Here is a 57,671-nt window from a genome sequence, read left to right as displayed (position 1 = left end):
ACCATTACAACCGGCCACCAGTTGAATATCTTCGCCGGACCTTTATATTTCCTTTATAAAATTGCAACGGCCATTAAACTGGCGCAGCAATTGAAAACCGCCCATCCCGATAAAAATTTTGTTCCTGTTTACTGGATGGCCAGCGAAGACCACGACTTTGCCGAGATCAACTATACTAACATTGGCGGTAAAAAAGTACACTGGTGGTATGAGGCTTCGGGAGCCACAGGTCGTATCGACCCGGTGAGCATGCGCCAGGCACTTAACCAATACAAAGGCGTTTTAGGCATGGAAGGTCACGCTACTGACCTTGCCGAAATTGTTGAAACTGCCTATACCAAATTTGATAAACTTGCTGATGCTACCAGATATCTTGTTAATTCACTTTTCGGACAATATGGTTTGGTGATCATCGATGCCGATGACCATGAATTTAAAAAAGAGTTCGCGCCTATTATGGAGCAGGACATCATCGGTCAGCATAGTTTTAAAAACATTACCGAAACCAACCAAAAGCTGCATGAGCTTGGTGTACACATCCAGGTTAACCCACGCGAGATCAATTTCTTTTACCTGAAAGATCAGCTTCGCGAGCGGATAGTTTTCGAAAATGACAGCTATCATGTGCTCAATACCGAAATCAGGTTTACTGAAGCTGAGCTGAAAAAGGAGATCGCCGAATATCCCGAACACTTTAGCCCTAATGTGGTGATGCGCCCGCTGTACCAGGAATGTATTTTACCAAACATTGCCTACATCGGTGGTGGTGCAGAGGTAGTTTACTGGCTCGAGTTGAAATCCAATTTTGATCATTATAAAATTGATTTCCCTATCCTCATCCTTCGCAACTCGGCTTTGGTGATCAAAAAAGAACAGGCCGCCAAGGTTGAACGTATGAACCTTGACGCTATAGACCTGTTTAAACAAAGCGATGCCCTGCAAACCTATTGGATCAAAAAGCACAGCGACCATAACCTGAGCATTGCTGAAGAATGGCGCGAAATGGAAAACCTTTTTGAGAAAATAAAACTCCGCGCATACAAAATCGATCCTACACTTTCACCATCAGCGGCGGCTGTACAGGCCCGCCTTAAAAAGGCCATGGATAACCTTGAAAAGAAGCTGATCCGTGCCGAAAAAAGAAATTACAGTGTACGCTTGGAGCAGCTGACCGCCGTTAAAGCCGAGCTCTTCCCGAAAGACAGCCTGCAGGAGCGTTCTGAAAACTTCGGCCTCATGTATGTAAAATGGGGGCAAACTTTTATTGATGAGCTTATCCGCCTGTTTGAACCGCTTGATTTTAAGTTTACGGTATTAACGGAAAAATGACTGTATCGTCCTAAAAAAAGTTTACAGTTTAAATGCTAAATCCTGTTATACGTTTACATAGAGCAGAAGGCACAAGTTACCCCAGCATTTGCAATCACACAAAACTTGCGCCAGCTAAGAATTGTGAGGGAGACGCAATTATGCATCTCTACGGGGCGCTACCCTACATTCACCGCCTGCGGAAACTTCAATATCAAACCGGGGTCAGGTATATTCTTCTGCCAGATCTCTTTTTCTGAAAACTTAGCTACGCCGGGATAATCGCCCTGTTTACCTTCCATATCAAACATCAGCTGGAAATGCAAATGCGGTGGCCAATGGCCGTTTTCATCAGCATTGCCAATGGTTGCTATTTGGCTGTTTTTAGACACAGGCATATCTTTAAAAAGCCCTTTCAGGCTTTTGCGGCTTAAATGCCCATACAGGCTATAAAGTGTTAAGCCATCAAGGTCGTGTTGTAAAATAATGGTTGGGCCGTAATCGCCAATGGTATTATTATCCTGGTAACTGTGTACAATGCCATCAAGCGGGGCATATACCGGCGTTCCGGCATCGCTCCAGATATCGACGCCCAAATGCAGGCGCCGGGGCTCATCATCTGTGTCAAAATGACTGCTAAAAGCATAAATGGTACGGTGTTCCATATACCCGCCAATACCGTAACGGCAATTGTTGTCATGCAGCTTTTCGTTCACTAACTGGCTAAACATCCACGGCTTGTTAATAACCTCAGCCGTCAATTCCTTATTGGCGGCGGTAAGGTCAAAATGATAAAGGCGGTCATGATCTGCATCAAAATCAACCACTTTGCCAATGGCTTCGGGATGATTGTTAACGTAATTAGCAAACAGCGTGTGCCGGTCCATCAGTGGTTATTAGTTTTCTTCGGTATCGGGCTGACGTTCCTCTTTGCTGATCTTATCAAAGATCTTGTCCATACGCTCAACGTATTCGCTGGTATCATCAACAAAAAACTCAAGCTGCGGAATGATCCTTACCTGGTCTTTGATGCGGGCGCCCAGTTTGTACCTGATCTCCGAAGCGTGCGATTTGATGGTATGCAAAGCGGTTTGCACATTAGGATTGCCCAAAAAGCTTAAAAATATACGGGCTATGGCCAAATCGGGCGTTACACGTACCTTGGTTATGGTTACCAGTGTATTAGGCAAATAATTCATGCCTTCGCGCTGAAAAATAGCTGCAAGGTCTTCCTGTATTACTCCGGCAAATTTTTGCTGACGTTTTGATTCCATGGGTTGTTAGTTACGCCGATAAGGCAGATGAGTGTTTAATGCTTAATGCAAAAGCCTAAGTTATTGTTTTAGGCTTTTATTAACAATGGCAGCAGGGGGTTAATTACATACGTCCTGCGGGATCTCTTTGGTTATTTTTACTACTCTTTTTACAACAAGGGTACTGTCATATTCAGACCCGCGGCCAACATCTCCCGATTTTGATTTGATTCCTTCAACTTCCACGTAAACCGGTTCGTAGGGTTTTTCGAAATTGAGTTGGGAATACTGAAGCTCCAACTGAGCCGAACTGTCAACAGCCCAAAACTCCTGGCCGCTATCGCAATCTTTAAATGATTTAATTTCGGGCCCCGCGCTATACAAGCCTTTATAAAGCGTAACCCCGTCTTTTTTATGGGCATCATTATTACATGCGTAAACAGTAATAACAACAAGCAGCAAAACAAAAACTTTGATATACCTCATACCCATTTAACAAATTTACAAATCCTGTTTGATTTCATCCAATCCTTTAATACTTAAACGGGCGCTGATGCCGGCAGCTATTACCGAAATGCCGCCAACGGTTAGCAGTACCAGGCCAAAATCCTTAATTTTAAGGTCGATAGGATACGAGTCTAACACCGACATTTTGGCCCCCATTTTTATCCATCCGTAATGCTGCTGCAGCAGGCAAAAAATGGTGCCCAGCGTTATGCCGATAATACAGCCAATAGCGGTGATCATCATTCCCTCAAAAAAGAAAATCCCCTGGATCATATTTTTATTGGCGCCCAGCCCGCTTAAAATGGCTATGTCCTTGCGCTTATCAATAACCAGCATGGTTAACGAGCCAATGATATTAAATATTGCGATGATAAGCACAAAGGTAAGGATCATATAAACCGCCCAGCTTTCGTAATTAAGGGTTTTGTAAAGTTCGCTGTTTTGTTCCTTGCGGTTTTTTACCGTAAAACCATTCCCTATTTTATCCTGGATGTCTTTTTGCATGGCATCGATATTGGTGCCGCGCTTAAAATTAAGCTGTAGTGAAGAAACATTTACCGGCTGGTCAAGCAGGTCGCGGGCAAACTCAATGGGGGTTACAGCTATATCATCAAATTCCTGCTGTATGGCAAACACTCCTGATGGATTAATGCTGCGTACAACAAATTCATTTAAAGGATTGGCCGAATTTTCCGCACCGCGCCGCGGCGAATAGATCTGCATGGGCGAAAGCTCGTCATGAACATTAATACCTAAGCTCCCCTGTATGGTAGCGCCAATAACGGCAAAATTTTGATCGCCGCTTTTAAGCGTGAATGAGCCGCTGGCTATAGTACTATCGAGCTGGCTGTTTTTCAAAAAATCATCGCTCACGCCCATTACCGTGCCTAAAAACGGTTTATCGCCATATTTAATCAGGGCTTTTTCCTGTAATACCTCGGTAAATGAAAATAAGCGGGCATCTTTATGCAGGGAGGCAAAATAAGGAGTGTTGGGATTAAAAGTTTTGCCCAGTTTGGCTTCTATCTTTATTTCGGGTGTAAAGTTGCTGTATAACGAAAGGATAACTTTTTCAAAACCATTGAACACCGAAAGAATGATAAGCAATGCCGCGCTGCCAATGAGCACCCCCAACATGGATATACCCGAAATAATATTGATAGCATGCATTTTTTTGCCCGAGAACAGGTAACGCTTTGCTATGTAAATGGAGGTGTTCAATTGTGTGGGAATTATGCGTTCAGGTTTGCTTATGCTCAGTAAAACGTCACTATGATGTTAACTAAGTTAAAAACGGATTGTTTTGTTTTTCGTAGCCGATGGTTGTTTCGGGGCCGTGGCCAGGATAAACGGTAACATCATCGGGCAGGGTAAACAGCTTGGTTTCGATGTTATCAATCAGTTGGGTGAAGTTACCTCCCGGCAAATCCGTACGACCGATGCTTTGCCTGAACAGGACGTCGCCCCCTATCAGGATCTTAGCCTCTTTATCATAAAAACACAAGTGAGCAGGCGAATGGCCGGGCGCGAATATCAAGTGTAGCGTAGTGTTGCCAAAGTGAATGGTGCCGGTTTCGGGCAAAAATTCATCAGGCATAGGTGATACATCGTAACGGAAACCCATAGATGGCGCATAAGCTACCACAGCAGCCAATACTTCCGACTCGCCAACGTGGAAACGGGGCTTAAGGCCATACTGTTCGAATACAAATTTATTGCCCAGCACATGATCGATATGGCAATGGGTGTTGAGCAGCATAACAGGCTTGAGGTTATTGTTTTTGATAAAGCTAACCACGGTGTTTTGCTCGGGCGCAGTATACATGCCCGGGTCAATGATCACGCATTCGCCGGTTTCATCATACAAAATATAAGTATTTTCCTGGTAAGGGTTATTTACAAATGATATAACTTTTGCCATGCGGTAAAAGTACGGAATAAATTGATTGGGTGTTTGGGGTAAGATTGAGCGATCGTTATTGCGCACGAAGCAATCTCCTATTGGCAGATACGCCCTGTAAAGTTCGCGATTGCTTCGTTCCTCGCAATGACGATTGTTATATAATATTACGCCGCCGTTGCCTCTTTCTGTCCCATCAGGGTCTCTCGTTAGAGGACCCTGATGTTCCCACTGTCAGCCTTGATAATCTTATGAAAAAAGACGTACCTGCTTGGCAAAGGCATCGGGGATTGCTTGGTACCTACAGTAATGACGATTGTTATATAGTACTACGCCGCCGTAGCCCCTTCAATCAACTCCACCTCCGCTACCGGGCTAAACAGATAGATCCGCTTAGTAGCTACTTCGGTACATTTAAAGCGCTTACGCAGCTTTTCGTCTTTGCGGAACACCCTGCCGTCCTTTAGCTTAAATAATGCCTTAAGCGGGATCTTTTCTACCGTTAAAATTGCTTCGGATGTTTTGGGGGGATCATATTTGCGCAGCGAGCGGTACAGGTTCAAATCTGAGCAGCTTGACGCCGCCGGGTTATCCAGGTAGTTTACAATAGCCTTCTTAACATCTGCCGGGAAAATCTCTTTTTCAAAAAATGGCTGCATCATTTTTTTGAAATTGTTTTTCCATTCTGTTCCGTGGGGTTTGGCTTTTTGCTTATGCTCGTTCCAGGTATGCAGGTGTGCAAACTCGTGCACTGTAGTTACCAGGAAAGCGTAGGGGTTAAGGTCGTAATTAACCGAGATACGGTGACCTTTGCCGCCATAAGGTGAACGGTAATCGCCAAATTTACTGTTACGGTTGCGCGAAATTTTAAATTCACACTTGAAGTAGTCAATCCATCGGGCAATGAGCGGGGCCGCTTCTGCCGGTAGATATTTCTCTAAAACTTTTACTTTATCCAATTTTTACCTCAATACAAATGTAAGGATTTGTGGTTGATAGTCCATAAACCATGGTCGATGTTTTGTAAAACTTTGATTTACTCTCTAAGTTTCTGATGACGGTTATTTGCTCTAAAGTATAAGTTTGCCGGGATGGGCAAGCCTCTACATCCAATCTCATCCTAAATTTAAAGGGTGTAAATTTTATCTTTCCTCCTCTTTTTTCTTCACCTCCCTGGTCATCTTCAAAGTCAACAACAACAACAACCCTAACGAAACAATAATAGCTACCCAAATCAATCCGGTGTAATCTTTCCCGGCAGGTTTTACTGCCACTGCATAGTCGGTGTTTTTAACAACAGCCTCATGTTTAATAACCGGGGTGTTCCCTCCAATACTATCAGCAAAAAACTTAAGATCATATTCCGGTGCCTGAGCCAACGAATCACCGACCAGGAACCGGTAGCTTTGCTTAGCTTCAAGGTAGCTGATGAAATATTCGTCAGATTGAAACGCTTTGATCTCGCCGATGCTCAGCGGCTGGTTATCGCCATTGCTTATCTCTATTAACAGGTGGTTGGCTTTTGCAGCAATTAACAGATCAGTTGTTTTATCTGATGACAGTTCGGCTTCGCTCAAGAGCTCCCTGCCATTGTTTACAAACTGGTAAACGGTAACACTCCGTTTATAATACCTCGGCGCGCTGATATTGAGGTGCAACTTATTTACCTGGTAATTATCGTTCAGCTTAATGTCGATAAAGGTGGTTTTATTACTATCGGCACGGATGATGTTTAAAGGCGAAACAGGCGTGTAACTTTGCGCTGTCGACGCGTACTCAGTATAAATGCCCGCCTCCAAAAACTTAACCGGGTTTTTGTTTTTATCGTTTACCTGGATTTTTAAATAGCGATAATTACTCGCCGGAAACGATAACGATTGCAGGTAGGTACCTTCACTGTTTTGTACAGCTTCCTGCAAGGGGATATCTTCCTGGATAGCAAACCATTGATTCAAATCATCACTGCCCAGCAGGTTTACTTTACGTTTTGCAGCGGTGTTTTGCAGCCTGATCCAAAGGCGGTCGAGTACCAGCCCGGTTTTATTTTCTATGATAAAAACAGTACTGGTATCAGTTTTTGGCGTGTTGCTGATCTCCGGGAAAACAACAAAGCTTTTCTGGCTTCTTTGCGGCAGGCTGCCAGCCTGGATGTAAGGCACAAAGTTGCCTTTCGCGTCTGCAATGCGAATGTCCGACAGATCGGGTTTGGCTTTCGCTACCAAACCGGGTTGTAGGCCAATACGGTAAAAACCGGTGCTGTCAATCTTGTGCAGCGCGGCTTTATATTTAAATTTTTTTTGTGCCGATGCGGATAATATGACTCCGCAAAGCAGCAGCGTTGAAAGCGTTAGCTTATTCATTTTTTTTAGCCTCATCATCGGCAATAGTTTTTTTAGCTGTTCGCTGGTACATAAATGCCACAATAAGCAATAGTACTCCCAAACAAAAGAAAGCAGCTATTTTACCCCAAACCGGGATGTTTTTAATATCAAACAAAAATAATTTTAATAAAGTAAGCGAGAACAGCGTTAACGAAGCCACCCGCATTACCCGCAATCTATACCTCATGCCCAGCCACATCAGCGCAAAGGAAAGCAATCCCCATAATACGGGTAAGCCGGTTTTTACATACACAGTTTCTATTTGATCGATAGAATTGGCCTTGCTGAAGAACATCAGGTTACTCATCAGGCTTACCTCAAAACTTAAAAACAATACGACACCCGCGCTTAATACCCAGGTAAATACTTTTTTCAAACTTTCATTCAAGCTTTGCTGACACAGGCGGATCACCCTGTAAAACAACAAACCGATAAATACAGCACCTATCCAATGTGCCATAAAATGGCTGGTCGACGGCTTCTTAGTTTCGAGCATCAAATGTTGCAGCGAATAATATTGTGGCGTAAGCAACAGGTAAACAATCAGGCAGGCGAGTAATATCACAAACTTTGCGTCGCTGCTAAAATTGATAACCTGTATTTTGGGCGATAGCGTATAATAGATAAATATAAACACTGGCGTATAAACCATCGCATATAAAATATTAAGGTTGGTATCCGGATAGTGGTTCAGGAACTGGTGATTGATTTCCAGCAGACCGCTTAAAAATAAAAGCACAAGCGCGGCTACCCCGAAAAGCTGCCCGGTAAAAATATCGATATGCTCCAGCTTGGTTGCGTCCTTTTTAACCAATACCGAAAGTAAAAACGAACTCACAGCAGCGAAAAGTGTAGTGATGAAACCCTTATTGGCAATTATGGTCAAACTCAAACTGTAGTTACTATAAGTTTGGTACATGTCCATTAATAAGCTTAGCAGCATGGCTATCCATAAAAACACAGCTGTATATTTCATGAGCTGGATGCCCGAGCGCAGGTATAGCCAATAAAGCAACACCGTTTCTGAAGCCCAGAAAATGGTAATGTTATTGCCATGCAATTGAATAGGAGCAGCCAGCGAAATAAAGGTGAGTGTAATGCCGATAAGCAGGTACAATATATTGGTATCCACCTTACGATTGCGGAACAGGACGTATGAAAGCACCAGGTTTACCACAGCCAGACAAATACAAAACAAGCCGCGGTATTGCTCATCATGCATCATGGTTAACAGGTACAGGCCGGTAGCAAAATATAACCCGGTATTAAGAAGCAAGATGCTGAAATCGGAAGCAATGAATTTTTTGTTTTCGCGTACGTTGTTGGCTATGTTGATAACAAAGTAAAGCGCGTAAAAAATGCTGGCATAAATAAAGCCGAAATGGTAGGTGGGAGGTGTAAGTGTATACAGCACCGTTGAAAAAACAATTACCGTAAACCCAAACGAAACAATGTTAAGCACCCGCCATGCTTTATAGTACGCAATGATGAGCAGCCCGGTATTTAATATCAGCAGATAAATAAACAAGCCGTTATAGTTGGCGCTGCCGTTACTTACCATAAACGGACTGGCAAAACCACCTACCAATGCAATTACGGCCAGTTCCTGCTTATCATATAATAAGGAAAGCAGCACCGCAAAAACGGTGATCACAATTAAAATGATGAACGCCGTGGTTTGGTTAAACAGGTGAAACTGCTGAAATGCCAATGTTATGGTAAAATAAAACACGGCCAATCCGCCGCCTACAAGCACCGAGCTAAAGGCCTTATAACTATTACGCAGCGCATGTGCAACAGCAATTAAAATACCACCGCAAACAATGCCTATACCCACGCGGCCTACTAAGCCTATCCAATCGTTATCAATAGCATATTTTACAAAGAAACCAATGGCCAGCACCAGGATGGCTATGCCTATTTTATTGATGAGGTTTTCGCCGATGAATTTTTCCAGGTCGGGGTGGCGCTCAAAGAAAGACGGCCTGGGCTGCAAAGGCTTCGCGGGTTCAAAATCGCGCGTTTTTATAGGGCGATTGATGATGGATAAGCTGTCTTCAATAACTTCGGGTTGTCTTTCAACTTTAGGAGGCGTGATAGGCTCTGGTTTTATCTCTGCCTCAACAGGAGGTTTTACTTTTTCAACAGGAGGTTGTGGTATAACAGGCGCAGGAGGCGAAACGCTTGCAGGTGCCCGTTCTTCTGCTTTTTTGACATCTTCAGCACCCGGCCGGGTTATCTTAAGCTGTTCAATAATACCTTTTAATTCGAATATTCTAAATTCAAGTTCTTTGATCTTATTGTTTAAACTGCCCTTGTGGTTCAGCATTATTATAATGATCACCACTAATAAAAAGACGGCTAATACATCCATAGTTTTAGGTTTGTAAAAAATAAAGATAACGGAATTATGAAATATTCCACTATGAGGCCTGCCGGCCAATAGGCATATTGCATATAAATTAAAGCTTTAATTGTAATTTAGCTGTACAGGCAAATGCCGATCACCTATAAACCACCCTATTTCATGAAGACATCTTTTAAACGTTACTTTTTTTTGTGTTTTCTTTTTATTACAGCATCCACCTATGCGCAAACCATCAGTCCGGCGCTTTTAAAACACCAGTGGAAAGCATCGTGGATCACTGTTCCACAGGAATCATTAAAAGAATATGGCGTTTATTACTTCAGGAAAAGCATTGAGCTTTCAGCTAAGCCTGCTTCCTTCGTCGTTCATGTATCGGCAGATAATCGCTATAAACTATACGTTAACCAAACTTTGGTTTCGTTAGGCCCCGCCCGCGGAGATACTTATTACTGGAATTATGAAACGGTTGATCTGGCGCCATATCTTCAGCCGGGCAAAAACCTCATTGCCGCTGTAGTTTGGAATGATGGCGATTATCGCCCCGAAGCACAGATCTCCTTACAAACAGGTTTCATTATGCAGGGCGATACGCCAAATGAAGAAATCATCAATACCAATAAAACATGGAAAGGCATCCGTGATAAATCATTTCAGCCTATTACCGGTATCGGCTGGCATCCTTATTACGTTGCGGGGCCGGGCGAGTGGGTAGATTTAAACCAATCTATAAAAGATTGGAACGCGACCGGGCTTGATGACAGTAGCTGGAAAAATGCTATCCGTATTGACAACGGAAATCCAAAAGGCGTAACCAATGCCTTTGGCTGGATGCTGGTGCCATCGTCAATACCCGCCATGGAATTGACCCGTCAAAGGATCCCGGTTTTAAGAAAGGCGGATGGCATAACTATTCCTTCTTCATTCCCGGCAAGCAAAACTGCGGTCACTATCCCGGCTAATACTTCGGCTACCCTGATACTCGACCAAACGTATCTTACTAACGCGTTTTTAACACTCAATTTTAGCAAGGGAAAAAATGCAGGTATCGGCATCAGCTATACCGAATCGTTGTTTAAAGCGCTTACCGGCCCGGAGGGTACTGTTAAAGGTAACCGCAATGACGTAGAGGGAAAGATCTTTGTTGGCAGGCGCGACAGCATAATTGCTGACGGCGCCTCCGGCAATTCATTTACTACCTTAACATGGCGCACTTTCAGGTATATCGAAGTAAAAATAACCACCAAAGATGAGCCATTGGTTATTGACGATATTTACGGAACGTTTACCGGGTATCCGTTTAAAATGAATGCCAAACTGGAAACGCCCAACCCCGAAATGCAGCAAATACTGGATATTGGCTGGCGCACCGCCCGCCTTTGCGCCGGTGAAACCTATACCGACTGTCCATACTATGAACAGCTGCAATACGTTGGCGATACCCGCATCCAGGCGCTGGTATCTTTTTATAATAGCGGCGATGACCGCCTGGTGCGCAACGCCATCAACCAGATGGATCATTCCCGCCTGGCCGAAGGGATCACGCTAAGCCGTCACCCCTCGTTCTCGCCCCAAATTATTTCCACCTTTTCGCTCTGGTATATCGGGATGCTGCATGATTACTGGATGTACCGGCCCGATAGTTTATTTATTAAAGACAAGCTGCCCGGCATGCGCGATGTACTCAATTTTTTCAGCAAGTATCAGCAAGCCGATGGCTCCTTAAAAGATACCCCGTACTGGACATTTGTTGACTGGGTAAACGACAAAGGCTGGGATTTTGGACAGGCCCCTAAAAGTGCCAAAGGCACTTCGGCTATATTAGACCTGCAGTTGATGTGGGCCTATCGGCAGGCCGCCGAAATGGAAGCAAAAATGGGAATGCCCGCGTTTGCTGCAATGTACAAGGCCAAAGCAGCGCAATTAAAAACCGTTATCCAAAGTAAATACTGGGATGCTGGCAAAAAACTATATGCCGATACCGAGGATAAACAACTATTTTCTCAGCATACCAACTCCATAGCTGTATTAGCGGGTATGGTAAATAGCGCGACCGCACATGATATCAGCCTAAAATTATTGAATGATAGTATGCTCACCAAATGCACCATCTACTTTAAATACTACCTGCATCAGGCCATGGTTAAGGGTGGTTTGGGCGATGATTACTTAAACTGGCTCAACATCTGGCGTGATAATATCAAAATGGGCTTAACCACCTGGGCCGAAATCTCCGACCTTGACCATAACCGCTCCGATTGTCACGCCTGGGGTGCAAGTCCGAATATTGAATTTTACCGTACTGTTTTAGGCGTGGATACGTACGCGCCGGGTTTCAGCAAAATAAAAATTGAGCCGCATTTGGGCCAGATCAGAAATATCAGCGGTGAAGTGCCCCACCCTAACGGAAAAGTTTATGCCAAATACGTGTTCGATAATGGTAAATGGAGTATTAACATAGTGCTCCCCAAAAACACATCAGGCATTTTTGTGTGGAAAGGGAAAACTTTTACACTTAAAACAGGTAATAACAGTTTAAGCATTTGAAAAAAATAACCGGGGGTATTTACATTTTACCTTAATTGCACTGATTTTGCCACGCATAAGTAAAATACTTTTAAAAATTGACTCGTTAAATAAAAGCAACGCTAACTTTACCTTAGTTGCTTCAATGGGATAAATTGATTTTATCGCATTATTTAACAATTTGATATTATTAAAATGTGATATTTATGCGCTGGGAACTAAGGTTTTCACCAAATTGCTAACCAGCTAAATAAATTACGCTAAATGAAAAAAACACCATCCCAACTAAGGGTTCTCTCAATCGATATCGGTGGATCACACATTAAAGCCACTATCCTGAATAAAAAAGGGGATTTAAAAATGGAGTACGACAAGATACCTACCCCCGCTCCTGCAAATCCCGAAAACGTTATAAAAGCTATCAACACCCTTGTAAAGGATTTTCCGGCATATGATAAAATATCGGTTGGTTTCCCGGGTTATGTAAAAAACGGGGTCGTTAAAACCGCGCCTAACCTGGGCACTGATTATTGGGCTGATGTTGATTTAAGCAAAAAACTGGAAAAAGCATTAGGCAAACCAACACAGGTGGTAAACGATGCCGATATGCAGGGCCTTGGCGTTGTTGCCGGGAAAGGTCTTGAAATGGTGATAACCCTGGGCACAGGTTTTGGTACTGCTTTGTTAATGGACGGTCATTTGTTGCCCCACTTTGAACTGGCGCACCTCCCGATAAAAGAAGGTATTACCTATGATAACTATATAGGCGAGAAGGCTTTGGAGAAAGAAGGCAAAGAGAAATGGAACAAACGCATGAAAAAGGTTTTCAAAATATTGAAAACTGTATTCAATTACGATACTTTATACATTGGCGGCGGCAATTCAGATGAGCTTACCTTTAAGCTCGACAAAAATATGAAGATAGTTACCAATGCCGATGGTATCAAAGGCGGCGCGAGGCTTTGGCTCAGTGAGGACGAAAGTAAAACCAAGCGCAAAATTGCAACACCTACCGAGTAAATTAAAAACTAACACTAACTACAATACCTGATAAAAAAATGGAAAACCAACAAGACATAGAAAAATTGGCGATTGATACCGTAAGGGTATTGGCAGCCGATGCTGTGCAAAAAGCAAACTCAGGCCACCCTGGTACAGCTATGGCGCTGGCACCAATGGGCCACGTTTTATGGACAAAGTTTTTAAACTACAACCCTAAAAACCCCGATTGGGCAAACCGCGACAGGTTTATCCTTTCGGCAGGCCACGCTTGTATTTTACAGTACAACTTTTTGTATTTAATGGGCTATGATCTTTCGTTAGATGACATCAAACAGTTTCGCCAGCTAAACAGCAAAACGGCCGGTCACCCCGAGTATGGTTTGGCGCCCGGCATTGAAGTAACTACCGGTCCGCTGGGACAGGGCTTTGCCAATGCTGTGGGCTTTGCCATTGCTCAAAAACACCTGGCTGCCCGTTACAACAAACCTGGTTTTGAGCTGTTCAACTACAATATTTACACTATCTGCAGCGATGGCGACTTGATGGAGGGTGTAACTTCAGAAGCGGCATCATTGGCAGGTCACCTGCAATTGGGTAACCTGATCTATTTATATGATGACAACCACATCTCTATTGAAGGCAGCACTGATATTGCTTTTAATGAAGATGTAAGCGCCCGTTTTCGCGCATACGGCTGGCACGTGCAGGACCTTACTGATGTAAACGATACTCACGCGCTTGAGCTGGCTTTGATCAATGCCAAAGCCGAAACTCAGAAACCATCATTTATCCGCGTTCGCTCGCTGATTGCCTATGGTAGCCCTAATAAATCGGGCACTGCAGGTTCACATGGTTCGCCGCTTGGCGCCGACGAAATTAAACTGGTAAAACAGTTCTTCGGTTTCGATCCTGAAAAATCATTCAACGTACCTGACGAGGTGCTGGATTACTATCACAAAAAAGGTGCACGCGGCGCTGCAGTTGAAGAAAAATGGAACAAATTATTTGCAGATTATAAAGCAAAATTTCCTGAGTTAGCCACCGAATACGAAGCTGCCGCGAAAGGCGAACTACCTGCAGGCTGGAAAGATAAATTGCCGGTATTTAAAGGTTCCGACCCTAAAATGGCAACCCGCCAGGCCTCAGGCAAAGTATTAAACGCTATTGCGCCGGCATTGCCAAACCTTATTGGCGGTGCGGCCGACCTTGCCCCATCAACCGAAACTAACCTGAAAGAGTACGATTCGTTTACATCAGAAAACCGTGCAGGCCGCAACTTCCACTTCGGGATCCGTGAGCATGCTATGGGTTCTGCATTAAACGGTATGGCTTTAACCAAAGGTGTGTTGCCGTTTGGTGCTACCTTCCTGATGTTCTCTGAATATATGCGCCCGCCAATCCGCCTGGCGGCCATCATGAAAATAAACCCGATTTTTGTTTATACGCATGATAGTATTGGTTTGGGCGAGGATGGTACTACTCACCAGCCTATTGAGCAATTGGCTTCTTTACGTTCGATACCAAACTTAACCGTGATCCGTCCGGCTGATGCCAACGAAAGCGCGCATGCATGGCGTGTTGCCATCGAGAAAAAAGGCGGCCCAACTGTGCTGATCTTCACCCGCCAGGGCTTACCTATCCTTGACCAGGATAAATATGGCAAAGCCGAAAACCTGGAAAAAGGTGCTTATATCCTTTCAGAAGGCAGCAAAGGCCCGGATCTGATCCTGATCGCTACCGGATCTGAAGTAGCTTTAATTATGCAGGCACAGGAAAAACTGGAAGCTGAAGGCATTTCAACCCGCGTGGTAAGTATGCCATCATGGGAATTGTTTGAAAAACAGGATGCGGCTTACAAAGAATCAGTATTCCCTAAAGCAAGTAAAAAACGTTTGGCGGTTGAAATGGCATCACCAATGGGCTGGCACAAATATATCACTGACGAAGGCGATATGCTGGGTATGACCACCTTTGGCGAATCAGCCCCAGCCGAAGATCTGTACAAACACTTCGGCTTTACTGTTGATAACGTTGTTAAAAAAGCAAAAGCTCTTTTATAGAGGCAAGAAATCAAGAGTCAGGAATCAAGATCTTTCTTCCTTCCTGGCTCTTGACTCTTGACTTCTTGATTCTGAACTAACATGAACTGGAACAGCAACCTGATAAATAACCTTGAGTGGGCCGATAAGATCATCAATATCGAAGGCAAACAAAAGGTAGCTGCCGAAATTGCAGCAAAAGTTAAGGATGGCGATATTATAGGTGTTGGCTCGGGTTCAACATCATACCTGGCTTTGGTGGCCATTGCCCAAAGGGTAAAAGATGAAAAGCTGAATGTAAAAGCAATCCCAACTTCGGTAGAGCTTTCTATGTTTTGCAGTAAACTGGGCCTGCCAATAACAACGCTGTATGAACATAAACCCGATTGGCTTTTTGACGGAGCTGATGAGGTTGACCCCGACAAAAGCCTGATCAAAGGGCGCGGCGGGGCTATGTTTAAAGAGAAGTTGCTCATCAGCTCAAGTGAAGTAAGTTATATTATAGTTGATGAGTCGAAAATGGTTGATAAATTAGGCTCGAAATTTCCGGTGCCTATCGAGGTTTTCCCACAGGCATTACCTTATGTGGAAAAGGAGCTGAAAAGTTTAGGAGCCACCGAAATAGCTATCCGTCCGGCAAAAGGTAAGGATGGGCCAATAATTTCAGAAAATGGCAACCTTGTATTGGATTGCAAATTCGATGAAATTGGTAAAAGTTTTGAAAGGGATATTAAATCGATAACAGGGGTAATAGAAAGCGGGCTTTTTATCGGCTTTGATGTGAATATTATCATGGCCTCGAACAGTTAGATTTAGCCTTAAGTTCGACATCTTTAGTCCGAAATCTTAAAGAAAATGAGACTTTTGATTTGCTAATTCTAATTTAAGACTAAAAACCGGCATTTACTGCTAAAAACTGCAGACTTAACCCGGAAATATTAACAAAGTATGATATAAATCTTACAATTACTGACATTCTTATTAAGAACTTTACATAATAGACCGATTTGGTAGCAATTTTTACTACCTTCATCGCGCTTTTAACAAAATAATTAACAAACACAAAAACAAACCCTATTATGGCAACTAATAACGTAGCACAGATACATGGTTTTGGTCAGAGTATCTGGCTTGATTTTATTGACCGTGAGATCATTTCTTCAGGAAAACTTAAACAATTAATTGACGTTGACGGCGTACGCGGCGTTACTTCAAACCCTGCAATTTTTGAAAAGGCTATCAGCAGCAGTTCTGATTACGATGCTGATATCGCTGCTCTTAAATCTGAAAGCGACAACGAAAAGCTGTTTTTTGAAATAGCTGTTAAAGATATCCAGGCTGCTGCCGACCTGTTTAAAGGTGTTTACGAAGAATCAAACAAAGTTGATGGTTACGTAAGCCTTGAAGTTTCTCCGTTCCTGGCTTTAGATACCGAAGGTACTGCTAAACAAGCAGAAGAACTTTGGAAAAAAGTTAACCGCGAAAACGTAATGATCAAAATCCCTGGTACTAAACCAGGTTTGGCTGCTATTCAGCAATCAATTGCAAAAGGTATCAATATCAATGTTACCCTGCTGTTTGGCTTAGAGCGTTATGAAGAAGTGACCGAAGCTTACATTGCAGGCCTGGAAGAGCATTTAGCTGCAGGTCATAAAATTGCCCACATTGCGTCAGTAGCCAGTTTCTTTCTGAGCCGTATTGATGTTGTTGTGGACCCGATCATTGAAGCAAAAGGCGAAAAAGAGCTGTATGGTGAGGTCGCAATCGCATCAGCTAAAAAAGCATACGAAATTTATAAAAGGGTATTCAGCAGTGAAAGGTGGAAAAAACTTGCCGAGCAAGGTGCACAACCACAGCGTTTATTATGGGCAAGTACAGGCAGCAAAAACCCTGCATTTAAAGATACCAAATATGTTGAGGCATTAATTGGCCCGGACACGGTTGATACCGTTCCTCTGGAAACCGTTGACGCTTTCCGTGATCACGGTGTTGCTGCCAACACTTTAGAAACCGGTTTAGATAAAGCTACCGAGATCTTAGCCAAACTACCTTCTTTAGGTATCGACCTTGCTGCTGTAACCCAGCAACTGGAAGACGAAGGTATCGAGAAATTCAACAAGCCATTTGAAAAGTTGTTGAACGCCATCGAAACACAAAAGAATAAGTAATAAGTTCGAAGTCTTAAGTCGAAAGTGATGAGTTCGAAGTCGGGGTAATTATTTTGACTTCGGACTTAATACTAAAGACTTACGACTAAAAAAATACATCTATGGAAGTTGCTGATCTAAAGATCCTTTTTTTTGACGTGGGCGGCATTTTGCTGTCGAACGGATGGGGGCATGAGGCGCGCGAAGAAGCGGCCAAACGTTTTAACCTTGATTACGAAGAAGTTAACGCGCTGCATAATTTCATTTTTAACGTATATGAAATTGGCAGTATCACGCTCGACGAATACCTTGATACGGTGATATTTAACCACCCGCGGGATTTTGTACGCGAAGATTTTAAGGATTTCATCTATTCTACATCTGTGGAATTGCCTATGCTGCAATTCCTGAAAGATTGGAAAAAAGATTGCGGCTTCCGCATTATATCAGTGAACAACGAGGGTAAGGAGCTAAACGATTACAGGGTACGTAAGTTTAAGCTGCATGAGTGTTTTGATGCCTTTGTATCATCATGCGAAGTAAAAATGCGTAAACCTGATCCGGGTATCTGGCAGTTAGCTATGGGTATAGCCCAGGTATCGCCTCAGCAATGCGTTTATTTCGACGACAGGAAAATGTTTGTCGATACCGCGCAAAAATTAGGCATCCGTTCTTTTCAGCACACCAGCCTCGAAAACACTAAGAAAATTTTAGAAACTCTTAAAAAAGAAAACCTCAAAACAACATGAGCGCAACAGAAAATAAATACGCCTTTGGTATGATAGGCCTGGGTGTTATGGGTCGCAGCCTGCTGCTGAACATGGCCGATCATGGCTTCGCGGTGGCCGGGCACGATAAAGATACCGGTAAAGTAGATTCATTGAACCAGGAAGCTGGTGACAGGGCCGCAAAGGGCTTTGCCGATGTTAAAGAATTTATACAGAGCCTTACCACACCAAGGGCTATCATGATGTTGGTGCCTGCCGGTAAAATTGTTGACGCTGTAATTGAGGAATTAACCCCGTTATTAGAAAAAGGCGATATTCTGATTGATGGCGGTAACTCGCACTTTACTGATACAAACCGTCGTGTTGAGGAACTGGAGGCTAAAGGACTGCATTTCTTTGGCATGGGTGTATCAGGCGGTGAAGAAGGTGCCCGTCGTGGCCCAAGCATGATGCCGGGTGGCGATAAGGATGCTTATGCTGTCATGAAACCTATTTTTGAAGCCATTGCTGCTAAAGTTAACGGCGAACCGTGTGTTACTTACATTGGCCCTGGCGCATCAGGTCACTTTGTTAAAATGGTTCACAACGGTATCGAGTACGGTATCATGCAGGTAATTGCCGAAACTTATGAGATCCTTAAAAAAGGCTTAAAGTTAGGTAACGACGAAATTGGCGATCTGTTCACTAAATGGAACGAAGGCCGTTTACAGTCATTCCTGTTAGATATCACCAAAGATATTTTCAAATACAAAGCACCTGGAACCGATCATTTATTGTTAGATGATATTAAAGACGAAGCGAAAGCTAAAGGTACAGGTAAATGGACGTCGCAGGTGGCTATGGATTTGGTAACCCCAATCCCAACCATCGATACATCGGTATCTATGCGCGACCTGTCTAAATACAAATCACTGCGCGAAAAAGCTTCTGCCCTTTATAACGACCCTATTGAGCTTAAAGGAGATAAAGAAGAGTTACTGGTTGCTTTAGAGCAGGCTTTCTATTTTACCAGCATCCTTACTTATGCACAGGGTATGCACCTGCTTACCAAAGCATCTGAAGAGTATAAATATGACCTTCATTTGGGCGAAATTGCCAAGATCTGGAGAGGCGGCTGTATCATCCGTTCAGAATTTTTGAATGACATTTACAATGCTTACAATAAAGATCAGGCACTGCCTCACCTTTTGCTTGACAGTGATATACAGGCATTGGTTGCCGGTACCTTACCAGGCATCAGGAAAGTATTATCGGCTACTATTGCTGCCGGTGTTGCTGCTCCCGGTTATGCTTCAGCATTGAGCTATTTTGATGCTTTCCGCAGCGAAAGAATGCCTTCAAACCTTACCCAAGCCCAGCGTGATTATTTTGGCGCGCACACTTATGAGCTGATTGGTAAAGAAGGCACTTTCCATACACAATGGGCTCCGGCAAACGACTAATTGACGCTATTAATTAAAACAAAACAATGAGCACAACAGCTAAATCAGACCCTACCATATTTATCATTTTTGGTGGAACGGGAGATTTGAACTCCCGGAAAATTGCGCCGGCCCTATATAATCTATTTTTAGATGGATGGATGCCCAAACAATTTTCCATTATTGGTACCGGTCGTACCAAGCTAACCGACGAGCAGTTCAGAGAAAACCTATATAAAGATATCAACCAGTTTTCGCGCAGCGGTAAAACGGATGATAAACAATGGGCCGAATTTGTAAAAAACGTTTATTACCAGGTATCTGACGCTACTGATTTTGAAACATACAAAGAATTTGGCAAACGCATTGAGAAACACAACGCCGAGTGGAAAACTAAGGCAAACGTGTTGTTTTACCTTGCGGTAGCGCCTAATTTCTTCCCGATCATTGCCTCAAACATATCAAAAGCTAAATTGGCCGATGATAAAAAACGTGTAAGGATCATCATTGAGAAACCATTTGGACACGACCTGGAAACTGCAAAAGATCTGAACCAGTTATTGAAAAGCATTTTTGATGAATGCCAGATCTATCGTATCGATCATTACCTGGGTAAAGAAACTGTTCAAAATATCATGGCTTTCCGTTTTGCCAACTCCATTATGGAGCCGCTATGGAACCGTAACCACATTGAACACGTACAGATCTCCGTTACCGAGCAATTAGGCGTTGAAGAACGCGGCGACTATTATGATGGTTCGGGCGCTATGCGTGATATGATCCAAAACCACCTGCTGCAGTTGCTTTGCCACGTGGCTATGGAGCCTCCTATCAGTTTTAGCGCCGACGAAGTACGCGACCGCAAAGTTGACGTATTGAAAGCAATGCGCAAATTTACCGCCGAAGATGTTCGTAATTCGACCGTTAGGGGCCAATACGGCAGCGGATGGATGAAAGGTAAAGAAGTACCGGGATACCGCGAAGAACCAAAAGTTAATCCGGAATCAAATACCGAAACTTTTGCAGCAATTAAGTTCTTCATCGACAACTGGCGCTGGCAAGGTGTACCATTCTACTTGCGTACAGGTAAAAGAATGCACCAGTCATCATCAGTTATCACTATCCAGTTTAAAGATGTCCCTCACCAGATTTTCCCGGCCGAAGCTACCGAAAGCTGGCAGCAAAACAGGTTGATCATCAGCATTCAGCCAGAGATGAGCATCCGTTTGCAGGTTCAGGCTAAACGCCCCGGTATCGATATGGTATTAAACGCCGTTGATATGGTGTTTGACTATAAAGGTACTTATACCAACCAGGCACCTGAAGCTTATGAAACACTGATACTGGATACCATGATGGGCGATCAAACCCTGTTTATGCGTGGTGACCAGGTTGAGGCAGCATGGGAACTGGTAATGCCGATACTAAACACATGGCAAAATAAAAAGAGCCTTAACTTCCCTAATTATTCGGCCGATTCATGGGGCCCTGAAGCTGCAGAAGCTTTAATTGCCCGTGATGGCTATAACTGGTTTACTTTACCTGTAAACGGTAAAAAATAAAAGCTGATGAAACTGAATATCTATAACACAGAAGGTGAAGTTTTAACCGGGCTGGCCGATCATTTTGTTATCCTGGCTACCGAAGCCATCAACAAAAACGGGAAGTTCAGTGTGGCGCTTTCGGGCGGCAGCTCACCTAAAAAGCTATACGAGCTATTAGCTTCAACAACATACGCCGACCAGGTGAACTGGGAAAAAGTTTTCTTCTTTTTTGGCGATGAGCGCAACGTGCCACATGACCATAAAGACAGCAACTACCTAATGGCAAAAAAAGCGTTGTTTGAGCCATTGATGATCAGTCCGGCACAGATTTTCCCGGTTGAGACATCGTTTGGCCCTGCCGAAGCTGCAGCCAAATACTGGGAAGTGATCTCGGCGTTTTTTGATGACGGCGAAGCAAGCTTTGACCTGGTGCTGTTAGGCTTAGGCGATAACTCGCACACCGCATCATTATTCCCTTATACGCCGGTGTTGCATGACCGTGTGCCTGGTGTAAAAGAAGTATGGCTTGAAGATCAGCAGGTATGGCGCATTACCCTCAACGCACCGCTTATTAATGATGCTGCTCAAATAGCATTCTTAGTTTACGGCGCAGGCAAGGCCGAAGCTGTAAAACACATCCTGGAAGATGATGAGGATATTGAGCTTTATCCGGCACAGCTTATTGATTCCATATCCGGCGAAGTAGAATGGTTCCTTGACGAACCCGCTGCTGCCGATTTGGAGAATAAAGAATAATATCTGCTATTATTTTAGCAACTAAAGGGCTTGGGCGTTTGCTTAAGCCCTTTTTGTTTTGAGTAGTTCTATAATGATTACGGGATGTATATTGTAAACTAAATTCACAGGATTTTTTCGGCATTTACTCGTTTCGCCCAATTTCACGCAGAATTCATCATTTTTCGGGTCAAAAGCCCATGTTAAGCCAATGTTAATTTTGACAAAAAAACAGCAATTACAAGTCCATTTTACACTCGCCTGACTAAAATACCCATAGGGTCAAAAAATAAATTACTATTAATCAATCGATTAAATATTCATGACTTTTGGATGAAAAATCGCATCTGATTTGTGTTGTTAATTTGCTGTGTGTTTAAAACAACATATATCAAAAACACAACAATAGTTATGAAAAATTTATTCAAAGTTTCAGCATTAGCCCTTGCATTTGCAGGCTTAGCATTTGGTGCAAAAGCACAAACATCTACACCTACCACCACTACTACAACATCAACTACAACTAAAAGCGGCATCCGTTACAGCATCGGTGTTGACGCAGGCATTCCTCTTAGCAATTTCAAAGATAACTACAAGTGGAATTTAGGCGGTTCGGTACAGGCTGATATCCCGGTTCTTTCAAACCAGTTATTTGTTACTGTTAACGCAGGCTATAACAACGTATTCGGTAAAAAAGATATTGGCGGTGTACAAGGCCTTGACGCACCTGATTTTCATTTAATCCCGGTTAAGGCAGGTTTGAAATACTTCCCTATCAGCAATTTTTATGTTCAGGGCGAAGCCGGTGCTGCATTCCTGTTAAACAAATCTGACGTTGGCGCTAATAAATCAACTGCATTTGTTTATGCTCCGCAAGTTGGTGTTCAGTTCCCGGTAAGTGCAAGCAGCTTTATTGATGCTGGTATCCGCTATGAAGCAACTACCAAATATGCAACAGGTGTTGATCAAAGCAAAGTTAACTTTATAGGTTTACGTGTAGCGTACGGCTTTTAATATATGGCCCTACAAATACCTTGATATAAAAAGGGGAGCTCATTCGGCTCCCCTTTTTTATTATGTTTTTTTAGTTGATATGAACCTTTATAATTAAATAAATCGTATAAATTAGCACATTGTTTGTATTTTGACACGTAATATTACATTTACCGCACAATAATTGCTGAATATGAAAAGGATCCTCATCATTGATGATGAAGTTAATGTGGCGTTATTGCTATCGAAGTTTTTGACGCGGAATGGGTTTGACGTTAGTACGGCATCAAGCGGTACCGGGGGGATGGAAGCGTTGAAAAATGGTGAATATCAACTTGTACTATGTGATTTCAGGCTCGAAGATACCGACGGCCGTGAAATGCTCCGCAATATTAAAATCCAATATCCAAAAACAGGGGTTATCATCATCACCGGCTATTCAGATATTAAAATGGCGGTTGAGCTTATTAAAATGGGGGCCTATGATTATATCACCAAGCCGCTGTATCCCGATGAAATATTAAATACTATTAATAAGGCCCTTGAAACACACCATGCCCTGGTTGAAATTGACGAGGAGCCACAGGCGACTATTTTACCTGAGAAAACTAAAGTTAGCACCGTAAAAAAAACCGTTTTTGCAGCCGAATTTGTAACTGGCACCAGCCGCGCGTCAAAAGAGCTTGCCCGGCAGATAGAACTGGTGGCACCAACAAACTACAGTGTTATTATTTTAGGCGAAAGCGGTACCGGAAAAGAATCCGTAGCGAAAAGTATTCACCTCAACAGTCCGCGGCATAACCAGCCTTTTATAGCCATGGATTGCGGTTCTTTAACCAAGGAGCTCGCGGCAAGTGAATTTTTTGGCCACGAAAAGGGTTCATTTACCGGCGCTTTATATACTAAAATAGGCCACTTTGAAATGGCTAACGGAGGTACTTTATTTTTAGATGAAGTGGGCAACCTTTCGTACGAGATCCAGGCAGCTTTACTTCGTACCGTACAGGAACGTAAAGTTAAAAGAATAGGCAGTACCAAAGAGATAGATCTTGATGTACGCATTATCATAGCCACCAATGAGAACCTACAGGAAGGGATTCAGAAAGGCCGCTTCCGCGAAGATCTTTATCATCGCTTTAACGAGTTTAGCATTTACATGCCGCCATTACGTGAGCGCGGCCATGATATTATATTACTGGCAGAACATTTTTTAAAAATAGCCAACCAGGAGCTCGGGCGCAACGTTGAATCCTTCTCACAGGAGGTTGTAGATTGCTTTATGAACTACCGCTGGCCGGGCAACATCCGCGAGCTTAAAAACGTGATCCGCCGGGCAGCGCTTTTAGCCGAGGGCAATGAGATCACGCTTAAAGCATTGCCGCTTGAAATGTCGACCTATAAATTATCATACGAAACGGCTAATCATTATACGCAACATCATCATACCACATCGCATACAGAAGAAGCGCCCGAGGCTAAAGAACCCCGTCATGACCTTAAAAATGCCGCGCTCGAGGCCGAGTATGAAACAATTATAAGGGTGTTAAGGGAAGTTAATTTCAACAAAACCAAAGCTGCCGAAATCCTGAATATCGACCGCAAAACCCTTTATAATAAAATGAAGGCCATTAACCTTAAGTAAAATGGGGGCTCATGAAGAAAAAGACGATGCCGAGACCCTGCGTAAACTAAGGCACGACATAAAAAATCAATTATCAAACATTCACCTGGCGCTTGAGCAATTACGGTATGAAATACCCAATCCAACATCAGACTGTTTGTTTTACATGGATACCATAGAAATAAGTTCAATCCGGATCAATACCCTGCTTAACGATACCAACTAAAGGCGTTGCAATTAATGATTGAAACGCTAAAACTTTTTGGCGTTTTTTTGTTTAAGCAAGTATCAATCAACAGCCTACATGTCAGTCTTCAATTATAAGCAGCGCAACAATATTATCCTGGCGAGTATCATTATACTTGGCTGTTTCTTATTATATGCGCTCAGCAGCTTGTTTAGCTCAATCCTTGGCGCAGTGGTACTGTTCACCATTTTTCGTCCCCTTTACATTAATCTTGCCGAAAACAAAGGATGGAACCGCTCGCTGGTGGCCCTGCTTATTATTTTTATATCGCTTATTGTGATTGTGATCCCCTTCTTAACACTAAGCATAATGGTTGTGGGCAAAATTTCAAGCATCAACCTTAAAGATCTTCCTATTGACCAGTGGATTTCAAAAATCGATGCATTTGCCGGCGCAAACCTTAATCAACCTCATTTTGCCGAAGAGACATTACAAAAATTAGGCACTTTTGCTACCGGTCTCTTCCCGTCTATACTGGGCAGCGCGGCCAACACCATATTGACCCTGCTGGTATTGTATATTATACTATATTTCATGTTTACACAAATACGTGAATTTGAGGCCGGGTTATTGAAATATGCGCCATTCAGGGAGCAGCATGCATTGAAATTTGCCAATGCCCTGCGCGATTCTACCTATTCAAACGTTTTAGGCCAGGGAATTATAGCACTTACACAGGGAATACTACTGGCCAACGGATTTTGGATATTTGGCATTCCCGACCCGATTTTTTGGGGGGTTATCGCTATCTTTATTTCGTTTTTACCTGTGGTAGGTGCACCAACGTTATGTATCCCGGCAAGCATTGTATTGTTTGCACAGGGGCACAACTGGCAGGGGGTAGCATTACTGGCTTATGGTTTATTGTTCATTGGCAATATTGATAATTTTTTGCGCATGATCATTAACAAGCGTGTTGCCAACACACACCCTATTATTTCAATAATAGGCGTTTTTATAGGCCTGCCCCTTTTCGGGATCCTGGGCCTGGTGTTTGGCCCGGTACTGCTATCCTATTTCCTGCTGCTGATGGAAATTTATGAAACAAACCGCATGGCGGCCGACAGGCTTGAACGGATAAACAGCTTATAAAATATATCGTACAGCCCTGAATAGTTTTGTGAACACAGGGTAAAATTTATTTGACTGATAAAAGTTAATTTATACTTAAATAAAAATAATTGTGCCAAATGCACATATTTGGCAGGATATTTACACGTAACTAATAAAATGTTCAACTTTTAATTATATTACAATGAATGATAACTCAAAAGTAGTTGTTGCATTGCTTGCCGGTTTAGCAGCAGGGGCAGCGTTAGGTATTTTGTTTGCACCTGATAAAGGCAATGAAACCCGCGACAAGCTTACCGAATCATTAAAAAATCTTGGAGAGTCGATAAAAGATACTGCCGCTGCCGAAATTGACAACCTGGTTGGCTTAAAAGACAAAGTTGTTGAAAACATCAAGTCGAAAATTAAAGGTGCCGAAGAAGAATACCAGGACGACCTGGAGCACGCATAAGCATGTATAACACCAATCCCGGATGCCGATAAAACAACATCCGGGATATATAACCTTACTCATGGAAGATAAAAAAGAGACTCAACCACCAGTACCCCCAATAGTTGATCAATTAAAGGAATATGCCGAAACACGGTTTAAGCTTTTAAAATACGAAGCTATTGAAGGTGGCACCTCCATATTAGCAAGCATTATTGCCGATTTGGTGACTGTAATAAGCATGGTACTGGCTTTTCTTTTTGCAAGTGTTACCTTAGGCTTTTTTCTTGCCGATATTTTACACTCTTACTGGATGGGTTTTGGATGTATTGCCGTGCTATACTTTTTGATAGCCATGTTTATCAAGATATTTAAACGACACCTTGAAAGGCCGCTTATCAACATCTTTATTCAAAAAATATTTAAAAGATAAACCATGGATCTCCATATCACCAACATCAGCGATCTGCAAGCCGAAATATTCAGGTTAAAAACACTTGAAAAACAGCAATCGGTGGCTTTGAAAGCGCGCGTTAACAGCCCTTCTGCTTTATTTTCAACTGTGCTTACGCTGTTCCCGCGTTCAAATGATACCGATGGTGTAAAAAATACCAGTTTTTTTCATCCCGATATCCTCAACCTCATCTCTAGGTTCGTGATTCCGCTTACCTTGAATAAAACGCTTTTTAAACACTCCAACTTTTTGGTAAAAACACTGGTTGGCCTGGTATCACAAAAAGCTTCAAACTATGTTAATGAAGATACCGTGAGCAGCATTTGGGACAAAGCAAAAACGCTTTTCGCCAAATTCACCAAAAAGAAAGATGACGTAGCATATAAACCTACGCCATATGTTAAGCCTGTGGGCGGGGCTGTGGTATAATAATTTTTACACGAATTTTTCGAATTGAGACGAATTTCACGAATTAGAAAGTTTAACCTTTGAACTTCGTGTAATTCGATTAGTTGCTGCTCAATCTGCAAATCAATTCGTGTTAATAATTCCCACACGAATTTTGCTAATTATTCGAATTTCTCAAACCTGCTATACAGATCCATTAAACCAATTCGTTTAATTCGATTTAATTGCTCTGCAACAAGCAAATCATTCGTGTTAAAATAATTTCAATATTTTTGCGCTTTATTTTAAAAACGTAAAGTGGGAAAAGATAAGTTAAGGCGTTTTGCCGAGGTTGAAACCTTTAGTAATGTATTGCAATTAGATGCCGGCAAACCGTTTAAGGGACAATGGGATTCTGAATTTTTCAAAAATGACAATCCTGTAGTGCTTGAGTTGGCCTGCGGCAAAGGCGAATATACCGTGAACCTCGCGCGGATGTTCCCCAATAAAAACTTCATTGGTATCGACTACAAAGGCAACCGCATTTGGCGCGGCGCCAAAACTGCCATCGAAGATGGTGTGCCTAATGTTGCTTTTTTACGCATCCAGATCGAAAACCTGCTCGATTATTTTGCCCCCGGCGAGGTTGATGAAATCTGGATCACCTTTCCCGACCCGCAGCCGCAATTAAGCCGCGAGAAAAAGCGATTAACTTCACCACGGTTCTTAGATAAATATATCATCGTCTTAAAACCTGGTGGCTGTGTTAACCTTAAAACAGATAACGATGGATTGCATGCTTATACCGCCGAAAAAATTGACGAGCTGAAGTTGAATCTGTACGTTAAAACTGAAGATCTATACAATTCGGTATATGCGGACGAGGTACTTTCTATTAAAACCTACTACGAGAAAAAATATTTAAAGGATAACAAAAACATTAACTACCTTAAGTTTTCATTTCCTGAAAACGCCTGATGGAGGACATTAATTTTTTTGAAAAAGTTTACCAGGTAGCCCGACTCATTCCGCCGGGACGGGTGACCTCATATGGTGCTATTGCAGCCTATCTTGGTACCAAAGGCTCATCGCGCATGGTAGGCTGGGCCATGCAGGCAGCGGGCAATGCCAAACCAGCAGTTCCGGCTCACCGGGTGGTAAATCGGCAGGGCTTGCTAACGGCAAAAGCCCATTTCGGCGGCAACCGCATGGCTGCAATGCTGGAAAGTGAAGGCGTAAAAGTAGTTGACGATCAGATCCAGGATTTCAAAACAGTTTTTTGGGACCCTATGGTAGAGCTGGCGTTGTAATCTACCGCTAAACTTATTTAACCATATCATTGCGAGGAGCGAGCCGGATAGTGCGTGAGCGCGACATGGCAATCTCGTAGCCAATGCATAAAAGTCAAGTACAGACCAACCTAAACGGACGAGATGCCGCGCTACGCTCGCAATGGCATTTTTTCTATTTCAAGATATAGATAATTTCATCATCCCAACACTTGTTGGCTCCAGCAGCAATTATTAGTTTACTCTGTAAACTGCAGCAACTCCATCCTGTTTCCAAATGGATCAATAAATGAAAACCGCGTGCGATCCGGAAGAACAGGTTCTTCCCAAAACTCAACGCCATAGCTTTCCAGGTGCCGGCGGGCTTCTGCAATATCGGTAACCTCAAAGGCCGTATGCCGCGATGTTCGCGGTAAAGCATCTTCGGTACTTAAATGAAGCTGGATATCTGATATCTGAAACCAATAGCCTTTTGAATTAAAGGCCGGTCGTTCTATCCGCTGTAACCCCACAACGTCGGTATAAAAAATTCTTGCTTCTTCCAGCCGTTCTAACGGAACACAAATCTGGATATGGTCGGCGCGTTTAAAGTTGATCATAAGCCCCTCTAAATCCCCCTAAAGAAGGCGATTTTAATTAAATTATTAATTTCTATGATAACCTCGGTTATTCATGCTCGGCAAAAGTAAGCACATAACCGTTATTATCTTTTATGGAGAATTCGGTAGCACCATAAAAAGTAGTTTCGAGGCCTTTTAGTACGGTTACCTTATCCTTTATCTCTTCGAAAAAAGTACGGATATTTTTCAGGTTGATGTACAACAGTAATGAGCCGCCATCGGTACGGCTTATCTCGGGCAGATCATCGGCCAGGCTGCTAAAGGTTTGGAACATCATGGTAACGCTTCCGTTAGTCATCATGGCCCAAACAAGATCGGGCCCGGTTTCGGGAACACTCATTGCCACTTTAAAACCAAGCAGTTCATAAAAGCTGATGGTTGCATTAATATCGTTTACAAAAATGTTAGGTGATAAACTTTCCATAATTAGTGTGTAAAGAATTTGGTTAACGCCATAAAAATAACGATCCAATCTTTTAAATGCTAAATATTTTAGCTTAATTAGCTTAAATTTTTATTAACAAACACAACACCCCGTGGGAAAACTTGTAGAAGAATTTGACGCCTATCGCTCTAAAATGAACGACAGGATCATGGAAACCGCCAATACCAATATTAAACGCTTTTTTGCACTCGATACCACCAGCTATGCCGAAGGCGCACTGGATGTTAAAACCAAAGAAATGCTCGGCCTGGTTGCCAGCATGGTTTTACGCTGCGACGATTGCATTAAATACCACCTCGGCAAATGCCACGAAGCGGGCGTTAATCACGATGAAATGAACGAGATTTTTATGATAGCCAATTTGGTTGGAGGCTCAATAGTTATTCCACATTATCGCAGAGCTGTTGAATATTGGGATGAGTTGAATGAACAATAAAATAACCTCACCACGTCATTGCGAGGAACGAAGTAATCGCGAACTATACAGAGCGGCTCCGCTAATCGAGGATTGCTTCGTTCCTCGCAATGACGTGATTTATAATCAACATAAACCTTGTAAAACATGACCGATCAAACAAATCCAAAAGACCTAATCCGCTGCTCCTGGGCAGGCACCGACGAATTATATATCAAATATCACGACGAAGAGTGGGGCAAAGAAGTTCATGATGATCATACCTTATTTGAATTTCTGATATTAGAATCTGCACAGGCCGGGCTTAGCTGGATCACTATATTGCGCCGCCGCGAAGGCTACCGTAAGGCATTTGCCAATTTTGATGTGCAAAAAGTAGCAGCTTTTACCGATGAAGACGTTGAGCGCTTAATGCATGACGAGGGTATCATCCGCAACAGGCTTAAAATATTAGCCGCTATCAACAATGCTAAACTGTTCATCGGTATACAAAAAGAATTTGGTTCGTTTGATAAATACCTGTATAGCTTTATGCCCGATGGAAAACCTATCGTAAATCATTCGCATAAAATACCGGCTACCAGCCCCGAATCTGACGCTATCAGTAAGGATATGAAAAAACGGGGTTTTAAGTTTTTCGGCAGTACTATTTGTTATGCCCACATGCAGGCTACCGGTATGGTAAATGATCATATTCCTGATTGCAGCTTCAAATAAAACAAACACGAATTTTCCCGAATGTGATCGAATTACGCAAATTGATAATGAAATTAAAACCATGCAATTCATTAAAAATCGTGTTCTTTGCATAAACACCGGCATCAAAAATTTCGAGTCAATTAGCTTAAATTCGTGCAATTAGTGTCAATGATATTATGAAAAAACTATTTCTTTTGGATGGCATGGCCCTTATTTACCGGGCGCATTTTGCTTTAAGTAAAACACCACGGTTTACCTCAAACGGGCTAAACACCTCAGCAATGATGGGATTTACCAACACCCTGCTGGATGTTTTGAAAAAGGAGGCTCCCACCCACATGGCCGTGGTTTTTGATACCGAAGCACCAACCGAACGACATACCGATTTTGAAGGCTACAAAGCTCACCGCGAAGCCATGCCCGAAGATTTGGCAAAGGCTTTACCTTATGTTATAAAAATCATATTGGGGTTTAACATCCCGGTTATCACGTCGGATGGATACGAGGCTGACGATATCATCGGTACCCTTGCAAAAAAAGCTGAGCAAAAGGGCTACACTGTTTATTGTATGACTCCCGATAAAGATTTTGGCCAATTGGTATCAGATAATATTTTCATTTACAAACCGGCCCGCATGGGCAACGAGATGGAAATACAAGGAGTGAAAGAGATATTAGCCAAATGGGAGATTGAGCGTGTTGACCAGGTGATAGATATTTTAGGGCTATGGGGCGATGCGGTAGACGGCATTCCGGGTATTCCGGGCATCGGCGAAAAAACGGCAAAAGCCCTCATTAAGCAATATGGCTCAATGGAAAACATCTTTGAGCATAGCCATGAGCTTAAAGGAAAGCAGCGCGAAAACGTTGAACAGTTTAAAGAGCAGGGCCTGATGTCGAAAAAACTGGCTACCATATTGCTAAATGTACCTGTTGAACTGGATGAAGAAGGCCTCGAAGTATGCGCTCCAAGTAAGGAACTATTAGAGCCGCTTTTTGCCGAATTAGAGTTCCGTACTTTAGGCAAGCGTGTATTTGGTGATGATTTCAGTATTACTGAACTGAAACCGGCCGGAACCCAGATCGATCTTTTTGGCAATCCAACAGCAACTGGTCGCACCACCATGACGGTTGATGTGGAAGATATTCGTGAGGACCTGATCATCGCTGCCAAAAATATTAACAATACGCCGCATGAGTATCATTTGGCCGACACCCTTGAAAAACGGGCCGAACTGATCAACATATTAGCGCAGCAGCCAACCATTTGCTTTGATACCGAAACCACCGGTACCGATCCTAATCATTGCGAACTGGTAGGCTTGTCATTTTCTGTTAAACCACGACAGGGCTGGTATGTACCCGTCCCTGCCGACCAGGCGGGAGCACAAAGCATTGTTACCGAATTTAAAGCAGTGCTTGAAAATGAAAATATCGGCAAAATAGGGCAAAACATTAAGTTTGATATCCTGATGCTCAAATGGTACAACATCGAAGTGAAAGGAACTCTGTTTGATACCATGCTGGCCCATTACATCCTTGATCCGGATACCCGCCACAATATGGATATCCTGTCGGAAAATTACCTGGGCTACAAACCGGTTTCTATAACCGAACTTATTGGCCCCAAAGGCAAAAACCAGGGCAATATGCGCGATGTGGATTTTGAAAAAATAAAAGAATACGCCGCCGAGGATGCGGATATCACCCTGCAGCTAAAAGATATTTTTGAGCCTAAACTAAAAGAGGTAGAGGGCGAAAAACTGGTGAATGAAATAGAGCACCCGCTTATTTACGTACTGGCCGATATGGAGTACGAAGGTGTGAAAATAGACCATGATACCCTGCGTGAGTTTAGCAAGCAACTGGAAACAGATATTGCCCAATATGAAAAAACAGTTTATGAAAAAGCAGGCGTAAAATTTAACATTGCATCGCCAAAACAACTGGGTGAAGTATTGTTCGAGAAACTGATGCTTGACCCTAAAGCCAAAAAAACCAAAACCGGCCAGTATCAAACCGGAGAAGACGTATTGCTTTCATTAGCTGCCAAGAGCGATATTGTGCGTGATATTCTTGATTTCCGCCAGCTGCAAAAATTAAAATCGACTTATGTTGACGCGCTGCCGCAGATGGTAAACCCTAAAACAGGCAGGGTACATACATCATACAACCAGGCTGTTGCCGCAACAGGCCGATTAAGCAGCGTTAACCCCAACCTGCAAAATATCCCTATCCGTACCGAGCGCGGCCGCGAGGTAAGGAAAGCTTTTATCCCGAGAGATAGCAACCATACCATCGTCTCTGCGGATTATTCGCAGATAGAACTGCGCATCATTGCCGAGATCAGTAAGGACCCTAACATGATGCAGGCCTTTATCAATAACCACGATATCCACACGGCAACAGCTGCCAACGTTTACGGCATCGGGCTTGACGAGGTAACCAGCGATCAGCGCCGTAATGCCAAAGCTGTTAACTTCGGCATTATTTACGGCCAGTCGGCCTTTGGCTTATCACAAAGCCTGGGGATTCCGCGTAAGGAGGCTGCCGAGATCATCGAGCAATATTTTGTGCAGTTTGCCGGCATTAAACAATACATGAGCGATACCATGAACTTCGCCCGCGAAAATGGCTACGTGTGCACGCTGATGGGCCGCCGCCGCTATTTGCGCGATATCAATTCGGCCAATGCAACCGTTCGCGGTTTTGCCGAGCGAAATGCTATCAATGCCCCAATACAGGGCTCAGCCGCCGATATGATCAAAATTGCCATGATCAATATCCACAAAGAACTTAAGGCACAAAAGCTGGATACCCGCATGACCATGCAGGTACATGACGAGTTGGTGTTTGACGTTCCGAATCATGAAGTAGAGATCGTGAAACCGATCATTATGCATCACATGAAAAACGCTATCAAAACCGAGGTACCCATCATGGTTGAAATCGGCACTGGTTTGAACTGGCTTGAAGCGCACTAAGTCCTCAGACTTTAATGGGGATATCGGCCTTGTTTATCCCCATTTTATTTGCCCGCACATTTTCCTGATAAAACTATGAAAGCAAAAATCGCTTTAATATATTAAGCTCCATGACAAACCATTACAACGGAGGCACCGGTGAATAAAGCGTTACTTAAACTTAGCATAATATATCTTTGTGCTTTGTTTACATCTTCATCATCAAATGCCCAAACAGCTGTTATTAAAGGGACTGTTACCAACGGGCTTTCAAACATACCACTTCCGGGAGTTTCTGTAATGGTTATTAATCAATCATCCATCGGTACAATCACCGATTCACTCGGCAACTATAAGATTGTCTTAAAACCGGGAAATTTTGGCTTATCGTTTTCAAAAATCGGTTTTAAAAGCAAATCCTCGTTAGATATCCAGGTAAATAACGTTAAGGCTACTATTGTGGATATAGCACTTGATGAGGAGGTAGCCAGCCTTAATGAGGTAAAAATTACGGCAAGCAGCCGCCTCAACAAAACGCTTGAAAGCCCGGTATCATTACGTAGCATCGGCGTATCCGAAATTAAGCGAAACCCTGGCGGCAATCGTGATATCTCAAAAGTTATCCAATCGTTACCCGGTGTTTCGGCGCCGGTAAGTTTCCGTAATGATATTATTATAAGAGGGGGAGCACCTAACGAAAACCGATTTTATCTCGACGGTGTAGAAATTCCTAACATCAACCACTTTGCCACACAGGGCTCATCCGGCGGACCAGTTGGCCTGATCAACGTAGATTTTGTGAAAGAGGTTAATTTTTATTCGGGGGCTTTTCCCTCAAACCGGGGCAATGCTTTAAGTTCTGTATTTGAGTTCAACCAAAAAAATGGCCGGTCGGATAGAATGGGGGCCACCCTTACCATCGGCTCGAGCGATTTTGGTGCTACTATTGAAGGTCCGCTGGGTTCAAAAACCACCTATCTGGCATCGTACCGTTACTCATACCTGCAAGGTTTATTTAAATTACTTAAACTGCCTTTTTTACCATCATACCAGGATTTTCAGTTTAAGGTTAAAACCAAATTCGACAACAAAAATGAGCTTACACTCATCGGCCTCGGCGCGCTCGATAAGTTTAAGCTCAACTTCGGCACCGATCCAACCGAAGAAAACCAGTACATTTTGGCAACAATCCCAACCAACGATCAGAAAAACTATTCAGTTGGTGCGGTTTATAAACACTTTGGGCAACATGGCTTTTCACAAGTGGTGATTAGTCGCAGTTATTTGGATAATGGAGCCCAAAAATTCAGGGATAATGACGAGAGTTTGGGCCAAACGCTCAATTACCGGTCGGCCGAGGCAGAGAACAAATTCAGGTTTGAGCATACCGAACAGGCGGGCAATTATCGTGTAAACTTCGGTACCGGCGAAGAAACGGCGTCTTACAGTACCAATACGTTTAACCTGCTACCCTTCGGCAACCATATTTACCAATCAAAGATTAATTTTTTTAAGTATAACCTGTTTGGCCAAATCAGCCGAATATTTTTTGACAATAAGCTATCACTCTCATTCGGTGCCAGGGCCGATGCCAACAACTATTCAAGCCGGATGAACAACCTGCTAAAAACCTTTTCGCCGCGCTTCTCTGCCTCCTATAACTTTACCGATCAGTTTAGCATCAATTTTAATACTGGCATTTATTACCAGTTGCCGGCCTATACTGTTATGGGCTATCGGGATAGCACTAATCGTTTGGTAAACCGGGATGTAAATTATATTGAAAACAAACAGCTGGTATTAGGTTTTGAGTATAATACGCTTAAAAACACCCGCTTTACGGTTGAAGGTTTTTATAAACATTACAAACATTATCCTGTTATTCGTCAATTGAATGATTCCATCCCGCTGGCTAATCTTGGTGCCGACTTTGGTGTTATTGGTAACGATGCGGTTGTTGGCGAAAGCAACGGCCGTAGTTATGGCGTGGAGTTTTTCGCACAGCAAAAGCTAAACAAAGGTTTTTATGGCATTTTCGCGCTTACACTTTTTAAAAGCGAGTTTCAGAACAAAAATGGCAACTATGTGCAATCATCCTGGAATAGTCGATATATTTTAAGCATGACCGCCGGCAAAATCCTTAAACGCAACTGGGAAATAGGTGCTAAATTCAGGTTTACAGGTGGCAGTCCGTACACGCCTTATGATCAGCAGCTATCGTCACTTAAAACAAATTACAGTACCTATCCGCAGGGAATTTTCAATTACACGCAATTGAACGGCCGGGTTTTAGATCCTTTTTACCAGCTTGACGCCCGGGTTGATAAAAAGTACTATTTTAAACATTACACGTTCAACGTTTACTTCGACATTCAAAATTTAACAGCTCATACCTATAAGGAACAACCGGTTGTAGTTGCGGTGAAAGATGCTTCAGGAAACCTTCAGGATCAGCCAGGCGACCCGTCGCACATTCAAACCAAATTGCTTAACCGCAAAGGCGGGAATGTGCAGCCGACACTTGGGGGTATTTTTGAGTTTTGATCAATTTAAAAAACTTCGCTCTCAAGGGTAAGCGCGGGGAAGAGCAAAGGCGGGGCTGTGTTTCTGTGTTAAAAAAACAAAGCATAGACACTCCGTTCCTCAGCTCTCAAGAGGGTAATCGCACTTTCCTGCACTTTTATCCTTAGTGTACCGGTTATAGCAATAATTCGTAAGCGCAGGTGCTTTCTCAATCCTTCCTTTTCCCTATCATTTTTACAACTATAACATCTTAACGATAATAAAATTTCAGCGCTTTTTATCTAAATTTTCCAAAACTATATTAATTCTCATAGGTTTCTCTTTTGGTAATCTTTGCTTAAATTGAGCCAATAAAACCTGAATGAAAATATACCATTTGAGTGCCGAGTGCTATCCCGTTGCTAAAGTTGGCGGGCTTGCCGATGTTGTTGGCGCATTGCCTAAGTACCAGAACCTTGCAGGTTTGCAGGCTGCGGTTGTTATGCCTTTTTACGATCGTAAGTTTACCCAGGAAAACGACTTTGAAATTGTGTTTGCTGCTGCAACCTTACTCGGTAATCGCCGACTTTTCTTCGAGATATTGAAAGAGAAAACAAACAAACTCGGTTTTGAACTTTATTTAGTAAAAATTCCTGGCTTGCTCGACAGGGAAAATATCTACAGTTACCCTGATGAGCGTGACCAGTTCATGGCTTTTCAATTGGCATTTTTAGATTGGATCAGTTATTCACAGCAAACGCCCGATTTGATCCATTGTCATGACCACCACGCCGGGTTAGTCCCGTTTTTACTTTATCATTCCAAGCTATATACAAGGCTGGCCAATACCCCAACCATATTTACCATACACAACGGCCAGTACCACGGCGCTTTCGGCTGGGACAGACTATCCTTATTACCTGAAATTGACCTGACCAAAACAGGCTTGCTTGACTGGGCCGGCGGGATCAATCCACTGGCGGCTGCGGTTAAATGCAGCTGGCGTTATACAACGGTGTCTCCAACTTATTTGGAGGAGCTTACTTATAACTCCAATGGTTTGGAGTACCTGTTTTACATTGAACGGGCAAAGGGCTACGGTATCATGAACGGCATCGACACCGAGGTTTGGAACCCGCAAACCGACCCAATGATCCCAACCAAATTTTCAACTAAAACATTGGCTAAAGGCAAAAGGGCTAATAAAGAAGCTATTTGCAAACGCTTTGAGCTCGATCCCGAAAAACCATTGTTTACTTTTATCGGCCGCCTGGTTGTTGAAAAAGGCGCAGATCTGCTGCCTGCCGCTATTGAACGCAGCCTGCTCGAAAACGAAGGCGAAGTAAACTTTGTAATATTAGGAGCCGGCGATAAGGAAAATGAACTGGCGCTGCTTCAGCTTAAAAATAAATATCCTGAGCATTGTAATGTTTTTATTGGTTATGACGAGTCATTGGCACACTTAATTTATGCGGGGGCCGATTTCCTGTTAATGCCGTCACGCGTAGAACCTTGCGGCCTTAACCAGTTGTATGCGCTGCGTTACGGCACCATGCCAATTGTACGTACCACCGGTGGATTGAAAGATTCTGTCATTGATTTTGGCGATGAGGGAGGCTACGGGATCCGCTTTGTACAGGCCAGCGTACAAGATATTTGCCACTCGGTTTTCAGGGCAAAACAACTTTACCAGGATAGCGCAAAAATGCAGCAGCTACGCAAGCAAATGATGGCCCTTGATTTTTCATGGGCACGCTCAACACAACAATACACTGAACTATACGAAAGCTTAAAACTAACTTTATGACATCCAAAGTAATCTCCATTGTGCTCGGTGGCGGCCAGGGCAGCCGTTTATCACCGCTTACCGCAACGCGGTCAAAGCCGGCAGTTCCAATTGCGGGTAAATATCGTTTGGTGGATATTCCCATTTCAAACTGTTTGCACTCGGGTATTACGCGTATTTATGTGTTGACGCAGTTTAACTCGGCATCCTTAAACAAGCACATCAAAAACACTTATCATTTCAGCAGCTTTAGCGATGCTTTTGTTGATATTCTTGCGGCAGAGCAAACGCCGTCAAGCGTGGCCTGGTTCCAGGGTACGGCCGATGCTGTTAGGCAAAGCTTACACCATTTGGCGGTGCATGAGTTTGAGTATGTGCTGATCCTGTCGGGCGATCAATTGTACCAGATGGATTTTGAAGATATGATCAACCATCATATCGAAACCAATGCCGAAATTTCGATAGCTACCATCCCTGTTGATGCAGCTGACGTTCCGGGCTTCGGGATCCTGAAAACTGACGAAAACAACATGATCACCTCATTTATCGAAAAACCCAAAAGCAATTTCGAAAGCTGGGCGTCAGAGGTTAGTCCGGAGATGGAAGCTGAAGGCCGTGTATACCTGGCGTCAATGGGTATCTACATCTTTAATCGCAAATTGTTATATGAATTGCTTGAAGGCAACGAGCGTACCGACTTTGGTAAAGAGATCATCCCACAATCAATTGAAGGCCATCGCGTAGCCAGCTATCAATATGAAGGCTACTGGACAGATATTGGTACTATCCCTTCATTTTTTGAGGCCAACCTGGGTTTAACTGATAACATCCCCAAGTTTAACCTGTTTGATAAAAACCCGATCTATACCCGTGCGCGCATGTTGCCTCCGTCAAAAATATCAGGCACGCTGATGGAAAAATCTATTGTTGCCGACGGTTGTATTATCAATGCCAAACAGATCATCCATTCTATAATAGGGATCCGCACCCGCATTGGTGTTAATACCATTATCGAAAACTGTTACGTAATGGGCAGCGACAATTATCAAACTCTTGAGGAGATTGCCGAATGCAAAGAAAGCGGTTCGCCAATTATGGGCATCGGCGATAATTGCCATATTCAAAACGCCATTATTGATAAAAATACATACATCGGTAACAATGTAACCATTAACTGCGGCGAGAAGCTTGAAGACGGCGATTACGGCACTCATACCGTGCAGGACGGTATTGTGGTAGTTAAGAAGCGCGCTATAATACCAAGCGGTACGGTTATTTAATTAAAAAATAAAAAAAACAAACCATAGTTAATTTGTTATAGATAGAACTAACCATCTAAAACATAATCAACTATGAAAAAGGCACTATGTATGATCGCTTTAGCAGCGATCTCGTTCAGCAGCGTTTTCGCTCATGGTACAATGGTTCGCCCGTCAAAAGGCATTATGCAAACTGATACAACCAAGAAGAAGAAAACGAGGAAAATGAAAAAAGATACCATCATGAAAAAAGACACTATGAAGATGAAAAGGAAATAAGTCTTTAGTCGGAAGCCGGAACTTTTAAGCCCGGTGGTATCAAACAGCAAAAGGCCCGGTAATACCGGGCCTTTTGCTGTTTGTACATCTCCTACCGTCATTGCGAGGCACGAAGCAATCGCGAACTATACAAAGGGATTTGCCTGCTAATAGGGGATTGCTTCGTGCCTCGCAATGACGATTATTTTATTTCTATCGATTCTACAACTCAATAGTTTCACCAATAGCCGGCAACTTCAAATTCAAACCTGCTTTGATAAACTTCTCTGTTACTTCATCCTTATCAATTTTGATAACCGGGAATGAGTCATAATGAATGCCAATGATGTTTTTACAATTGATAAACGCCGACGCTTTAATGGCATCATCCGCACCCATGGTATAATTATCACCTATAGGCAGAAATGCCCAGTCGAGATTTTCATCGGCCAGGAGTTTCATATCATAGGTAAGCGCAGTATCGCCTGCAAAATAGATCACTTTCCCTTCTGCATAAATTAAAAATCCGGCAGGATTACCGCCCGGCGAGCCATCGGGCAAGGTACTTGAATGTACCGCGTTTACCATTTTAACCCTACCAAAATCAAAGTTAAAACCGCCCCCTATGTTCATGCCATGCACATTTTCAATGCCTTTAGTACCAAGCCATCCGGCAATTTCGGCAATGCAAATTACCTTTGCACCGCTACTTTTAGCAATTTCCAGCAGATCCGCCACATGGTCGCCATGCCCATGCGATACCAGGATATAATCGGGTTGTAAGCTGTGAATGTCAATATCCTTTGCCAGTGGGTTAGGGTTTATAAATGGGTCGAAAAGCAATTTCTTTCCACCAGCTACAATCTCAAGGGCCGACTGGCCATAATAAGTAGTTTTCATAGAATGTTATTTTATGATCTGATCAAAAGTAAACAGTTATGTCAACGATTTGATTTAGTGGCAGAAAAGTTACACATAGGTGTTCAAACAGACAGAGAGAATTGCAAGTTTAAAGAAAATGTCATTTAGAGCGAGCCATGTTGACTTGTGCATTGGGCGAGGGGGAATCTCCTAAGTCTGTGAACCCGCCATGAATATTTTGTTATGAATGGCGTATACGATTTCTCTTCGCGCTGCCGCTGTTGCCCGCCCTCGCTCATCGAAATGACATTGTTAAGATGGGATGGGATAATTTTATTTACCAAACATATTACCCAGGCCTCCTAAGCCGCCAAACATGCTTTGGGTCATGGCAGCCATTTCGCTTTGGCTGATGTTTTCGGCTTGTTCAAGTGCCTTGTTCACCGCAACAACCAACAACTCTTCCAGTTCTTCTTTATCGGCATCGGCTAAAAAATCAGGATCGATCTGTACCGATTGGATCACTTTATTGGCATTTGCGTTCACAACTATTTTGCCGCCTTCGGCTGTGCCTGATACACTGATGGCATCAAGGCGTTTTTTCATTTCGCCAGCCTTTTGCTGGGCTTCCATTAATTTATCAAACATGATTTTTTAGTTTTTAGTAAGTGGTTAATTAGGTGAATGGTTGGAATACGGATAGAGGAAAAATGATCAATCGGTTTATTAAAACCACTCACCCAATAACTTCAATCAACCATTCCAAAAAAATTAATCGTCACTGGTATCGCCATTACCATTGTATGCACTTTTACGTACAATAGGCATGCCAGCAGCTTTAAACAAGTCATCGAGCTTTAATAAACTCCCGTTGGCCAGGTTGGTAAGCAATACTATGGTAATGTCGTGTTTCATATCCCGCAGGTAAATATGCCTGAACCCATGCCACCATCCGGTATGATAAATTACCTCCTCGCCCGGTGCTGTAAATGTACGCCAGCCGTAGCCGTAGTTGAAATGTCCGTGCACCATCGGGTTGCGTGGCACGTAGGCCGAATCAAGCGTAGCTGGTTTTAATAACAACCCCGCGCGCAAAGCACGATCAAAAAGGAACAGGTCACCAACCGTGCTGTAAATGCCTTTATCCCCTACGGGGCCATCCAAAAAGTTCTGCACTACCGAATAACGCCACTGGCCGCGGTCATGCCCCACAACATCAACCGGGATTTTATCATAAACCGCTTTTGAGTAAACATGGGTATGTGCCATACTGGCTGGTTTAAACACATTTTCCTGCATAAATTGGGCATAGCTCATTCCGCTCACTTTTTCAATGATGGAACCAAGCACCATAAAGTTGGAGTTGTTATACAGGAAGCGTTTATTCGGTTCATTGAAACGTGTTGGCTTATAATCGGCAATCATTTTCATAGCCTCGGCATTGGTAAGTCCTTTGCGCTGGTTCAGGTGATTTTTCCGGTAAATATCGTCGATAAAATATACATAATTCATCATACCCGAGCGGTGGGTAAGTAACAAGCGAATGGTTACACCATCGTAGGGAAAATCAGGGAAAAACTTTTTAACGTCATCGTCAAGCTTCAATTTGCCGCGTTCCATCAGCAGGAGGATGGCGGTTGATGTCATAGTTTTAGTTACCGAAGCCAGCTCAAACTGCGAACCGATTTTCAGGCTGTCGCGATGCAGGTAGTCGGCCCAGCCAATGGCTTTTTCATAAACTATTTTTCCTTTTTTTGCCACCAGCACATTACCGTTAAAACCGCGGGTACGGTGCAGCTCCTGCATTACGGCATCTATCTTTTTATCGGCATTTTTAGGATTGTAGGCCAGCAACGCGGTAGTATCAAGCGGCCTGGCGGCAACCTGCGACTGCGATTGGTCGTTATTTTTATTTTTGGATGAACAGGCTAACAGTAACACTGGGGCAGCAAACACTACCAGGCTTTTGTACACTAATCTCATAAATCAATTTATCTCACACTAAACGAATGCGAAAATTAGAAATTATACAGCAGGTATTGATTAAAGTTTTAAAATTTTCTGTTAGTTAGCACAATTAGTATGTTTAAGTATGGTTTTGTTGAAAAAAGGCTTGTTTATTATGGCCCTCGTGCTTAGCACAGGGTTGGCGCATGCTCAAAATACGGATGTCAATAGTATTATTAAGGAGGGTATCAAACTTAACAGCGAAAAAAATTATTCGGCGGCTATTGAAAAATACAAAGAGGCACTTACTGCCGAGCCAGATAATGCGCAGGCCAACTACCAGCTTGCCTTCAGCCTCAATGCATCGGGCAAGGGTGCGGAAGCGGTACCTTATCTCAACAAAGTGATAAAAACAGGTGGCGACCTAACAGGCCCTGCTTATGAATTAATGGGCAGCATTTATGATACTGCACATCAACCCCAACAGGCCATCGACGCTTATAAAGAGGGGATCAAATTGAAGCCGGGGTATCAGCCGCTGTATTTTAACCTGGGGATAGCCTATTTCCGCGCGCAAAAATATGCCGATGCCGAGCTGGCTGCCATTGAAGCCATTAAACTCGATCCTAAACATGCTAATAGCCAACGCTTATACGGGCTGGTAACTTTCCACCAAAACAAAAGGGTACCGGCATTGATGGGCCTGTGCAGCTTCCTGCTGCTCGACCCGGAAGGCCCGCGCGCCGACGAAGCTTATACCAACCTGCAAAGTTTACTAAAGGGAGGCGACCTGAAAGCAGGAAAAGCAGATCCGGAAACCCTGTTACTAAATAAAACCCTAAGCACCGCCGTTTCGGTTTCTGGCGGTCAGCTGGAAACCCAGTTGAAAAACATTTTTACGGCGGTTGGCAAACTTGGTGAAAAACCAGGCAGACAAACCTTCTTTTGGAATTACTATGCAGCTTTTTTTTATAAGATGTCACAATCTCAAAGCTTTTCAACGGCGGTTAAATTAATTGGCTTAAGCGCCGATAAAACAACAGGAGCAAAGTGGCTGCAAAACAACGCAGACCAACGGAAGGCCCTGGAAGATTGGATGGCATCTGCCGAAAGAAAGTTTTAATTACAAATTTATCAACGATAAATCATGACTATGCCATATAGAAAATGATGATTTTATAATTTACATATCAATAATTGCGAAAGCCAAAGTTTTACTATTTTTGAGCACACAAAATTTAACGACATGAATTTTCCGGCTGAATTAAAATACACCAAAGACCACGAGTGGATTAAGGTTGAAGGCAATGTAGCTACCGTAGGCATCACCGAATTTGCTCAAAGCGAACTGGGCGACATTGTGTATGTTGATATTACTTCATTAGGTAAAGAGGTTGCTAAAGACGAAGTTTTTGGCACCGTTGAAGCAGTAAAAACAGTATCAGACCTGTTTATGCCTGTTGCCGGCACCGTAACCGAAGTTAACCCGGCATTAAATAACCAACCCGAACTGGTTAACAGCGACCCATATGGTGAAGGCTGGATGGTAAAGATCACTGTAGCTGACGCTGCCGATGCTGACTCACTTTTATCTGCCGGCGATTATAAAACGGTTATCGGCGTATAAGATGAAGCTGTTTTTAAAATATCATGGGCCCGCTATTTTGTGGGCCTTATTTGTTTTAATTATTTGCTCCGTACATCTTGATTCTGTTGATAAATCCCCGATGTTTTTTGAGGGTTTTGATAAGCTAACCCACTGCGGTTTATTTTTCACCCTTATTGTACTGGTTTGTTTTGGCGTTATCAGGCAACAAAAACCACGGCGGATTACGTATACAAGGGCATTCGTGATATGGGCAGCCAGCGTATTTTTCGGGGCGCTTATTGAAGTGCTGCAGGCATCTGTTTTTACCTGGCGCAGCGGCGACTGGAACGATCTTTTTTGCGATGTACTTGGAGCGTGTATGGGGATTTTTAGTGTAATGCTAACCGTTGAGGCAATTGGGAAAAAATGAAAAAAAATAAACTGGTCATTTTATTGGGCGCGCTGCTGTTAACAGCCGGTTCATCATGCGGCATTTTCCATAAGGGTTGCGGCTGTCCGCATTTCGGGAAAATTAAATCTGCCGACTCCAGATGTGCAGATGTGCAAATGATGGCTTAGCCAGGTAAATCTATATCAGCAAAGCACATTTACTATTCAATTTGCGGGTGTTCAATTTTTTAAAGTGTAAACACTTGCAATTATTTTCAAAAAAAACATCGCTGATAATCAGCCACTTGATTTCAATGACTATTAGCAAAGTATCAAACATGAACACATCATCATTGATAATCAGCGACTTGTATTTTTCAGAGATTGAACGTTGAACACCCGCTTTTTAAAAATTGAACACTGACATAATCGTGTCAGTGAAGCATTGTCAATACTATTTAAACCTGTTTGCATATCCTAAATCTGCCTGTCTGTCCCCCCCTGTATACGTACAAACTTCATACTAAAGTCATTTGTACAACTGCCTATTTAAAATCTGCACATCATAGCAAATCTTATTTGGATTTAATATAAATAAGCTTACATTTGCTACGTTATATATTATAAATGATGAAGCTGTCACAACTGGAAGTAGGCGAAACTGGTATTGTAAAGGAATTTACCGATCTTGAAATGTCAGTAAAACTGATGGAGATGGGCTGTTTACCCGGCGAAGAGGTCCGCATTTCGCGTATCGCTCCACTTGGCGATCCTATTGCCATCAACGTATCTGGCTACCAGCTTAGCTTACGTAGGTTTGAAGCATCCACCATCATTTTGCAGTAGTTTGTAAGCGTTGAAAACCAATATAAGAGTTGCACTTGTAGGAAATCCAAATACCGGTAAATCAACTCTCTTTAATATATTAACCGGGTTAAATCAAAAAATCGGAAACTTTCCGGGGGTTACTGTTGATAAAAAAACAGGCTTTTGTACCCTGCCTGACGGCCGCATGGCCGAAATAATTGACCTTCCGGGTACTTACAGCATCTATCCCAAAAGTAAAGACGAATCCATCGTATTTTCGGTACTGGCCGATAAATCAAAAGGCATGGTGCCCGATTTGGTTGTGGTGATCCTTGATGCATCCAATTTAAAACGCAACCTGCTGCTTTATACCCAGGTTGCGGATCTCAAGATCCCCGTAGTGGTGGCGCTCAACATGGTAGATGTGTCGGACAAGGCGGGCATCAAAATTAATATTGATCTTTTTGCCCAAAAACTGGGCGTTCCGGTAGTCCCTATTTCTGCCAGGAAAAATACAGGCATTGACAAGCTTAAAAGCACCATTGCTTTTGCCAACAGCGTGCCGCTGCAGCAGGATACTATTGATATCGAAAGCATCGCGCCGGGCATCATAGCGCAAATAAAAGGGGAGATGCAGGTTGAAAATCCATATATAGCCTTGCAACTTGCCCACCAGCACGAAACGCTAAGCTACCTTTCAGCAGCCGAGAGCGACCGGATTGAACAACTGGAGCAGGAGCATTCTTTCCACTCGCAAAAGGCACAGGCTACAGAAACCATCGCCCGGTACAACTTCATCAACGACCTGCTTTACGATACGGTTAAAAAAGCTGAAACGGCGCACGACGAAACCATAAGCAACAAGATAGATAAGATCCTTACCCATAAAGTATTTGGCTTTGTGATCTTCTTCGCCATCTTGCTGTTCATATTCCAGGCTATCTTTTCATGGTCGGCCTACCCGATGTCGCTCATCGAAGACCTGTTTATCTGGCTGCAGGCCGGCGCTGCTAAAATACTACCTGCCGGTCCGCTGAGCAGCCTCATCATAGATGGGGTATTAGCTGGCCTGAGTGGGGTATTGGTATTTATCCCGCAGATCGCCATCCTGTTCGCGCTCATCTCCATTTTGGAAGATACAGGCTACATGTCGCGCGTTACTTTTATGATGGACAAGGTGATGCGCAAGGTAGGGCTTAACGGCAAATCAGTAGTACCCCTTATCGGCGGTTTTGCCTGCGCTGTACCGTCTATCATGAGTACCCGTACTATCGAAAACTGGAAAGACAGGATGATCACCATCATGGTTACACCCCTGGTGGCTTGTTCGGCCCGCCTGCCTGTTTATACCCTGCTTATCGCGTTGGTAGTGCCCAACCGCAACGTTTGGTGGGTCTTTAACCTGCAGGGACTGGCGCTTACAGCCATGTATGTGCTCAGCATCTTTTCGGCTGTTATTGTGGCTTTTGTGATGAAGTTTATCCTCAAAGCCCGCGAACGCGGTTACTTTATAATGGAGCTGCCCGTTTACCGCATGCCAAGGTGGAAAAACGTGATCTTTACCATGTATGACCGTTCAAAAACCTTCGTACTGCAGGCCGGTAAAGTGATCATTGCTGTTTCGGTGATCCTGTGGGTAATGAAATCATACGGCCCCGGCGACAGGTTTGCGCAGATAGATAAACAATACGCCCAGCCCCAATACACCAAAACCATGACGCCGGATAGCCTCACTAAAGTTATCGCATCCGAAAAACTGGAAAACTCATACGCCGGCGTATTTGGGCATGTTATTGAACCCGTTATTAAACCCCTTGGCTTCGATTGGAAGATAGGGATAGCACTCATCAGCTCCTTTGCTGCCCGCGAGGTATTTGTGGGCACCATGGCCACCATTTACAGCGTGGAGGGCGATGCCGATAAGATGCAATCGGTTCAGCAAAAAATGCACGAGGCTAAAAATCCGCAAACCGGAGGGCCGGTGTTTACCTTAGCGGTGGCTTTCTCCCTCATGATGTTTTATGCCTTCGCCATGCAATGTGCCAGTACAGTGGCCGTTGTTTACCGCGAAACCAAAGACTGGCGCTGGCCCGCTGCCCAGTTTGCCTATATGACCGCGCTGGCTTATACGGCGAGCTTTATCGTATACCATTGGCTCAAGTAGCTTTTTAAGATTTATTGACTATTTTCCATCAAATTAAATACTGCTGAATTATCAATTTCAATATTATTTCTATCTATGGAATTAATGTCAAAGTTGATGGTGTTCAATACGAAATCTGCAAACTCATCTTTCGGATGTTCTCCGTTTTGAGTGTTAAGTTTTCGATTAATTGAGCCCGTGAAAAGATCAACTATTTGAATAAAAAAATTTTGTTCTGAAGACACTGCCTGAAAATCCCCAAAATATAATCCATTTACTTTTTGTCCTTCAATTCGTTCTTTGATATTTTCGATTTTCAATTGGTCGCTTCCCGTTTCTTCTTCATCAATCCATACTTGTAATACTCTTGGCAAGGGAGCTCTTCCTGTATCATTTTCATGATTAATTCCTTTGATCAACAAATGATAAGTCAAATCCACAATCGCGGAATTCTTATTTGCTAAGCCTTTGTTATTAATAACAATGATTTTGAAGCCAACTTCTGGATGCAAACCAAGAAATTTTGCAAAAAATTCTTTATAACTTGCTATCTTATGTTTAGATATGTCTACAAAATGAAATTCATAGTTTATGTCATTAGCCTTTTTCCATTCGACAAGTTTACGTTTGGATTCATGTATAAAGTAACCGGACTTTAGTATCCAAAGAGACCCAACAGAAAGATAATCTTGGTTTTTGCCAGTTTCATCTATGTAAACTGAATACGTTCCAAGGCCTAATGGCTTATCATCAATTGCTTCCTGTCGGAATTGCCCCTCCAATACTCCTCTATGCTTTCTTATTTTTTCGTCCGCTTGAAATAACTTGTATTCATTTTGAATCTTCGCACGAACCCTTGAAAGGGAATTCATTTTAGTTAATTTCATAGCACAATCTTTTGTAATCATGCCATCATTAAAATTTTCAGGCTCAAATTCCGCCCAATACGCATAAGCTAAAGCTGTATCTGAATTCCGTGCTTCGGTGGAATTATTTAAAATCGAAGCTACGCGATCCTTAATATTTTCAATATTTCCGCTTACTACGTTGTTTATTAGTTCTTTTTTTTCTTGTTCAATTCTTTTAAGCTTCGCAATTGCTTTTTCATCTAATTCTTCAGTTGATTCAATATTGAGATCAGAGTTAACTTGAGACGATGTTATTGTAGATTCCATTGTGACTTAGGTTTATTAATTGATAATCAACAATTAAATATAAATATTAAAAGAAAAAAAAAGAAATTCAATCTATCTCGAAATGGGATTGCAGCATTTAGTTATGGATAATCTTTTCTTGCATTTGTATTGAGGTAAAATTGGATAAAGCAAAGGTTTTAGAGAAATACCTTTGCTGCTCGAAGTCTTCAGACTACAGGCACAGCCATCTGAAGTCAGAGACGTTGGACAGCGTCAAACGAGTAACATCACGCGTTGACACATGAGCAACCCGCTACCTATTCAAACTCAAAATATCATGCACCGCATGCTCCGCTTTTTCATATTGAAATTTAAACCCACTATCCAGTAAACGCTTAGGCATTACCCAGCGGCTTTTTAATATCAGTTCGGTTTCGGTGCCGATTACCATGGCGCCGACTTCCAGCAGCCACTGAGGGGCAGGTAAACCGAAAGGCGCACCATAAGCCTTGCGGATAATCTGCATCATATCAGTATTCTTTGCGGCTTCAGGGGCAGTGCAATTAAATATGCCATTTAATTCGGGGTGGTCTAACAGCCATTGGGTGCTGCGGGCCACATCATGTTCATGCACCCAGGCTATGTATTGCTGCCCATCGCCTTGTTTACCGCCGAGGCCAAACCTAACCAGGTTAAGCAACCGCGGAAAAACACTGTCGCTTCGGCCTAAAACAATGCCCATGCGCAGGGCAATTTTACGGGTATGGGGCGTATCTGTTTTAAAGAAAGTGCTTTCCCAAATATTACAAACATCAATAGAAAAACCATAACCAATCTCTCCGGTATCCTCATCCTGTGGACGGTCTTCGGCATGGCGGTAAATGGTGGCAGAAGTCACATTGATCCAAACCTTTGGCGGGTTTTCCATCTTATGGATCACCCTGCCTAATAGTTCGGTAGGTACTACCCTTGAACGGATGATCTCCCGCTTGTTCTTTTCGGTGTAGCGGCAGTTTACATTTTTGCCGCACAGGTTGATTAGCATATCGGCACCGGCAAGGTGAACCGTCCATCCCCCTTCGGTTTCACCATCCCAAACAGCGGTATGTACGTTGCCATCAACAGGTTTTTGTTTGCGGGCCAGGATGATCACCTCGTCTGCCAAATCGCGGTAGTATTTGGCCAGCACGGTACCGAGATAACCGTTGCCGCCGGCCAGTACGATTTTTTTATAAGCTTTCATGATCAGTTAAGGTTTAAAATAAGTAATAATAAAACGATACGATAAGTTACCCAGGTAACGGTGAGTACCCAGCCAAGCCCAAGCAATTTGGTACGGCGGATATGTTCAAGGAGCATTAATCCCGCTACCGCCATAAAATACAGGGTGTAAATCAGCGGACCGAATTGAAAAAAATGATTTACAACCAACCCGATCAGCAGTAATAAGCTGCCGGCAAAAGAGATGGTCATCATATTGCCGAGGTAGGTCCACAGGTTACGGCGGTCAAAGCTGCATATAGCTGCTCCCTGGAAAAGGATTTGGCCGCCGCAGATCAGGTACTCACGGTATGGGCTGCCTAAAGGAACAATCCCCGTAAGCAGATGTGCGTAAGCTGTTAAGATAAAACCGGTACAAAACCAGGTGAAAAGCAAATACAATAAACGATAATGCAGCTTAAACGTAGGCTGGTATTCGAAGCCGGTTTCGGCAGCAGGGATAATTACCCTCCTGTTGTATGATATAAAAGCATAAACCTTGCTCATGAGCCAGATGAATGGTTTAAAAGCAAATAAGGGAGTAAATACAGGCCAGGTATTGGCAATTATTTTGAAAAGGCTTTTAACGCCGTAGGTAACCTCGCCGCTTTTTAGGTTAATTAAGGCTATTTCGTTAACAGCCCGTTGCCTGTCATAAACAGGGCAGGTACCCGCATGTGCTTCCTGGTACGCAGCGCGGCCGGTAGGATCAAGCATCCCTGTTTTTACAAAGGCACCGGTATAAGCACGGCACATCGGGCATTCTGCATCAAACAGGATCATGTGGTTTTTGAGCGTTTTCATAACTTTCAGTGTTTTCTGAAACAAATATACAATATATTTTAAACTTTCAATAAATACTGAAAATTAAAGTTAAAACAACTCATTGTATTAACTCACCCCCGACATCGCTGCGCTTGTCACCCCTCTCTACGCAAGCGTAAAGAGGGGTTTTTCTTTTTTCCCTGCCCTCTTTCCGCCGAAGGCGAAGAGAGGGTGGTCCAGCGTAGGGCAGACCGGGTGAGTTAACTATGCGCGATGCAAATAATTTGAGAAAACTCAATCCCCCTCTTGCAAAATCAAATCTTATATTTAACTTTGAACAACAAAGTACTTTTGATGAAAGAACAAGATATTCATGCAGAGTTAAGTTCCATCCGCGACCTGATGGAGCGTTCGGCCAAGTTTATTTCGCTTAGCGGCCTTTCGGGTGTGATGGCGGGCATCTATGCCTTCGCCGGTGCCGGCATAGGATACAGTTTGCTGCAGGGCGAGTATACTACCCTCAGGGAGGGCCATACTTACAATGAAGAATTGCTGATCATAAAATTATTTATCGTGGCAATTGCGGTGCTTGTATTGTCTATTGGCACGGGGATCTGGTTATCGGTACGCAAGGCTAAAAAAAATGGTCAGCCATTTTGGAGCGCCGGCAGCAAACGCCTGCTCATTAATATGGCAATCCCACTGGTAAGCGGCGGTTTATTTACTCTTATACTTGTTTATCGCGGTTATTATGGTGTTGTGGCCCCTGCTACATTGATATTTTATGGCATGTCGTTAGTTGCAGGCAGTCATTATACATATTCGGGTATTAGGAGCTTGGGGATATTGGAGATTTTATTAGGTTTGCTGTGTGCCATAATGCCGGGCTACGGCTTAATTTTTTGGAGTGTGGGTTTCGGTCTGCTCCACATTATTTATGGTACAGTAATGCATTTTAGATACGATAAGTGAAGATATCATTAGATCAGTTTGATAAAGCCTTTGAAAACCGCATCCGCCTGCAAATCATGAGCGTATTGGTTGCCAATGAAAGTTACGACTTTAACTCGCTTAAAGAATTGCTTAACCTTACCGACGGTAACCTGGCATCGCACCTGAAAGCGCTGGAGAAGGAAGAATACATCCAGGTGGAGAAAACTTTCATCGGCCGCAAACCCAATACACGTTACCTGGCATCCGAAAAAGGCCGGGCCGCCTTCAAATTGCACCTCCTTGCCCTCGAAAATTTGATCAAACAACAAAAACTGTAATTTTTTTTATCTATAAACTTTGAAATACAAAGTACTTTTAATTTATAAAATATGAAAAACCTTAAAGCAATTTTATTTGAAGATAGTGTTGTTAAACTTGGCCTAATCCTAATCACTATATCTGCCGGATTCTTCCTTATGGAGGGGTCCGGCCTTTTTGAACTTACCGAAGGAACTGCTTTTGGTGCTTTTTGCTTCAATTACTCCGCCTCACTTGTGTTTTTCTTTGTGGTGATATATAAAGGATTCAGACGCTTACATTATTGGGTGCTCCTCCTGGCACTTTGGTTCATCAGCGCGTTCGCACTTAACCTGAGCATCCCTGTTTTCAACACTTCGGTTACCTGGCTGTCGGTTGTTATCTGTATCTCCACAATCAGCATTATACTTTCTGTATTTATGAATGAGCTCAGTTCAAAAATGAAACACGTGGTGACATTTTTCCTGGGGATGGCTTTCCTGCTTTTTATTTACTACAGCGTATATCTTACCTCCATGTATCTCATCGGCATTTTTGCAGCTATCGCGCTGGGGCTTTCGCTGCATGTTTTTGTGCCGATGGGTTTGGCTATAGTAACGTTTATCACCGTTAAAAAAACAGTAAGGGGCAGCAAGTCCTTAAAAATGGCGCTTGGGGCCGGCCTCTTAGTACCCGTCATCGCATGCAGCATATTTATATGGCAATGGAAAAGTATCAATAACCAGGTTAACCTTTCTATCAATCACAATACACTGTCTGAAGGCAAGCTGCCAACCTGGGTAGTTATCAGCCAAACTATTCCTAAAAGCACCATAGCACAACGAATCATTAAAGCCGGCATTGTGTACACAACCGCAAACCTTAACGACAGTTGGTTTTGGGGCGGCTGGCGTAAAGCATCATTTGATGAACCCAAGCAGCATGATCCTTTTATAGTGATAGCAAGCCTGTTTGGCGGCGACTTAAACCTTGACGAAGCCGAGCGCATAAAAATATTGGAAGCCATGTATGATTCACGGCACCAGGCACAGGAGCGGCTTTGGAGCGGGGATAAGCTAAAAACGGCTAACGTGATCACCAATGTTAAAATCTTTCCGGAATACCGCTTAGCCTATACCGAAAAAACACTAACCGTACATAACACCGAAAAAGGAGGAGTACGGGCCTGGGCGGGCAAACAAGAAGCCATTTATACATTCCATGTTCCGGAGGGTTCGGTTGTTAGTTCTTTATCATTATGGATAGACGGTAAAGAACAGCAATCAAGATTAACCACTAAAGGTAAAGCCGAATCGGCTTATCGTGAGATTGTGGGTGTTGAACAGCATGACCCATCGGTAATTCACTGGCAGGAGGGCAATACAGTAACGGCACGAATTTTTCCATGTACGCCCGAAGAAAACCGCAAATTCAGGGTGGGGATCACCAGTCCGCTGCGCAAGCAAGGTGATATGCTTACCTATGAAAGCAGTTATTTCGATGGCCCATCGCCCGAAGACGCAACCGAAGCCATCCAGGTATCTTTTTCGAAGAAGCCCGCAGGCCTCAACATGCCAAACTTTGATGAGATCAGCGAGGGCGTTTACACTGCCGACCGGCCTTATCAACCGGATGAACAGATCACGTTTAAAGCCCCGCCGCTTGCCGATATGCCGTTCGCATTTGCAGGTAAAGGCTATCAGCTGAAAGATTATGTGCCTCAAACCACAAACTTTAACCCTGAAGCCGTCTACCTCGACCTTAATGCAAGCTGGTCGGCCAGCGAACTGGACGAGCTTTGGCCGGCCATCAAAACCAAAAAAGTTTACTATTACGATGGCAAGCTGGAAACATTAACTGAAGATAACCTCGGAAGCGTTTACAGCAGGATGGGCAAACTCAACTTCAGTATATTCCCGGTTAATGAGATCAAACACCCCGAAAGTTCATTGCTGATTACCAAATGCGCCGAAACCTCTCCTAACCTGCGCGATCTTGACGAATCGGAGTTTGGCAAAGCGTTAACCAGCTATCTGCCGGGTGCAAAACAATTGCAGTTATACAATATCGGCACCAACCTAACGCCTTATTTAAAGGCATTGAAAGAGATGCGGGTATTTACTTATAATGAGGGTGATATGGCAATGCTGCAAAGCAGGCTTGCGAAAAATGAATTTAGCCATTCGCAGGAAGATTCAACCCATGTTGTGCTCGCTCAATCGGGCTTAGTTATTGAACAAACTGGCGATACTTTAAAAGCAGGCAATGCGCCTGACCACCTGCTGCGCCTGTTTGCTTATAACGATATTATGAAAAAGGTTGGTCCGCATTATTTTGATAAAACCTATGTGCAGCCGGATATTATCGATGAGGCTAACCAGGCTTTTATAGCCTCGCCTGTTTCGAGCCTTATTGTACTCGAAACTCAAAAAGATTATGAACGCTTCGGGATTGATGAAAATAAGAACAGCCTTCAAAACGCTTCTGCAAAATCATCGGGCGCAGTACCCGAACCCAGTGAGTGGTTGTTGATCCTGGTTGTAATAGCGGTGATAAATTTCTTAGTATACAAGAGCAAGCATGTTCAGCCGGAGCTATAATTTGCAGGAGCATATCTCATTTAAATTAACCGGCAGCAGGCTAATCACCAGTAGTTGCTGGTTAATATACATTGGCATTGCAGCGAGGTTAGGTATCATTTATTTTAAGTGGGATGCCAATATGGTGCTTGGCCTGGCGCTGCTGCCTTATATCTGCAAGGTAAAGCGCGGGGGCCTTTCACTAAGGCACCTCGTCCCGGCCATTGTTTTTACGACAGTTGCTGTTTGTTTTCCGGTTAAAACAAATTTGTTCCTGGCCTTGCTGTTTTCTGCACTGCTTTTCTTTGAGAACTTAAAAGGAAAAATAAGCCTGGCATTGTTCCTGTTGTTATTGCTCATTTCGCCGGCATTTGAGTATATCAGCAATACTTTTAGTTTCCCTTTAAGAATTTGGCTCAGTGAAGTAGCAGCCTCTCTGTTTGCAAGTATGGGAATGGAAGCCAACGCTGCAGGCAACATCATCCGGTTTAAAGGTTTCGAATTTTCTGTGGACCAGGCTTGCGCAGGTTTGCATATGCTTGCCACCTCGTTCATGATCTGCCTGTTTATAATAGCTCATTACCAGCGGCAGGCGGCAAAGCAACTGCACCTGGTGTGGATCTTGTTTTTGTTGGTGTTTACTTTTGCGTTAAACATCCTGTGCAACCTTTGCCGTATCCTGCTGCTGGTTTTTTTTAAAATACCGGCGGGTACAACGATGCATGACCTGACCGGGATTATCTGCCTGCTCATTTACGTGGTATTGCCTTTATTGTTCCTTTCTTCTTTCGTATTGAAACGAACCGAAAAACCATACATCGACCCGCGGTTTTATAAAACCATCAGGCTGGCGCCGGATGAACTGCGCTTTCCGCTGATACACCTTGTATTGGCCGTTGCGTTAGTTGTAATAACTATAAACATCAAATCGATAGATGACCTGGAGGACAAAAGCGTAAGTAACGTATCCTTACGCGGTTATAAAAAATCGGTATTGGAAAGCGGGGTAATTAAATTTGAAAATACCGGTGCGCTGGTTTATGTGAAACCCTCTCGATTTTATTGCCCCGAACATGACCCCATGATTTGCTGGCAGGGAAGCGGCTATGTTTTCAGTAACATAAAAAAAGAGCTTATAGCCGGTCGGCAGGTTTATTTAGGAGTGCTTACCAAGGCAAAGGATAAGATTTATGCTGCCTGGTGGTTTGATAATGGTAACATGAAATCAATCAATGAGTTTGAATGGCGATGGGCAGCAGCAAAAGGAGCCAAGCCGTTTTACCTGGTAAACGTTAACGCAGCTACAGAGACAGCATTGTTAAAGGCGGTGAAAAATCTGCCGGCTATTAAGCAATGATACTTGTCGCCTTTCCGAATAACAATAGGGGAAATTTTCGGAAAGAACCATGATGACGTATAAGAAGCTGTTTAAGAATGAAGAATATTAATTGCCGTTGGTTTTAACCAACGGATTAAGAGCCGAAAACTCCTGGCTTTAGCCTAATTATGCAAGCGGATTTGGGCTGAAGCCCTCTTGTTGTGAATGCTTTATTCCGTTGGTTAAAACCAACGGCAATGAAGTTTTATCTACCTGTAAACGATATTCGTCAAATTTAAACAGGTTCTAAGATACATAGCGATGGTGTGCGTTGCCGCGTTAGTGATAGGAGCGGATACCGGCCTTGTGGCTAATGCCCGTGTAGTATGAGTGGATAGCACGGGCCGCAGGCAACGCCCATATTTATAAATCGACCAAAAAACCAACTTAAGATCAAGCCATTATAAAGAACTTGCTTAAAAATGAGAAAAATTGTAGGGATGCATAATTGCGTCTCCTGAAGGACAAGCCGATTTCAAAAGCACCTCAGCTGCCGTAAATTGCAAGTGTGAGATGCAATTATGCGTCTCTACATTCAAAAACTATCGTTTTAACAGCCTATAATAAACACAAACAACTTCCATAATTTTCTTATTACTTTTACAAAAACCAATAGGTTATTCATGAGTAATACCTTTAACCGACCAATCCGTGTTTTAGTTGCCAAAGTAGGGCTCGATGGCCATGACCGCGGCGCGCGCATTATTGCCACTTCGCTGCGCGATGCAGGTATGGAAGTTATTTATACCGGGCTACGCCAAACCCCCGAAATGGTGGTAAACACCGCCCTGCAGGAGGATGTTGACGCCATTGGCATTTCTATACTTTCGGGTGCGCACATGACGGTATTTCCGCGCATCATTAATCTCATTAAAGAGAAAAAAATGGATGATGTTTTGGTTACTGGCGGTGGTATTATTCCGCATGAAGATATGCTCGAGTTGCAAAAACTGGGCGTTGGCGAGCTTTTTCCGCCCGGCACCAGTACGCAGGATATTGTAAAATATATAACCGGTTGGGTACATGAACACCGCAATTTCTAATACCTATGGAATTTCAAAATTTACTGATAGCAAACAAGGGCCGCGTTCAACAAATCACCATTAACCGCGAAAGCAAACTGAACGCTCTTAATAAAGATACGCTGGCCGAACTGCATAGCGCTTTTACTGAAGCTTTCCAAAATCCGGAGGTAGGTGGTATCATCATTACCGGAGCCGGACCAAAAGCATTTGTTGCCGGGGCTGATATCAGTGAGTTTGCAGCGCTGAATATTGAAGGAGGCGCACAGCTTTCGCGTACTGGCCACAGCGCAGTTTTTGATTTAATAGCTAACGGCAGCAAGCCTGTAATAGCAGCGGTAAATGGGTTTGCTTTGGGCGGAGGGCTCGAACTGGCCATGGCTTGCCACATCCGCATAGCATCTGACAATGCTAAAATGGGCCTGCCTGAAGTTACTTTGGGACTGATTCCTGGTTATGGTGGTACACAGCGCCTTACCCAACTGGTTGGTAAAGGCAAAGCGATGGAAATGATCCTGACCGCAGATATGATCACCGCGGGTGATGCCCTGCAATATGGCCTGGTTACCCACGTAGTTAACCCCGAAGAACTATTAACTAAAGCCGAAGAGATCCTGAATAAAATATTATCCCGTGCCCCTTTAGCCCTCGCGGCAGCCATCCGCAGTATCAATGCCGCTTATACCGATGGTATTAATGGCTATGAAACTGAAATAACCGAGTTTGGCAAATGCTTCGGCACAAAAGATTTTAAAGAAGGCGTAGCAGCCTTTATGGAAAAACGGAAGGCTGAGTTTAAGGGAGAATAGAAGCTAAAAGCGGAATGCAGAAAGCTTAAAGCTATGCCGTTGTTGTCGTCACGGGTGTCCGGAACACAAAAAACATGTCATTGCGAGGAGGAACGACGAAGCAATTGAGATGCATCGGTAAAGCCGGACAGTCGAGATGCTTAACTTAGCAAATCAATGGACAAGAAAAAGTCAAGCCGCCGTGTTTACGATGCGGATTTTAGGTCGGATGTATTGAAGATGGTTTTTAGTGGTCGTTCGGTTGTGGACGTGGCCGCTTCGTTGGGGATCAGGGAGAATTTGATCCACAAATGGAAAAGCCGTTATAAAGAAACAACGGGATCATCGGCGCTGAAATCGCCAGGGTCAGAAACGCCGATTGTATCGGTAGAAGAATATGAACGAATGAAGGTACGTCTGCGAGAAGTGGAGCAGGAAAGGGATATCTTAAAAAAAGCATTGGGCATTTTCAGCCGGACAAC

General features: G+C 43.3%; 55 protein-coding genes (1 of these 55 running past the window's edge). 39 read left to right on the top strand and 16 right to left on the bottom strand.

The genetic code is table 11. From position 1 onward, the window contains the following. Window positions 1-1,329, top strand: partial view of a bacillithiol biosynthesis cysteine-adding enzyme BshC gene (gene bshC, locus BLS28_RS11910; protein ID WP_091167097.1) — the 3' portion only. It extends 288 nt beyond the left edge of the window; only the last 1,329 of its 1,617 coding nucleotides appear in the window; the start codon falls outside the window, past its left edge; its stop codon occupies window positions 1,327-1,329. 158 nt (window positions 1,330-1,487) lie between these two features. Here the strand turns inward: bshC and BLS28_RS11905 are convergent, their stop codons facing one another. From BLS28_RS11905 to BLS28_RS11870, 8 genes are all read right to left on the bottom strand, one after another. Next, a complete protein-coding gene (locus tag BLS28_RS11905; RefSeq protein WP_091167094.1) occupies window positions 1,488-2,195 on the bottom strand; it encodes a peptidoglycan DD-metalloendopeptidase family protein in 708 nt (235 codons plus the stop codon). Window positions 2,196-2,204: 9 nt separating this feature from the next. After that, a complete protein-coding gene (rbfA, locus tag BLS28_RS11900; RefSeq protein WP_090532309.1) occupies window positions 2,205-2,582 on the bottom strand; it encodes a 30S ribosome-binding factor RbfA in 378 nt (125 codons plus the stop codon). Window positions 2,583-2,681: 99 nt separating this feature from the next. Further along, window positions 2,682-3,047 (bottom strand): hypothetical protein, encoded by a 366-nt coding sequence (locus BLS28_RS11895; RefSeq protein WP_091167632.1) that lies wholly within the window; start codon window positions 3,045-3,047, stop codon window positions 2,682-2,684. A 15-nt stretch (window positions 3,048-3,062) separates the two neighbouring features. Beyond that, window positions 3,063-4,289, bottom strand: coding sequence for an FtsX-like permease family protein (locus BLS28_RS11890; RefSeq protein WP_091167091.1), 1,227 nt, complete (start codon window positions 4,287-4,289; stop codon window positions 3,063-3,065). 61 nt (window positions 4,290-4,350) lie between these two features. Beyond that, window positions 4,351-4,989, bottom strand: a complete 639-nt coding sequence (locus BLS28_RS11885; protein WP_091167088.1) for an MBL fold metallo-hydrolase — start codon at window positions 4,987-4,989, stop codon at window positions 4,351-4,353. A 308-nt stretch (window positions 4,990-5,297) separates the two neighbouring features. Then, on the bottom strand, window positions 5,298-5,927 hold the full coding sequence (locus BLS28_RS11880) for a SprT-like domain-containing protein (protein WP_090532317.1): 630 nt from the start codon (window positions 5,925-5,927) through the stop codon (window positions 5,298-5,300). A 183-nt stretch (window positions 5,928-6,110) separates the two neighbouring features. Continuing rightward, complete coding sequence (locus BLS28_RS11875; RefSeq protein WP_176844439.1) at window positions 6,111-7,328, bottom strand: hypothetical protein; 1,218 nt, start codon at window positions 7,326-7,328, stop codon at window positions 6,111-6,113. Then, the gene (locus tag BLS28_RS11870) at window positions 7,321-9,723 is read right to left on the bottom strand and encodes a DUF2339 domain-containing protein (RefSeq protein WP_091167082.1); all 2,403 of its coding nucleotides are present in this window, start codon (window positions 9,721-9,723) and stop codon (window positions 7,321-7,323) included. Before BLS28_RS11870 ends, BLS28_RS11875 begins: the two co-directional genes overlap by 8 nt. A 153-nt stretch (window positions 9,724-9,876) precedes the next feature. On the opposite strand from BLS28_RS11870, the gene BLS28_RS11865 reads away from it, so the two are divergent. The 18 genes from BLS28_RS11865 to BLS28_RS11780 all read left to right on the top strand — a co-directional run bounded on the left by BLS28_RS11865 (window position 9,877) and on the right by BLS28_RS11780 (window position 28,369). Beyond that, window positions 9,877-12,261, top strand: coding sequence for an alpha-L-rhamnosidase-related protein (locus BLS28_RS11865; RefSeq protein WP_091167630.1), 2,385 nt, complete (start codon window positions 9,877-9,879; stop codon window positions 12,259-12,261). Between the two features lie 243 nt (window positions 12,262-12,504). After that, window positions 12,505-13,260, top strand: coding sequence for an ROK family protein (locus BLS28_RS11860; RefSeq protein ID WP_090532325.1), 756 nt, complete (start codon window positions 12,505-12,507; stop codon window positions 13,258-13,260). Window positions 13,261-13,298: 38 nt separating this feature from the next. Continuing rightward, window positions 13,299-15,302, top strand: coding sequence for a transketolase (tkt, locus tag BLS28_RS11855; RefSeq protein ID WP_091167078.1), 2,004 nt, complete (start codon window positions 13,299-13,301; stop codon window positions 15,300-15,302). Window positions 15,303-15,383: 81 nt separating this feature from the next. Further along, window positions 15,384-16,091 carry a ribose 5-phosphate isomerase A gene (rpiA, locus tag BLS28_RS11850; RefSeq protein WP_091167076.1) on the top strand — a complete coding sequence of 236 codons (708 nt, stop codon included), beginning with the start codon at window positions 15,384-15,386 and terminating at the stop codon, window positions 16,089-16,091. Window positions 16,092-16,360: 269 nt separating this feature from the next. Further along, window positions 16,361-17,449, top strand: coding sequence for a transaldolase (gene tal / locus BLS28_RS11845; RefSeq protein ID WP_091167073.1), 1,089 nt, complete (start codon window positions 16,361-16,363; stop codon window positions 17,447-17,449). A 101-nt stretch (window positions 17,450-17,550) separates the two neighbouring features. Beyond that, complete coding sequence (locus BLS28_RS11840) at window positions 17,551-18,177, top strand: HAD family hydrolase (RefSeq protein WP_091167070.1); 627 nt, start codon at window positions 17,551-17,553, stop codon at window positions 18,175-18,177. Then, window positions 18,174-19,598, top strand: coding sequence for an NADP-dependent phosphogluconate dehydrogenase (gnd, locus tag BLS28_RS11835; RefSeq protein WP_091167067.1), 1,425 nt, complete (start codon window positions 18,174-18,176; stop codon window positions 19,596-19,598). Before BLS28_RS11840 ends, gnd begins: the two co-directional genes overlap by 4 nt. A 26-nt stretch (window positions 19,599-19,624) precedes the next feature. Next, window positions 19,625-21,139 carry a glucose-6-phosphate dehydrogenase gene (zwf, locus tag BLS28_RS11830; protein WP_090532336.1) on the top strand — a complete coding sequence of 505 codons (1,515 nt, stop codon included), beginning with the start codon at window positions 19,625-19,627 and terminating at the stop codon, window positions 21,137-21,139. A 6-nt stretch (window positions 21,140-21,145) separates the two neighbouring features. Beyond that, window positions 21,146-21,877, top strand: coding sequence for a 6-phosphogluconolactonase (pgl, locus tag BLS28_RS11825; protein ID WP_091167064.1), 732 nt, complete (start codon window positions 21,146-21,148; stop codon window positions 21,875-21,877). Between the two features lie 390 nt (window positions 21,878-22,267). After that, window positions 22,268-22,870: an outer membrane beta-barrel protein gene (locus BLS28_RS11820; RefSeq protein WP_091167061.1), complete on the top strand. Its 603-nt coding sequence runs from the start codon at window positions 22,268-22,270 to the stop codon at window positions 22,868-22,870. Window positions 22,871-23,042: 172 nt separating this feature from the next. Continuing rightward, a complete protein-coding gene (locus BLS28_RS11815) occupies window positions 23,043-24,491 on the top strand; it encodes a sigma-54-dependent transcriptional regulator (protein WP_091167059.1) in 1,449 nt (482 codons plus the stop codon). 1 nt (window position 24,492) lies between these two features. Beyond that, window positions 24,493-24,696, top strand: coding sequence for a hypothetical protein (locus BLS28_RS11810; RefSeq protein WP_091167056.1), 204 nt, complete (start codon window positions 24,493-24,495; stop codon window positions 24,694-24,696). A 78-nt stretch (window positions 24,697-24,774) separates the two neighbouring features. Then, the gene (locus tag BLS28_RS11805; protein ID WP_091167054.1) at window positions 24,775-25,809 is read left to right on the top strand and encodes an AI-2E family transporter; all 1,035 of its coding nucleotides are present in this window, start codon (window positions 24,775-24,777) and stop codon (window positions 25,807-25,809) included. A 163-nt stretch (window positions 25,810-25,972) separates the two neighbouring features. Next, window positions 25,973-26,239 (top strand): YtxH domain-containing protein, encoded by a 267-nt coding sequence (locus BLS28_RS11800; protein WP_090532345.1) that lies wholly within the window; start codon window positions 25,973-25,975, stop codon window positions 26,237-26,239. A gap of 61 nt (window positions 26,240-26,300) precedes the next feature. Beyond that, window positions 26,301-26,651 carry a phage holin family protein gene (locus tag BLS28_RS11795; RefSeq protein ID WP_167516304.1) on the top strand — a complete coding sequence of 117 codons (351 nt, stop codon included), beginning with the start codon at window positions 26,301-26,303 and terminating at the stop codon, window positions 26,649-26,651. Window positions 26,652-26,654: 3 nt separating this feature from the next. Further along, entirely contained in the window at window positions 26,655-27,101 is a 447-nt protein-coding gene (locus BLS28_RS11790; protein WP_091167049.1) for a hypothetical protein, read from the top strand. Window positions 27,102-27,377: 276 nt separating this feature from the next. Then, entirely contained in the window at window positions 27,378-28,037 is a 660-nt protein-coding gene (gene trmB / locus BLS28_RS11785; protein ID WP_091167047.1) for a tRNA (guanosine(46)-N7)-methyltransferase TrmB, read from the top strand. Next, window positions 28,037-28,369 (top strand): MGMT family protein, encoded by a 333-nt coding sequence (locus BLS28_RS11780; RefSeq protein ID WP_091167044.1) that lies wholly within the window; start codon window positions 28,037-28,039, stop codon window positions 28,367-28,369. Before trmB ends, BLS28_RS11780 begins: the two co-directional genes overlap by 1 nt. A 218-nt stretch (window positions 28,370-28,587) precedes the next feature. Here BLS28_RS11780 and BLS28_RS11775 read toward each other — a convergent pair whose 3' ends face one another. After that, window positions 28,588-28,947 carry a VOC family protein gene (locus BLS28_RS11775; protein WP_091167042.1) on the bottom strand — a complete coding sequence of 120 codons (360 nt, stop codon included), beginning with the start codon at window positions 28,945-28,947 and terminating at the stop codon, window positions 28,588-28,590. Between the two features lie 67 nt (window positions 28,948-29,014). After that, complete coding sequence (locus BLS28_RS11770) at window positions 29,015-29,392, bottom strand: VOC family protein (RefSeq protein ID WP_091167039.1); 378 nt, start codon at window positions 29,390-29,392, stop codon at window positions 29,015-29,017. Between the two features lie 112 nt (window positions 29,393-29,504). Between BLS28_RS11770 and BLS28_RS11765 the strand changes: the two genes are divergently transcribed. From BLS28_RS11765 to BLS28_RS11735, 7 genes are all read left to right on the top strand, one after another. Next, window positions 29,505-29,849: a carboxymuconolactone decarboxylase family protein gene (locus BLS28_RS11765; protein ID WP_091167037.1), complete on the top strand. Its 345-nt coding sequence runs from the start codon at window positions 29,505-29,507 to the stop codon at window positions 29,847-29,849. Window positions 29,850-29,975: 126 nt separating this feature from the next. Further along, the gene (locus tag BLS28_RS11760) at window positions 29,976-30,545 is read left to right on the top strand and encodes a DNA-3-methyladenine glycosylase I (protein ID WP_091167035.1); all 570 of its coding nucleotides are present in this window, start codon (window positions 29,976-29,978) and stop codon (window positions 30,543-30,545) included. Window positions 30,546-30,703: 158 nt separating this feature from the next. Next, window positions 30,704-33,511 (top strand): DNA polymerase I, encoded by a 2,808-nt coding sequence (gene polA, locus BLS28_RS11755; RefSeq protein WP_091167032.1) that lies wholly within the window; start codon window positions 30,704-30,706, stop codon window positions 33,509-33,511. A gap of 183 nt (window positions 33,512-33,694) precedes the next feature. Beyond that, window positions 33,695-36,034, top strand: a complete 2,340-nt coding sequence (locus BLS28_RS11750; protein ID WP_218134402.1) for a TonB-dependent receptor — start codon at window positions 33,695-33,697, stop codon at window positions 36,032-36,034. Window positions 36,035-36,374: 340 nt separating this feature from the next. After that, the gene (locus BLS28_RS11745; RefSeq protein ID WP_091167026.1) at window positions 36,375-37,799 is read left to right on the top strand and encodes a glycogen synthase; all 1,425 of its coding nucleotides are present in this window, start codon (window positions 36,375-36,377) and stop codon (window positions 37,797-37,799) included. After that, the gene (locus tag BLS28_RS11740) at window positions 37,796-39,058 is read left to right on the top strand and encodes a glucose-1-phosphate adenylyltransferase (protein ID WP_090532368.1); all 1,263 of its coding nucleotides are present in this window, start codon (window positions 37,796-37,798) and stop codon (window positions 39,056-39,058) included. Before BLS28_RS11745 ends, BLS28_RS11740 begins: the two co-directional genes overlap by 4 nt. A gap of 72 nt (window positions 39,059-39,130) precedes the next feature. Beyond that, window positions 39,131-39,316 (top strand): hypothetical protein, encoded by a 186-nt coding sequence (locus tag BLS28_RS11735; RefSeq protein WP_091167020.1) that lies wholly within the window; start codon window positions 39,131-39,133, stop codon window positions 39,314-39,316. A gap of 201 nt (window positions 39,317-39,517) precedes the next feature. Here the strand turns inward: BLS28_RS11735 and BLS28_RS11730 are convergent, their stop codons facing one another. From BLS28_RS11730 to BLS28_RS11720, 3 genes are all read right to left on the bottom strand, one after another. Next, window positions 39,518-40,195: a metal-dependent hydrolase gene (locus BLS28_RS11730; protein ID WP_091167018.1), complete on the bottom strand. Its 678-nt coding sequence runs from the start codon at window positions 40,193-40,195 to the stop codon at window positions 39,518-39,520. Window positions 40,196-40,489: 294 nt separating this feature from the next. Beyond that, window positions 40,490-40,804: a YbaB/EbfC family nucleoid-associated protein gene (locus BLS28_RS11725; RefSeq protein WP_091167015.1), complete on the bottom strand. Its 315-nt coding sequence runs from the start codon at window positions 40,802-40,804 to the stop codon at window positions 40,490-40,492. Between the two features lie 123 nt (window positions 40,805-40,927). Further along, a complete protein-coding gene (locus BLS28_RS11720) occupies window positions 40,928-42,139 on the bottom strand; it encodes a serine hydrolase domain-containing protein (protein ID WP_091167012.1) in 1,212 nt (403 codons plus the stop codon). 109 nt (window positions 42,140-42,248) lie between these two features. Between BLS28_RS11720 and BLS28_RS11715 the strand changes: the two genes are divergently transcribed. The 6 genes from BLS28_RS11715 to feoB all read left to right on the top strand — a co-directional run bounded on the left by BLS28_RS11715 (window position 42,249) and on the right by feoB (window position 47,052). Beyond that, entirely contained in the window at window positions 42,249-43,226 is a 978-nt protein-coding gene (locus tag BLS28_RS11715) for a tetratricopeptide repeat protein (RefSeq protein ID WP_091167009.1), read from the top strand. Window positions 43,227-43,349: 123 nt separating this feature from the next. Further along, a complete protein-coding gene (gene gcvH / locus BLS28_RS11710) occupies window positions 43,350-43,730 on the top strand; it encodes a glycine cleavage system protein GcvH (RefSeq protein ID WP_091167007.1) in 381 nt (126 codons plus the stop codon). A gap of 1 nt (window position 43,731) precedes the next feature. After that, window positions 43,732-44,121 carry a VanZ family protein gene (locus BLS28_RS11705; protein WP_091167004.1) on the top strand — a complete coding sequence of 130 codons (390 nt, stop codon included), beginning with the start codon at window positions 43,732-43,734 and terminating at the stop codon, window positions 44,119-44,121. Beyond that, entirely contained in the window at window positions 44,118-44,270 is a 153-nt protein-coding gene (locus BLS28_RS30785) for a hypothetical protein (RefSeq protein ID WP_167516302.1), read from the top strand. The genes BLS28_RS11705 and BLS28_RS30785 overlap by 4 nt, the downstream gene beginning before the upstream one ends. 441 nt (window positions 44,271-44,711) lie before the next feature. Continuing rightward, window positions 44,712-44,927 carry a FeoA family protein gene (locus BLS28_RS11700; RefSeq protein ID WP_091167002.1) on the top strand — a complete coding sequence of 72 codons (216 nt, stop codon included), beginning with the start codon at window positions 44,712-44,714 and terminating at the stop codon, window positions 44,925-44,927. Window positions 44,928-44,937: 10 nt separating this feature from the next. Then, a complete protein-coding gene (gene feoB / locus BLS28_RS11695) occupies window positions 44,938-47,052 on the top strand; it encodes a ferrous iron transport protein B (protein ID WP_091167000.1) in 2,115 nt (704 codons plus the stop codon). A gap of 11 nt (window positions 47,053-47,063) precedes the next feature. Here the strand turns inward: feoB and BLS28_RS11690 are convergent, their stop codons facing one another. From BLS28_RS11690 to BLS28_RS11680, 3 genes are all read right to left on the bottom strand, one after another. Next, on the bottom strand, window positions 47,064-48,206 hold the full coding sequence (locus BLS28_RS11690) for a DUF3800 domain-containing protein (RefSeq protein ID WP_091166997.1): 1,143 nt from the start codon (window positions 48,204-48,206) through the stop codon (window positions 47,064-47,066). Window positions 48,207-48,480: 274 nt separating this feature from the next. Continuing rightward, on the bottom strand, window positions 48,481-49,410 hold the full coding sequence (locus BLS28_RS11685; protein WP_091166995.1) for a TIGR01777 family oxidoreductase: 930 nt from the start codon (window positions 49,408-49,410) through the stop codon (window positions 48,481-48,483). 2 nt (window positions 49,411-49,412) lie between these two features. Further along, window positions 49,413-50,231, bottom strand: a complete 819-nt coding sequence (locus tag BLS28_RS11680) for a thiol-disulfide oxidoreductase DCC family protein (RefSeq protein ID WP_091166992.1) — start codon at window positions 50,229-50,231, stop codon at window positions 49,413-49,415. A 315-nt stretch (window positions 50,232-50,546) separates the two neighbouring features. Between BLS28_RS11680 and BLS28_RS11675 the strand changes: the two genes are divergently transcribed. The 7 genes from BLS28_RS11675 to BLS28_RS11645 form a co-directional block, all read left to right on the top strand. Further along, on the top strand, window positions 50,547-51,164 hold the full coding sequence (locus tag BLS28_RS11675; RefSeq protein WP_091166990.1) for a hypothetical protein: 618 nt from the start codon (window positions 50,547-50,549) through the stop codon (window positions 51,162-51,164). Next, window positions 51,161-51,463, top strand: a complete 303-nt coding sequence (locus tag BLS28_RS11670) for a winged helix-turn-helix domain-containing protein (RefSeq protein ID WP_091166986.1) — start codon at window positions 51,161-51,163, stop codon at window positions 51,461-51,463. Before BLS28_RS11675 ends, BLS28_RS11670 begins: the two co-directional genes overlap by 4 nt. 51 nt (window positions 51,464-51,514) lie before the next feature. Further along, on the top strand, window positions 51,515-54,022 hold the full coding sequence (locus BLS28_RS11665; RefSeq protein WP_091166983.1) for an XrtN-dependent VIT domain-containing protein: 2,508 nt from the start codon (window positions 51,515-51,517) through the stop codon (window positions 54,020-54,022). After that, complete coding sequence (gene xrtN / locus BLS28_RS11660; RefSeq protein ID WP_091166980.1) at window positions 54,003-55,358, top strand: exosortase N; 1,356 nt, start codon at window positions 54,003-54,005, stop codon at window positions 55,356-55,358. Before BLS28_RS11665 ends, xrtN begins: the two co-directional genes overlap by 20 nt. 644 nt (window positions 55,359-56,002) lie before the next feature. Further along, entirely contained in the window at window positions 56,003-56,422 is a 420-nt protein-coding gene (locus tag BLS28_RS11655; RefSeq protein WP_091166978.1) for a cobalamin B12-binding domain-containing protein, read from the top strand. Window positions 56,423-56,427: 5 nt separating this feature from the next. After that, entirely contained in the window at window positions 56,428-57,210 is a 783-nt protein-coding gene (locus BLS28_RS11650; RefSeq protein WP_091166976.1) for an enoyl-CoA hydratase/isomerase family protein, read from the top strand. 156 nt (window positions 57,211-57,366) lie between these two features. Further along, a partial coding sequence (locus tag BLS28_RS11645; RefSeq protein WP_143020740.1) for a transposase occupies window positions 57,367-57,671 on the top strand: 305 nt, incomplete at its 3' end.

It is taken from the genome of Mucilaginibacter gossypii (genome assembly GCF_900100945.1).
GTDB lineage: Bacteria > Bacteroidota > Bacteroidia > Sphingobacteriales > Sphingobacteriaceae > Mucilaginibacter > Mucilaginibacter gossypii.
Note: the sequence above shows the minus strand (reverse complement) of the source record. Positions and strands in the feature narration are given on the sequence as shown.

Bases quoted from the DNA above. Each gene is read 5' to 3' on its own strand.
- BLS28_RS11905 (WP_091167094.1), bottom strand. From the start codon at position 2,195: ATGGACCGGCACACGCTGTTTGCTAATTACGTTAACAATCATCCCGAA.
- rbfA (WP_090532309.1), bottom strand. From the start codon at position 2,582: ATGGAATCAAAACGTCAGCAAAAATTTGCCGGAGTAATACAGGAAGAC.
- BLS28_RS11895 (WP_091167632.1), bottom strand. From the start codon at position 3,047: ATGAGGTATATCAAAGTTTTTGTTTTGCTGCTTGTTGTTATTACTGTT.
- BLS28_RS11885 (WP_091167088.1), bottom strand. From the start codon at position 4,989: ATGGCAAAAGTTATATCATTTGTAAATAACCCTTACCAGGAAAATACT.
- BLS28_RS11875 (WP_176844439.1), bottom strand. From the start codon at position 7,328: ATGAATAAGCTAACGCTTTCAACGCTGCTGCTTTGCGGAGTCATATTA.
- BLS28_RS11870 (WP_091167082.1), bottom strand. From the start codon at position 9,723: ATGGATGTATTAGCCGTCTTTTTATTAGTGGTGATCATTATAATAATG.
- BLS28_RS11865 (WP_091167630.1), top strand. From the start codon at position 9,877: ATGAAGACATCTTTTAAACGTTACTTTTTTTTGTGTTTTCTTTTTATT.
- BLS28_RS11860 (WP_090532325.1), top strand. From the start codon at position 12,505: ATGAAAAAAACACCATCCCAACTAAGGGTTCTCTCAATCGATATCGGT.
- tkt (WP_091167078.1), top strand. From the start codon at position 13,299: ATGGAAAACCAACAAGACATAGAAAAATTGGCGATTGATACCGTAAGG.
- rpiA (WP_091167076.1), top strand. From the start codon at position 15,384: ATGAACTGGAACAGCAACCTGATAAATAACCTTGAGTGGGCCGATAAG.
- tal (WP_091167073.1), top strand. From the start codon at position 16,361: ATGGCAACTAATAACGTAGCACAGATACATGGTTTTGGTCAGAGTATC.
- BLS28_RS11840 (WP_091167070.1), top strand. From the start codon at position 17,551: ATGGAAGTTGCTGATCTAAAGATCCTTTTTTTTGACGTGGGCGGCATT.
- gnd (WP_091167067.1), top strand. From the start codon at position 18,174: ATGAGCGCAACAGAAAATAAATACGCCTTTGGTATGATAGGCCTGGGT.
- zwf (WP_090532336.1), top strand. From the start codon at position 19,625: ATGAGCACAACAGCTAAATCAGACCCTACCATATTTATCATTTTTGGT.
- pgl (WP_091167064.1), top strand. From the start codon at position 21,146: ATGAAACTGAATATCTATAACACAGAAGGTGAAGTTTTAACCGGGCTG.
- BLS28_RS11820 (WP_091167061.1), top strand. From the start codon at position 22,268: ATGAAAAATTTATTCAAAGTTTCAGCATTAGCCCTTGCATTTGCAGGC.
- BLS28_RS11815 (WP_091167059.1), top strand. From the start codon at position 23,043: ATGAAAAGGATCCTCATCATTGATGATGAAGTTAATGTGGCGTTATTG.
- BLS28_RS11810 (WP_091167056.1), top strand. From the start codon at position 24,493: ATGGGGGCTCATGAAGAAAAAGACGATGCCGAGACCCTGCGTAAACTA.
- BLS28_RS11805 (WP_091167054.1), top strand. From the start codon at position 24,775: ATGTCAGTCTTCAATTATAAGCAGCGCAACAATATTATCCTGGCGAGT.
- BLS28_RS11800 (WP_090532345.1), top strand. From the start codon at position 25,973: ATGAATGATAACTCAAAAGTAGTTGTTGCATTGCTTGCCGGTTTAGCA.
- BLS28_RS11795 (WP_167516304.1), top strand. From the start codon at position 26,301: ATGGAAGATAAAAAAGAGACTCAACCACCAGTACCCCCAATAGTTGAT.
- BLS28_RS11790 (WP_091167049.1), top strand. From the start codon at position 26,655: ATGGATCTCCATATCACCAACATCAGCGATCTGCAAGCCGAAATATTC.
- BLS28_RS11780 (WP_091167044.1), top strand. From the start codon at position 28,037: ATGGAGGACATTAATTTTTTTGAAAAAGTTTACCAGGTAGCCCGACTC.
- BLS28_RS11775 (WP_091167042.1), bottom strand. From the start codon at position 28,947: ATGATCAACTTTAAACGCGCCGACCATATCCAGATTTGTGTTCCGTTA.
- BLS28_RS11770 (WP_091167039.1), bottom strand. From the start codon at position 29,392: ATGGAAAGTTTATCACCTAACATTTTTGTAAACGATATTAATGCAACC.
- BLS28_RS11760 (WP_091167035.1), top strand. From the start codon at position 29,976: ATGACCGATCAAACAAATCCAAAAGACCTAATCCGCTGCTCCTGGGCA.
- polA (WP_091167032.1), top strand. From the start codon at position 30,704: ATGAAAAAACTATTTCTTTTGGATGGCATGGCCCTTATTTACCGGGCG.
- BLS28_RS11745 (WP_091167026.1), top strand. From the start codon at position 36,375: ATGAAAATATACCATTTGAGTGCCGAGTGCTATCCCGTTGCTAAAGTT.
- BLS28_RS11740 (WP_090532368.1), top strand. From the start codon at position 37,796: ATGACATCCAAAGTAATCTCCATTGTGCTCGGTGGCGGCCAGGGCAGC.
- BLS28_RS11735 (WP_091167020.1), top strand. From the start codon at position 39,131: ATGAAAAAGGCACTATGTATGATCGCTTTAGCAGCGATCTCGTTCAGC.
- BLS28_RS11730 (WP_091167018.1), bottom strand. From the start codon at position 40,195: ATGAAAACTACTTATTATGGCCAGTCGGCCCTTGAGATTGTAGCTGGT.
- BLS28_RS11725 (WP_091167015.1), bottom strand. From the start codon at position 40,804: ATGTTTGATAAATTAATGGAAGCCCAGCAAAAGGCTGGCGAAATGAAA.
- BLS28_RS11720 (WP_091167012.1), bottom strand. From the start codon at position 42,139: ATGAGATTAGTGTACAAAAGCCTGGTAGTGTTTGCTGCCCCAGTGTTA.
- BLS28_RS11715 (WP_091167009.1), top strand. From the start codon at position 42,249: ATGGTTTTGTTGAAAAAAGGCTTGTTTATTATGGCCCTCGTGCTTAGC.
- gcvH (WP_091167007.1), top strand. From the start codon at position 43,350: ATGAATTTTCCGGCTGAATTAAAATACACCAAAGACCACGAGTGGATT.
- BLS28_RS11705 (WP_091167004.1), top strand. From the start codon at position 43,732: ATGAAGCTGTTTTTAAAATATCATGGGCCCGCTATTTTGTGGGCCTTA.
- BLS28_RS30785 (WP_167516302.1), top strand. From the start codon at position 44,118: ATGAAAAAAAATAAACTGGTCATTTTATTGGGCGCGCTGCTGTTAACA.
- BLS28_RS11700 (WP_091167002.1), top strand. From the start codon at position 44,712: ATGAAGCTGTCACAACTGGAAGTAGGCGAAACTGGTATTGTAAAGGAA.
- BLS28_RS11690 (WP_091166997.1), bottom strand. From the start codon at position 48,206: ATGGAATCTACAATAACATCGTCTCAAGTTAACTCTGATCTCAATATT.
- BLS28_RS11685 (WP_091166995.1), bottom strand. From the start codon at position 49,410: ATGAAAGCTTATAAAAAAATCGTACTGGCCGGCGGCAACGGTTATCTC.
- BLS28_RS11680 (WP_091166992.1), bottom strand. From the start codon at position 50,231: ATGAAAACGCTCAAAAACCACATGATCCTGTTTGATGCAGAATGCCCG.
- BLS28_RS11675 (WP_091166990.1), top strand. From the start codon at position 50,547: ATGAAAGAACAAGATATTCATGCAGAGTTAAGTTCCATCCGCGACCTG.
- BLS28_RS11665 (WP_091166983.1), top strand. From the start codon at position 51,515: ATGAAAAACCTTAAAGCAATTTTATTTGAAGATAGTGTTGTTAAACTT.
- xrtN (WP_091166980.1), top strand. From the start codon at position 54,003: ATGTTCAGCCGGAGCTATAATTTGCAGGAGCATATCTCATTTAAATTA.
- BLS28_RS11655 (WP_091166978.1), top strand. From the start codon at position 56,003: ATGAGTAATACCTTTAACCGACCAATCCGTGTTTTAGTTGCCAAAGTA.
- BLS28_RS11650 (WP_091166976.1), top strand. From the start codon at position 56,428: ATGGAATTTCAAAATTTACTGATAGCAAACAAGGGCCGCGTTCAACAA.